The following is a 56347-nucleotide window of genomic DNA, read 5'->3' as shown; positions in this document are numbered from 1 at the left end:
TCAATGCCGAGGGCAACCGGTTGCTGGGTGCCGTGCTGGTGGGCGATACCGAGCCCTACAGCAACTGGCTGCAGTACTGTATCAACGACATGCCCTTGCCAGACCAGCCCGAGGGGCTGCTGATCTCCGGCGTGGATGGTGAGGCCGGTGGCCTGTCCGCGGGTGCGCTGCCCGATACGGCGCAGGTATGCTCCTGCCACAACGTCAGCAAGGGCGGTATCTGCAACGCCGTGGATGACGGCGCCACCACGCTGGGTGACCTGAAGGCCTGCACCAAGGCCACCACCGGGTGCGGCGGTTGCACCCAACTGGTCACGCAGATCCTGAACATGGAGCTGGAATCGCGCGGTGTGGCCGTCGACAGGAGCCTGTGCGAGCACTTCCCCTACACCCGCCAGGAGCTCTACCACCTGGTGCGGGTGGAGGAGCACCAGACCTTCGAAAGCGTGCTGGAAAAGCATGGAAAGGGCCTGGGCTGCGACGTCTGCAAGCCCACCGTGGGCTCGATACTGGCGTCGTGCTGGAACGCCTACGTGCTGGGCGACGACACCGCGCAGCTGCAGGACACCAACGACTACTACCTGGCCAACATGCAGAAGAACGGCACCTATTCGGTGGTGCCGCGCGTGCCGGGCGGCGAGATCACGCCGGAAAAACTCATCGTGCTGGGTGAAGTGGCGAAGAAGTACGACCTCTATACCAAGATCACCGGCGGCCAGCGCATCGACCTGTTCGGCGCCACCGTGGAGCAGCTGCCGGAGATCTGGCGCGAACTCATCGACGCCGGTTTCGAGACCGGCCAGGCCTACGGCAAGTCGGTGCGCACGGTGAAATCCTGCGTCGGCAGCACCTGGTGCCGATACGGCCTGCTCGACAGTGTTGGCATGTCGCTTCGCATCGAGAACCGCTACAAGGGCCTGCGCGCGCCGCACAAGCTGAAGTTCGCGGTGTCCGGCTGCACCCGCGAGTGCGCCGAGGCGCAGAGCAAGGACGTCGGCGTCATCGCCACCGAGAACGGCTGGAACCTGTACGTGTGCGGCAACGGCGGCATGCGCCCTCGCCACGCGGACCTGTTCGCGACCGGCCTGGATAATGACGCCCTGATCCAGGCGATCGACCGGTTCCTGATGTTCTACATCCGCACCGGTGACCGCCTGCAACGAACCTCTGTCTGGTTGGAGAACCTGGAGGGAGGACTGGACTACCTGCGCGAGGTGGTTCTCGAGGATTCACTCGGGATCGCCGCGCAGTTGGAGTCGGAAATGCGCGACGTGGTCGATACCTACGAGTGCGAGTGGAAGCGCACCGTTGAAGACCCGGAAAGGCTCAGGCGCTTCCGCAGCTTCGTCAACTCTGACCGCACCGACCCGTCGTTACGTTTCACGCGCGAGCGTGGACAGCGTCGTCCGGCCGATGCCGATGAGCAGGTTGTCCAGTCCATTCCCCTCGTGGAGGTGAGCGCATGAGCAGTGAAGCCGTGAGCAGGGCCGTCGTGGCAGACGGCGTTGAGTGGCACGAGGTCTGTGCCGTGGATGACATCCTGGCGGGCACGGGCGTGGCCGCGCTGCTGGGCGAGACCCAGGTGGCGCTGTTCCGGCTGCGCGACGACCGGGTGTACGCGATTGGCAACCACGACCCGTTCAGCCACGCGCCGGTGCTGTCGCGGGGCATTGTGGGTGACCTGGGTGGCCGCGTCGTCGTGGCGTCGCCCCTGTTCAAGCAGCATTTTCGCCTGGAAGACGGCGGCTGCGTGGAGGACGAGGCCGTGAATGTCGGCAGCTTCCCCGTGGACGTGGTCGATGGCCGCGTGCGGGTTGGCGTGGCGGCTGGCTGACGGGTCCGTCATGACCGCGGGCAACACCGAAACCGCCACCACCTGCCCCTATTGCGGGGTGGGCTGTGGCCTGCGCGTATCGCGCTTCGGCGACGCGGTCCAGGTCACGGGCGACCCGGCGCACCCCGCCAACGGCGGCCGCCTGTGCGCCAAGGGCAGCCAGCTGGGCGCGACCGTGGCGCTGGACAACCGCCTGCTGGCCCCGGTGGTCGACGGCGTGGAGAGCGACTGGGGCACCGCGCTTGACCGCGTGGCGGAACGGTTTGCGGCTGTCCGTGCCGAGCATGGCCCGGGCAGCGTCGCCATGTACGTGTCCGGCCAGTTGCTGACCGAGGATTACTACGCCGCCAACAAGTTCATGAAGGGCGCGTTGGCCAGCGCCAACATCGATACCAACTCCCGCCTGTGCATGGCGTCCGCGGTGGCCGGCCACAAGCGCGCTTTCGGCGAGGACACCGTGCCCTGCGGCTACGACGACGTCGAGGCCGCCGACCTGGTGGTGTTGGTGGGCTCAAACCTGGCCTGGTGTCACCCGGTGCTGTACCAGCGGTTGCAGGCGTCGCGTGAAGACGGCGCCGGCCCCATGCTGGTGGTGCTGGACCCGCGCCGCACGGCCACCGCGGCCGAGGCTGACCTGCACCTGGCGGTGAGCCCCGGCAGCGATACCACCGTGTTCAATGGATTGCTGGCCTGGCTGGCCGAGCACGATAGCATCGACCAGCCTTATGTCGACGCCCACACCGAAGGGCTGGACGACGCGCTGGCGGCCGCGGGCCCGCTCGACCTGGCTGAGCGCGCGGGCCGTTGCGGCGTATCGGCGGCGGACCTGGCGTCGTTCTACCGGTTGTTCGCGGACAGCGATCGCGTGGTGACCGTGTTCTCCCAGGGCGTGAACCAGTCCAGCGTGGGCACGGACAAGGTCAACGCCATCATCAACGTGCACCTGGCCAGCGGGCGCATCGGCCGTAAAGGCTGCGGGCCGTTCTCGATCACCGGCCAGCCCAACGCCATGGGCGGGCGCGAAGTGGGCGGGCTGGCCAACCAGCTGGCGGCGCACATGGATTTCGAAGCCGACAACGTTGACCGCGTGCGCCGTTTCTGGGGTTTCGGGGCGGTTGCTGGTGCGCCGGGCCTGAAAGCCGTGGACCTGTTCGAAGCGGTGGGCCGCGGCGAGATCAAGGCGCTCTGGGTCATGGGCACCAACCCGGCCGTGAGCCTGCCCAGGAGCCAGCGGGTGCGCGAAGCACTGGCTCAATGTGAGTTCCTGGTGGTGTCCGAAGTCGTGCCGGACACCGATACCGCCGCCTTTGCTGACGTCCTTCTGCCGGCCCTGGCCTGGGGTGAGAAGGACGGCACGGTGACCAATTCGGAGCGCCGCATCAGCCGTCAGCGCGCGTTCCTGCCGGCGCCCGGCCAGGCCCGCCCTGATTGGCAGGCCATCGCCGGCGTGGCGCGGCGGATGGGGTTTGGCCCGTCCTTCGACTGGGCCGGCAGCGCGGCCATCTTCCGCGAGCACGCGGCACTGTCAGCCTTTGAAAATAACGGCGCCCGGGATTTTGATATCGGCGCGCTGGCCGCGCTCGGCGATGACGGATATGACGCCCTGGAGCCGGTCTGCTGGCCGTTTCCCGAGGGTGGTCCGCCAGCGGCGCGGCCGGTCGACATCTTCGCCGACGGGCAGTTTCGCCGGCCCGGCGGGCGTGCCCGCCTGGTCGCCGTGAACAGTGCTGGCACGCGGGCGGCAACAGACACAACCCGTCCGCTGATGCTGAACAGCGGCCGCCTGCGCGACCAGTGGCACACCATGACCCGGACGGCGCGAGCACCACGCCTGAACCGGCACGCGCCGGAACCCTGCCTGTACCTGCACCGCGCTGACGCGCGCCGCCTGCGGCTGGTGGCCGATTCGCTGGTCCGCGTGCGCAGCTGCGAAGGGCAGGCGGACCTGCGCCTGAAGCTGTCGTCATCCGTGGGCCAGGGGCAGGCCTTCATGCCGATGCACTGGTCAGGTCCTTACGCGTCATCCGCGCTGGCTGGCAGCTTGTTCGCCGGCGCGCTCGATCCACACTCCGGGCAGCCGGAGTTGAAGGCCCAGGCGGTGTCCGTCGAGCCGCTCGCCGTGGCTCGGCACGGGCTGGAACTGCTTGCGCATGATCGTGCGGACACCGCGCCGCCGCATGGTGCCGATTACTGGGCTCATGCCCGGCTGGACCATTGCGAGGCGCGATTCCTGGGTTTTTCTGACGAGCGCGACGACTGGGTCGAATGGGCCCGGTCCCGGCTCGTTGGTTGCGATTCGGTGCTGTCGTTTGGCGGTGATGAATCCCTGGTGCTGGCCGGCCTGGTCGATGAGCGGCTCGCCGGCCTGGTGCTGCTGGGCCGGCAGCCGCGGGTGCGCGATGTGCACTGGCTCGCTGGCCTGTTCGCCGAGGCGCCACTGGGCGCGGCTTCGCGCCGCGCCATCCTGGCCGGCATGCCGCCGGCGCTGGACGCACCCACGGGCGAGGGTGATGCCATTTGTGCCTGCTTCGGTGCCGGCAGCGGCGATATCGACCGCGCGCTGGAGGCCGGTGCGGCCAGCACCGCCGCCATCGGTGCGATGGTCAGGGCCGGCAGCAACTGCGGCGCTTGCCTGCCGGAATTACGCCAGGTGCTGGATGAAGACGATGAGCTGCCATTGAAGATGGCGGCCGGAGAGTGATGACCATGGAATACCTGCCGATTTTCATGAAACTGGATGGGCGCCAGGCGCTGGTCGTGGGTGGCGGCGTGATCGCCACGCGCAAGGCGGAGCTGGTGGCGAAGTCAGGCGCCCGGATCGTCATGGTGGCGCCCGAATTCTGTGATGCCGCGAAGACTGCTGCTGCGGCGGGCGGGTGGTCGCTGCATGAGCGCGCCTTCGTTGAGAACGACCTGGATGGCTGTGAACTGGCCATCGCCGCCACGGCCAATGCCGCCGTCAACCGCGAGGTCTACCGGGCCGCGCGGGCTCGGCACCTGCCAGTCAATGTCGCCGACCAGCCGGCGCTGTGCAGCTTTATCCTGCCCGCGATCGTCGATCGTTCGCCCGCCGTCGTCGCGATTTCCACCGGTGGCCGTTCACCGGTACTGGCGCGCTACGTCAAGGGCCTGGTCGAAAAAGCGTTGCCCGCGCGGCTGGGTCGCATTGCCGACACGCTGGGGCAGATGCGCGCCGACATTCACAGCCGCCTGCCTGACACGCGCAGCCGGCGCCGGTTCTGGGAGCGTTTGCTCAGCGGCCCCGCGCCGGATGCCGCCGCGGCGGGTCACACGCGAGCCGTGCGCGCCGAGGCGGAGCGACTGCTGGCTGACGAACAGGCGGGAGACGCAGCAAAAACCAAGGCGCGCGGGCGAGCCTGGCTGGTCGGTGCCGGCCCCGGCGACCCGGAGCTGCTCACCCTGAAAGCGCAACGATTGTTGCAGCAGGCCGATGTCGTGCTGTTCGACAGGCTGGTGCCCCTGGGCGTGCTGGACATGTGTCGGCGCGAGGCCGAGATGGTCTATGTCGGCAAGCGTTCCGGCGACCACGTGATGCCGCAGGAACACATCAGCCAGATGCTCGTCCGCTACGTGGCCGCGGGCCAGCGCGTTGTGCGCCTGAAGGGCGGTGACCCGTTCGTGTTCGGGCGCGGTGGCGAAGAACTGGAGGCCCTGGTCGAGGCGGGTCTCGATTTCGAGGTCGTCCCGGGCGTCTCTGCCGCCAACGGCTGTGCGGCCTACGCCGGCATTCCGCTCACCCATCGCGATCACGCGCAAGGCGTGAGCTTCTGGACCGGGCACGCGCGTGATGGCGAGCTCGACCTGGACTGGGCGGCGATGCGCAATCCGCGCCAGACCCAGGTGTTCTACATGGGTGCCGGCAACGCGGCATTGATCCGCGAGAAGCTGCTGGCGCACGGTGTCGCGCCCACCCTGCCGGTGGCCCTGGTTCAGGCCGGCACCACGGACGCGCAGCGCGTGCTGCGGACGTCGGTCCACGGCATGGCGGAGGCCGCGGCGACGGTGGACCGCTCTTTGCCCACGTTGATCATCATTGGCAGCGTCGTCAACCTGCGTCGCGACCTGGGCTGGTTCGAGGGCGATAGTCATGCCGATCCCGCGGTGTTTCCGCCGCACCTGTCCCGGCCGGCCGCCACCGTGGGCGATATCGCGTGACCCCATCACTGGCCGGTCGCGTCATCGCCGTGCCGGAGTCACGCGAACTCGACGTTCTGGAAAATCTTTTCCTGCGTCGCGGCGCCAATGTTCACCGTTGTCCACTGGTCAGCATCGTCGATGCACCGGATCCGGCGCCGGTGATTGAGTGGTTGCGGGCATTCATCGCCGAGCCGCCGGACTGGTTCATCCTGCTGACGGGCGAAGGCCTGCGCCGTTTGCTCGATGCCGTAGACCGGCATGGTCTCGACCGGGATGCGTTTGTCCTGGCGCTGTCGAATACAAAGGTGGTTTCGCGGGGCCCCAAGCCGGCCAGGGTGCTGAGAACGCTGGGCCTGGTGCCAGAGCACTTCGCCACCCAGCCGACCACCGGCGGGGTGATCGAAACACTGGAATCACTGGACCTGGATGGCGTGCGTGTCGCGGTCCAGCTATACGGCGATGACCCGAACCCGCCGCTGTCGCAATACCTGGACCAGCGGGGCGCGCGGGTGAGCTACGTGGCGCCCTACCGCTATGCCGGGCAGGCCTCGGAAGACGGTATCCGTGAGTTGGTCAACGAGATGGCGGCCGGCAGCCTGGACGCCATCGTCTTCACCAGCCAGGCCCAGGTCGACCGCCTGTTCGACGTTGCCGAAAAGCTCGCCATCACGGACACCCTGCGCCGCGGCCTGGAACGCGTCTGCGTGGCGTCAATCGGCCCCGTGGTCCGCGCCACGCTGGCCCGCCACGGCTGCCGCACCGACATCGAGCCGGAAGACCGTTTTTTCATGAAGCCCCTGGTCGTCGCCCTGGGCAACCAACTCGGTCCAAAGTAGCCTTTCCGCGTCACCCGTCACCCGTCACCCGTCACCCGTCACCCGTCACCCGTCACCCGTCACCCGTCACGCAGCAACGGGCAGGTCATGCAGTGCCCGCCGCCACGCCCGCGGCCCAGTTCAGAGCCGTCAATCTCGAGCACCTCGATGCCGGCGTCGCGGATGCGGGCGTTGGTGAATTCGTTCTTGGCGTAGGCCACGACCTTGCCCGGTTCGATGGCCACTACGTTGTTGCCGTCGTCCCATTGCTCGCGCACGGACTGGAAGTGGTCGCCACCGGTGGGCACCACGCGCAGCTTGCTGACGTCCAGTGCATCGGCCACCGCATCCAGGAAGGAGGGTTCCTTGTGGATGTCGATGGTGCCCGGCGCGTCCCCGGGTCGCAGGCTGAAGGCGCGGATGGCGTCGACCACGCCCGGGTAGACCGTGACCGCGTCGCGGTCCAGTAGCGTGAAGACGGTGTCCAGGTGCATGTGGGCGCGGTCGCGGGTCATCTGGCAGGCGATCACGCGCTCGGCGCTGCCGGCGTCGAACAGGGCCCTTGCCACCTGCTCGGCCATCGGCGCCGTGGTCCGTTCGCTGACGCCGATCAGCACGGTGCCGTTGCCAATGGGCATCGCGTCGCCGCCCTCAATCGAGGCGCGGCCGAAGTCCTCGTCCAGCCGCTTGACCTCGTCCTGGGGGTACCAGAACTGGAATCCGGCGTCGGCGAACATCGGGTGGAAGCGGTAGATCAGCTCCATGTTCAGGGTTTCGCGGCGGCGCGCGTGGTAGTACATCGGGTTCAGGGTGACGCCGCCATAGAGCCAGCATGACGCATCGCGGGTGAACAGCGAATTGGGCAGCGGTGGAATGACGAAGTCCATCGGCGCGAGCATGCGGTGCGCCAGTGAGCGCCGCCCCATGCCCAGGCCGTCGAGTTCCTCGCGGGTCAGGCCACCAGTCAGGATCAGGGCGAGTTGCGAGGGCATGGCCTCCGCGCACAGCGCGCGCAGGTCGTTGACAAGGCCCTGGCCGACGGTCATTTCGTCGACGACGCTGTCGATGGCGCGGTTGCAGGCTTCCGGTGATGCCTCCAGCGCTTCGCGCAGCAGGTCGACCAGGTAGAACACCTCCACGCCCTCGCCGCGCAGCACGTCGACGAAAGCGTCGTGCTCCTGCTGCGCGCGCTTGACCCAGATGATGTCGTCGTAGAGCAGGCTGGCGTGGTTGTCCGGTGTCAGTCGCTTGAGCTCCAGGCCGGGGCGGTGCACCAGCACCTTGCGCAGGCGGCCGACCTCGGAACCGACGTAGAATTCATTCATCATGGACTCCCCGTTATTCGGTGCGGGGAGTATACCGCCCGCTGACGCGGCGACGACGCGCACGTTAGGATACGGCATGCTTTCAACACACCCATTGAACCGCTGGCGCAGGGTTCGCCGCCTGGTCGCACTATTGGCGCTGGTACCGTTACTGGCCTTCGCGCAGGACGATCCCGTGGCAGACGATCAGGCCGATGCCGGCCTCGACGAATTCGGCGGTGGCGGCTACCTGACCTTCTACCTGGACAACGACCTGTTCGCCGGTGAGGACAAGGACTACACCAACGGCGCGCGCCTGTCGTGGATCAGCGATGACAAGCCGCTGTTCGGCGTGTTGCCCGGGCGCGAGGGGCTGGAGAAGCTGGCGGGCGCCTTGCCGTCGAAGGACTGGATGGCCCGGCTCTCCGGCTTCGACCCGGAGAATATCGAGAACGGTGATATCGCCGTCAACTACGGCTTCTCGGTGACCCAGCTGATGTTCACGCCGGACGACCCGGACTCGCCCACCCAGCCGCCCGGCCAGCGGCGTTACGCCGGTTGGCTGGGCGTGGGGTTTTCTGTCCACGCCAAGGACGAAAGCGCGCTGAACTCGGTCGAGCTGATCTTCGGCACCACCGGGCCGCGCTCGCTGGCGGAGAAGACCCAGGACTTTATCCACGATATCCGAGATATTCCGGAGTTCCAGGGCTGGGATGACCAGATTCCGAACGAGTTCACTTTCGACCTGGCGTACTCCCAGAAGCGCCGTGTACCGCTGATGGAGCCCGGCCGCAAGGGCTTCAGCGTCGACGGGTTTGGTGAATGGGTGGCCCGGCTGGGCACGTTCCAGACCCTGGCCGGAGCGGGTGGGTTTTTCCGCGCGGGCTTCAACCTGCCGGCAGATTTTTCCGACCCGCGTCTGTCGGCCACCGCCTATTCCAACCAGTACTTCGGCTCCGGCAAGCCCAGCGGCTCAAACTGGTCGGCCTATGCCATTTTCGGCGCTTACGCGGGCGGCGTGTTCTTTGACGCCACGCTGGACGGCCCGCTGTTCAGTGACTTCGAGACCGGCAACACCCGGGAAACCTGGATCGCCGACTCGTTCCTGGGGTTCGGCGTGCGCTGGCGCATGCTGGAGTTCAGCTACGCCCAGACCTGGCGCACCAAGACTTATGAAGAGCAGGTGGGTAACCCCAGCTTCGGCTCGCTGGCGCTGCGGCTGCGAATCGACACCTGAAGCGTCGCGGTGGCCGTGCCGGTTGGTGATACCATTTCTGCAACCTATCACTGCGAGGGCGGTGGCCCATGAAACGCATCAAACTGGCCGTCCTGCTGGCCGGCCTGGCCACGCTGGCCGGTTGCAGTAACGACACGAACGTACCGGCAGAAACGACCAATCGCGCTACGCCTGCCGTCGAGACACCATCTGGAATACCCGAGCCCATGGCTGAGAAACGACCCCAGGAACTGACCATTCACGGCGATACCCGCGTCGATGATTTTTACTGGCTGCGCGACGACGATCGCGCCGACCCCGAAATGCTCGCCTACCTGGAAAAGGAGAACGCCTGGTTCGAGCAGGAAATGGCGCACACGAAGCCGCTGCAGGAGGCCCTGTACGAGGAAATGACCGGGCGGCTGGATCCGGACGAGTCCAGCGTGCCTTACCTGGACGGCGGCTACTGGTACTACGAGCGTTATGTCCCGGGCCATGACTACGCCGTTTTCGCGCGCCGCGAGGGCACCATGCAGGCGCCGGAAGAGGTGCTGGTCGACGGCAACGCCCGTGCCGAGGGCCATGGCTTCTACGACCTGTCCAATGCCGAGGTCAGCGATGACCACCGCTACGTGGCCATTGCCGAGGACACCATGGGCCGGCGCATCAACGAGGTCCGTATTCTCGATACCCAGGCCGGCGAGTACCTGCCCGAGGTCATCGAAAACGCCTCGTCGTCGCTGGCCTGGTCCGCGGACGGGCGCTTCCTGTTCTACCTCGACAAGCACCCGGAGACGCTGCTCGCCTACCGCGTCATGCGGCACGAGCTGGGTACCTCCCCGGACGATGACGAGCTGGTCTACGAGGAAACCGACAACACGTTCTACAACGCGCTGTACCGGAGCCGTTCGGGCGACTGGATCGTGCTGGTCCATTCGGCGACCGATACCACCGAGTACCAGCTACTCGACGCGCGTGAGCCCGGCGGACGCTTCCAGGTGTTCCTGCCACGGGAGAAGGGCCACGAGTACGGCATTGACCACGCCGGCGAGCATTTCTGGGTCAAGAGCAACCATGGCGCCACCAACTTCGCCGTGTTCCGGACCACGCTGGAGAACTCGATCAACCCCGATGCCTGGGAGGCGGTCATTCCCGGTCGCGACGACGCCCTGGTGGAGAGCATCCAGGCTTTCGATGATTGGCTGGTCGTCGGTGAGCGCATGGATGGGCTGCGCCAGGTGCGCGTGCTGTCCCATGACGGCACGGTTGACCGCTACCTTTCCGCCGAAGAAGACAATTACGTGATGTGGCCGGGCTACAACGTGTCCACGCATACGCGGGTGCTGCGCTATGGCTATTCCAGCCTGGTCACCCCGGACCAGACCTGGGAAGTAGACCTGGCCAGCGGCGAAACCACGCTGCTCAAGGCCCAGCGCGTGCCTGGCTACGACAGCAGCCAGTACCGCACGGGGCGGCGGTTCATCACCGCCAGGGATGGCACCCGTGTGCCAGTGTCGCTGGCCTGGCACCGCGATACCCCGCTGGACGGCAGCGCGCCGGCCCTGGTCTACGGTTACGGTTCCTACGGGGCGTCCATGGACCCGTGGTTCCGCAACGCCGTGGTCAGCCTGCTCGATCGTGGTTTTGTCTACGCCATCGCCCATATCCGCGGCGGCCAGGAGATGGGCCGCAGCTGGTACGAGCAGGGCAAGCTGATGAACAAGCGCAACACCTTCAACGACTTCATCGATGTCACCCGTGGCCTGCAGGCCGGCGACGTGATCGACCCGGAGCGCACCTACGCCATGGGTGGAAGCGCGGGTGGGTTGCTGATGGGTGCGGTGATCAACCAGGCGCCTTCGCTCTATCACGGCGTGGTGGCCGCGGTACCGTTTGTTGATGTCGTCACGACCATGCTTGACGACAGCATCCCGCTGACCACGGGCGAGTACGACGAGTGGGGCAACCCCAACGAGCCGGAGGCCTACGAGTACATGTTGACGTATTCGCCGTACGACAACGTCGGCGAGCAGGACTATCCCAACCTGATGGTGGTCACCGGGCTGCATGACTCGCAAGTGCAGTACTTCGAGCCGGCCAAGTGGGTGGCGCGACTGCGCGACCGTCGCACCGACGACAACCGCCTGCTGTTCCGAACCAACATGGAGGCCGGTCATGGTGGCTCCTCTGGGCGCTATCGGCGCTACGAGGAAATCGCCGAGGAGTACGCCTTCATCATCGACCTCGCCCAGCCGGGCCGGTAGGGGCGGACGATGGGCCTGAGAATGCTGGAAGCGACGGTGCCCAACGAGGCACTGGACGCTTTCCCGGCATTGCTCGATGGCCTGCCTGTCGTCCAGTGCACCCGTTTTGGCCCCGCCGACCCGGGCTCGCTGGTTCGCGTGCTGGTGGACGCCACCGACGCGGAGGCCGTGTCCGACCGGCTGGCGAAGGAGTTTGGCGGTTTCGACGGCTTCCGCGTTAACCTGCTCAGTGTCGAGGCGACATCGCCGCCATTGCCGCCGGAGGACGACCCGCCGGCCGAAGCGGAGGGTGGCGAAACGGCCGCGGCCGACGAAACCGAGGGCCCGAAAGCGGTGCGCCCCTCACGGTTGCGCGTATCCCGCGAAGAACTGTACGACGATCTCTGCCGGGCGGCCCGGCCGAATATTGTCTATATCGTCATGGTGGCGCTGTCTACCGTGGTCGCCGCCGTCGGCCTGCTACGTGATGATGTCGCCATCGTCATCGGCGCCATGGTCATCGCGCCGCTGCTCGGCCCCAACGTGGCGCTGTCGCTGGCGGTCGCACTGGGTGACAAGGGGCTGGTCAAGACGTCGCTCAGCGCCATTGCCGCGGGCGTCGGCATCGCCGCCCTGGTCGCGTTGGTGATCGGGTTCTTCGTCGATGTTGACCCATCGACGCCGGCCCTGTTGGCGCGTAGCAACCCGGGCCCCGGCGATATCCTGCTGGGCCTGAGTGCCGGCGCTGCGGGCGCACTGGCGTTCACCACCGGTGTGCCGGCCGTGGTGGTCGGCGTCATGGTCGCGGTGGCGCTGCTGCCACCCCTGGTGACGGCCGGGTTGCTGGCCGGCTCCGGCTTCGGCGTGCCCGCGACCGGGGCGCTGACCCTTTGCCTGGCCAACGTGACCTGTATCAACCTGTCGGCGATGGCGACGTTCTACATCCAGGACGTGCGTCCACGGACCTGGTGGGAAAAAGACCGCGCCCGTCGTGGCACCCGGCGTGCGATGATCGGCTGGGTCATCATGTTCGCCATCCTGGCCGGCCTGATCCTGTTCGCGCCCAGCGGCTGGGCGCCGACCACGCGGCCCTGACACGAAAGGAGAAACACCATGGAAAACGGACTGATTCACGCCTTCGTGTTGAAACCGGGCGGTGACGTCGAGTCACTGGATTTCGATGGCGTGCGCGCCTGGACGCCGGAACAGGGTGTCTTGTGGGCGCATTTTCAGCTCGATGCGACCGACGCGCGAGAGTGGCTGGGCAAGCGTGCCCGTTTGCCGCACCTGGTGCCCGAAGCCCTGCTCGCTGGCGAAACCCGGCCACGTGCCAGCAGCACCGGCGAAGGCATCCTGGTGACGCTGCGCGGCGTCAACCTGAACCCCGGGGCCGACCCCGAAGACATGGTCTCGATCCGCATGTGGGTGGATGAACATCGCCTGATCAGCACGCGGCGGCGTCAGTTGCTGTCGGTCCAGGACGCGGTCAAGTCGATGACGGACGTGCCGGTCACCGGCACGCCCGACCTGGTGCTGCGCATCACCAACCGCCTGACCGAGCGCATGGGCGACGTGATCGACGACCTGGAGGACCGTGTCGCGCTGCTCGAAGCATCGATCATGGAAAAGCCCGACCCGACCATCCGGGCCGACCTGTCCGAGCTCCGCCGCGAGGCGATCGCGTTAAGGCGCTACCTGGCGCCGCAGCGCGAAGCCCTGACACGGATGCAGCTGGAGCCGCCGGCGTTCTTTTCCGACCTGGATCGTGTCCGGTTGCGAGAGATTACCGACCGCCTGGTCCGCCTGGTGGAAGACCTGGACGCCGTAAGGGAGCGTGCCTCGGTGGTGCAGGAAGAACTGGTCAGTCGCCTGTCCGACCAGATGAACCAGCGGATGTACGTGCTGTCCGTGGTGGCGGCGCTGTTCCTGCCGATGGGTTTCCTCACCGGCCTGCTGGGCATCAACGTGGGTGGCATACCCATGGCGGACAACCCGTTCGGGTTCTGGATCTTCACCGGCCTGCTGGTGCTGGTGCTGGCCATCCAGCTATTTGTCTTCCTGAGAAAACGCTGGTTTTGAAGGCGCGCTCCGTGGCCGGCTAACGCTCCAGCCGGATCGATCCGTCGATATGCACATCGCGCTGCGGGAAGGCGATGACGATGTCGTTCTCGGCGAACAGTTCATCGATGCGGAAACGTATTTCGCTGCGCAACCGGCGCAGGTCGCCGCCGGGCCGCAGCAGGGTGAAGAAATAGGCGTCGAATACCAGGGCGCTGTCACCGAAGTCCTCGAAAATGACCGTCGGTTCCGGCTCTTTCAGTACATCGGCCTGCTCACGCACGGCCTGGTCCATCAGTCTTGCCACGTCGCGGACCGGCGAGCCATAGGCCACGCCGACCCTGACCATGGTCCGGACCTCGCGATCTTCCAGCGTCCAGTTCACCACCTGGTTTTCCAGCAGCTGGCTGTTTGGGATGACAATGCGCACCCCGTCCACGCGCTTGACCCGGGTCGATCGGATATTGATGGATTCGATGACCCCCAGGGTATCGTTGATCTCGACCAGGTCGCCGATGCTGATGGGGCGCTCGCCCATCAGGATCCAGCCGCTGATGAAATTGTTGATGATGTTCTGGGCGCCGAATCCGACGCCGATGGCCACGGCGCCGGACACAAAGGCAAACGCGGTCAGCGGGATATGCAGCATGCTCAGCACAGTCATGCCCAGGATCGCGAACACGACGATATAGAAGAGACGTTTGACGAGCAGAACCAGGTTGGGGTCCTGGCCATGCTTCTCCATCCGTGCGGTCACGATGCCGACCACCCAGCGCGTGACGATCAATCCCAACAGGAAGACCAGTGGCGCCGCCAGCGCCTGGGACACCGTCACCGGTGTCTCACCGAAATGAAATAGCACGTGACTCAGGAAATTGGTGATCCGCTCCACACTGCAGGCCTCGTTGTGCGCAGGCCGCTAGTGTACATTCAACCCCTGGATCGGAGGAAAGCGGCTCATGGCTATGAACATCGAAGGCGCCGCCGCGGCGGCATTGGAAAAGCTGAAGCAAGGCAACCGGCGTTTCGTGGATGGCCAGCCGCGAGTCTCCGATTTGGCGTCAGAAGGCCGGCGCCTGGAGACGGCTTCCGGACAATCGCCATTCGCCGTGATCCTGGGTTGTTCCGACTCGCGCGTGCCGGCGGAGATCGTGTTCGACCAGGGCCTGGGTGACCTGTTCGTGATCCGCGTGGCGGGCAACGTGGTCGCGCCGTCCCAGGTGGGCAGCGTGGAATTCGCGGTCGAGATGTTTGGCACGGCCCTGGTGGTCGTGCTTGGCCATACCCTGTGTGGTGCCATCGACGCGACCCTGGAACAGCTGGGCCGTGATTCGGCAATGCGTTCACCCAACCTGGCCGCGATCGTCGATCGTGTTCGCCCTGGTATCGAGCCGGTACTCGCGTCCCGGCCCGCGTTGCACGGCAAGGCACTGGCCGCGGCAGCCGTGCGCGCCAACGTGCACGCATCGGTCAACGGGCTCGTCGCCGGCTCGGAAGTGCTCACCGACGCTGTCAACAGCGGCCGGGTGGCGATCGTCGGTGCGGAATATGATCTCGAAACCGGGTGTGTTGAGTTTTTTGAATCCTGAATTACGTGATAACTTACAGGGCTGGGTTTTTCCACGAACCCGGTCATGAACAACAATTAGGGGGAAACAATGGCCAGGAAACCGATTCAGGTACCAGGCTGGTTCAAGGCGGTGGCCATCGCGGCGCTGGTCTGGAACCTTTTGGGGGTGGCGGCATGGTTCTACCAGTCGTTCCTGATTACACCCGCCATGTTGATGGAAATGCCCGAGGCACAACGGGCATTGCTCGAGCATGTCCCGCCCTGGGTTGACTGGGCCTACGGCATTGCCGTTTTTGGTGGCTTCATTGGTTCGTTTTTGCTGATCATCCGCAGCGCCCTGGCCGTGCCCGTTTTCGCGGTGTCATTGGCAGCCGTTGCGGTGCAGATGTTCCATGCCTTCGTGATGTCGAAGGCGCTCGAGGTGTACGGCGCGGCGGGCGTCGCGCTGCCGGTGTTGATTATCGTCATCGCCGTGTACCTGCTGATGGTCGCGGGGCAGGCGCGGCACCAGGGCTGGATCGACTGATCGACTGACCCGGTCGTCCGATGCTGTTCATCATCCTGATCGAAGTTCTCGTACCCACGGTACTGCTGGGGGCGCTTGCGCTCAGCCGTGCCCCGGGCTTCTGGACCTACCTGCTGGGTGTGGTCTGTTACGGGCTGGCGCTGTTGTTCATGTGGCTGGTCCTGCCGTGGCACCTGACCAGTATCTACCTGCGAATGCTGTTGCCGTTCGCGTTCGCCATGGCCGCGTTGTCGGGCTGGGCGCGAATTGGCAGCCATCCATCGGGGCCGCCACCCCGGGCGCAGGCGCTGATTGGCGGGTTGTTCCTGGTCGCGTTGATCGGCGCATTCGGTTTTGCCGACTGGAAGGCCCTGTCCGGCTATCGCTCACCACAGCCTCCCGTTCGCCTGGCCATGCCCCTGCGCGACGGGCTTTACATTGTCGGGCATGGCGGCGCCAGCCGGCTGGTCAATGCCCACTACCGTATCCGGCCGCAGGATTTTGCCGTTGACCTCATGAGCATGAACCCCTGGGGCGGCCGGCGGAACAGCTGGTCGGGCACGGCCGGCCCCGAGGCTTACGACATCTTCAATCACCGCGTGTACGCGCCCTGTGACGGCGAAGTGCGTGCCGCGGTCGACGGTCACCCCGACCTTTTTCCGGGGCAGACGGACCGGCACAACCTGGCCGGTAATCACCTGGTCCTGGGTTGCGAGGACTACAAGGTGCTGCTGGCGCACCTGAAGAATGGCAGCCTGCTGGTCGCTGCCGGGGATATCGTCAGCGTGGGTGACGAACTCGCCCGCGTGGGCAACAGCGGTAATACCAGCGAACCTCACCTGCATATTCACGTGGCGCGTGGCGGTCAGCCGGATAGCGGGCTCGACGGCATTGGCGTTCCGTTTCTGCTGGACTCGACATTTGCGGTCAGGGGTGATGTCATCAAGCCATCCTTTGGCGCCTTTGCCCGGGACTGAGCACACGGAACACGCCATGTATCTTGGCCTGGAAGAACTCGGACACTTTTTCCACCAGCGGCGCGACCATGCGCGACTGGTGCTGGCCACCGTCGTGACCACGGCCGGGTCAACCTACCGAAAGGCCGGCGCGATGATGCTGTTTGCCGAGGACGGCACGCGGGCCGGCCTGGTCTCCGGCAGCTGCCTGGAGGACGATCTTGCCGGCCACGCCGCGAAGGTCTTCGCCAGCAACCGGCCGCGCCGGGTGAATTACGACCTGCATGATGATCCCGACCTGGTCCTGGGGCTGGGGCTGGGCTGTGGTGGCGACCTGTCGCTGCAGTTGCACCCCCTGAACCACGACCAGGGCATGAACGTGCTGGGCTCGATGTTCGACGCGATCGCAGCGGGTAAGGATTGCCGCCTGCTGCAGTTCCTGTCCGACGGCGAAGGCGCCGAGCTTGAGGGCGATGGCATCGCCGTGACCGGCTCCGAAGGCCTGGCGGCCGGCCAGTCGACGCTGCTGGAGACAGGCAGTGAGCACCGAACCGACGACACCCCGGCAGTGTTTGCGTTACCGATTTCACCGCCCCCGCGGGTGCTGGTCTGTGGCGCCGGCCCCGATGCCGTGCCGCTGGCCGCGCAGGTGCGCGCGCTCGGCTGGCGCTGCCTGGTGCTGGACCACCGCGCCGCCTACGCCGACCCCGCCCGGTTCGCCTCCGGCGTTGATGTCTGGCTACAGCGCCCGGGTACCCTGGCCCAGGCAGAGCTGGAGACCATCGATGCGGCCATCATCATGTCGCACCATGTTGAACACGACCTGGCCTATTTGCGCTGCCTGTCGGCGCACCCGCCTGCATGGGTCGGGCTGCTGGGGCCGGCGAAACGCAAGGCGACGCTGCTGGAGCGGCTGGGCGAGAACACGATGACGGTCTATGGCCCGGCCGGGCTGGATATCGGGGCAGAAATGCCGGCCGCCGTTGCGCTGTCCATTGTCGCCGCCATTCACGCGCACATGCACGGCCGTGACGGCATGGCGCTGGGCCATGGTTGAGCTGCACGCCATCCTGCTGGCCGCGGGGCGTTCATCCCGGCTTGGCCGTCCGAAGCAGCTGCTCGATTTCCACGGCACCCCGCTGGTCCGCTACATGGCTGAAAACCTGCTGGCCACCACGGACCGGGTCAGCGTGGTGACCGGCGCCAAGCGCGCCGAAGTGGAACTGGCGCTGGACGGACTGGCGGTCAAGCTGGTTCACAATGACCACTGGCATGACGGCGTGGGCACATCCATTGCCCTGGCCGTCGACAAACTGCCCGCCACGGCGCGCGGTGTGCTGATCATGCTTTGCGACCAGTACCGCCTTGAGCGCGAACCGCTGGCGGCCTTCGTGGCGCGCTGGCGCCAGGACCCACAAAAGATCCTGGTCGCGCGCTGGCCGGGCGCGTTCGGTTCCCCGGCCATTTTCCCGGCCGCCCTGTTTACCCGCCTGGCCCGTCTCGAAGGCGACAAGGGGGCGCGCCAGTTGCTGCTGCAGTATCGCTCACACGTGACCTTCCAGGACTGGCCCGAGGCGGCGCATGACCTGGACGACGCACAGTCGCTGGCCGCGTTCCGGCTCTACCAGCAAGCGCCCGGCGCCGAATAGCACGGTTACGCGGCGCGCCCGCGTTCGTAGTGGCGGGGCGGGCGAGCGGCTATACTTTCGGCTCGAAATGCAGGCGCTCTCATGACCCGACCACTTCATATCATCGTGCTGGCTGCCGGTGACGGTACCCGTATGAAATCGCGTACGCCCAAGGTGCTCCACGCCGTGGGCGGGCGACCAATGCTGACGCACGTGCTGGCGACCGCCGCGCAACTATCGCCCGCGCAGGTCCATGTCGTTTACAACCCCGAGGCGCCGGCCGTACGCGACGCTTTCGACCGCACGGATAGGCTGGCCTGGGTACCGCAGCGCGAGCGCCTGGGTACCGGTCACGCGGTGCAGCAGGCCATGCCGGGCATTCCGGCGGACGCCGATGTGCTGGTGCTCTACGGCGACACGCCGCTGGTGCCGGCTAGCCTGCTGCAGCAACTGCGCCAGGCCGATACCGAAGGCCTGGCGGTGCTGACCATGCTGCCGCCGGACCCGGCGGGCTACGGGCGCATCGTCCGCGGCCAGGATGGCCGGCTGGAAGGCATTGTCGAGCACCGCGACGCCAGTGATGCGCAGCGCGCGATCAACGAGGTAAACAGCGGAATCCTGCACGCACCCGCCGACCGTCTGGGCGGCTGGCTTGGGCAGCTCGAGACCGGCAACGCGCAGGGCGAGTACTACCTGACCGACGTGGTGGCGCTGGCCCATCGCGATGGCGTTGATATCGGCAGCGTCATCGCGCCGGACAGCAGCCTGCTTGCCGGCGCCAACGACCGCGTACAGCTGGCCGAGCTGGAATCGCGTTACCGCGCGGTGGCGGCGCAGCAGTTGATGCGCGAGGGCGTGACCATCATCGACCCGGCACGCATCGACCTGCGCGGCACGATCCGCGCTGGCCAGGACATCACCCTGGATATCAACGTCGTCATCGAAGGCGACTGCGAGCTGGGCGACAACGTGCAGGTGGGGCCGGGCTGCGTGCTGCGCAGCTGCCGCCTGGCCGCCGGCACCCGCGTGCACGCGCACAGTGTGCTGGAAGGGGTGACCACCACAGGCGCCTGCGATATCGGGCCATTCGCCCGCGTGCGCCCGGGCACCACCCTGGCGGAAGGCACACGTGTCGGTAACTTCGTCGAGGTCAAGAACACCACGCTGGCGGCTGGCAGCAAGGCCAGCCACCTCACCTACCTGGGCGATGCTGTCATCGGAAAGGGCGTAAACATCGGCGCAGGCACCATCACCTGCAACTATGACGGCGTGAACAAGTTCCAGACGGTCATCGGTGATGGCGCGTTCATCGGCTCCGACACCCAGCTGGTGGCGCCCGTGACCGTCGGCGCCGGGGCGACCATTGGCGCCGGCTCGACCATTGTCCGTGACACACCTGAAGGGCTGCTGACCCTGAGCCGCTCAAAGCAGATGACCGTGAAGGGCTGGAAGCGGCCCCGGAAGAAGGACTGACGGCCCATGTGCGGAATCGTCGCCATGACGGCCAGCCGGGACGTTGTCCCGGTGCTGATTGCCGGCCTGAAGTCACTGGAATACCGCGGCTACGATTCCGCGGGGGTCGCGCTGCAGCGCAACGAGGTGATCGAGCGCCGCCGCATCATGGGCAAGGTTGGCGCGCTGGAAACACTGCTCCGGGAACAGCCGCTGGCGGGCCATTGCGGCATCGCCCACACCCGCTGGGCCACCCACGGCGTGCCCAGTGACCGCAACGCCCACCCGATGCTTTCGGGAGAGCGCGTAGGGCTGGTCCACAACGGCATCATCGAGAACCACGAGGCGCTGCGCGCGGAGCTGGCGGCCGAGGGTCGCGAGTTCACCTCCGAAACCGACACCGAGGTCATGGTGCACCTGGTGGCGCACTACCTGGATGCCGGCCAGTCCCTGCTGGAAGCCGTGCGCAGCGCGGTCGAACGGCTCGAGGGCGCCTTCGCCATCGCCGTGGTCAGCGCGGACGAGCCCGGCCGGGTGGTCGGTGCACGACGCGGCAGCCCGATGGTGCTGGGCCTGGGTGAGGGCGAGCAGTTTCTGGCCTCGGATATCTACCCCCTGTTGGCCGAGACCCGGCAATTTGTCTACCTGGAAGAAGGCGACGTGGTGGCCATCGACCCGGACTCGCACCAGGTCTTTGACCGCGACGGTCACGCCGTCGAGCGGCCGGTCAAGATCGCGGAAATGAACGCCGATGCGGTCCAGCGTGGCGACTACGACCACTACATGCTCAAGGAAATCCACGAGCAGCCCCGGGCCGTGGCCGAGACGCTGGAGGGCCGCCTGGGCGTGAACCGCGTACTGCCCAACATCTTCGGCGTTGGCGCCGAGGAGATGCTGGCGCGCGTACGAAATGTCCACATCGTCGCCTGCGGCACGGCGTTCCACGCCGGGCTGGTGGCGCGTTACCAGATCGAGGAAACGGCCGGCATCCCCTGCCAGGTGGAAGTGGCCAGCGAGTACCGCTATCGCTCACCGGTGGTGCCGGACGACTGCCTGTTCGTGACCATTTCGCAGTCGGGAGAGACCGCCGATACCCTGGCGGCACTGCGACACGCGAAGGCATCGGGCTACCTGGCCACCCTGGCCATCTGCAACGTGCCGGAGAGCTCCATTGTCCGCGAGGCGGAGCTGGTACTGATGACCCGTGCCGGCCCGGAAATCGGCGTGGCCTCGACGAAGGCGTTCACGACCCAGCTGGTGGCGCTGCAGTTGCTTTTGCTGGAACTGGGCCGTGTGCGCGGCATGGACAAGGCGGTTTACGAGGCCGCGGTCGACGACCTGCACCACCTGCCGGACCTGCTCAACCGTGCGCTCGACCTGGACGAAGAGATCCGCGAGCTGTCGACGCATTTCGTCAACAGGCAGCACGCCCTGTTCCTGGGCCGCGGCGGTCATTACCCGATCGCCATGGAAGGCGCGCTCAAGCTCAAGGAAATCTCATACATCCACGCGGAAGCCTACGCCGCCGGCGAGCTTAAGCACGGCCCGCTGGCGCTGGTGGACCGCGACATGCCGGTGGTGGCGGTCGCCCCCAACGACGCACTGCTGCAGAAACTGGTCAGCAACATCGAGGAAGTGCAGGCCCGCGGCGGGCAGCTCTACGTGATCGCCGACAGCCGGGTCGCGGCGAACTTTCACGAGCGCCATGGTCATATTATGAGCGTGGAGACCGGCGGCCCGTTCCTGGCGCCGGTGGTGATGACGGTGCCGCTGCAGCTTCTGGCGTATCATGTCGCCGTCGTTCGCGGCACCGACGTGGACCAGCCACGCAACCTGGCCAAGAGTGTCACGGTAGAATAGCCGGACGATTTACGAGGAATAGGTTCATGCGCAGAAGACATCGCGGCGAGGAAGAAGCCGAAATCAACATCACGCCGATGCTGGACATCGTCTTTATCATGTTGATTTTCTTCATCGTCACCACGTCCTTCGTCAAGGAGAAGGGCCTGGAAGTGTCGCGTCCGTCGACGGCTCCGCCCAAGGAAGTGGAGCAGAAGAAGGGCCCGATCGTGGTGAAAATCGACGGCAGCAGCAACATCAGCCTGCAGGGCCGCATCCTGGAGCCGAAGGCCGTGCAGGCCAACCTGGAACGCCAGAAGGCGGAGAAACCGGATTCGCCGCTGATCGTGGCCTCGCACCCGGATGCCGAGACCGACGCGCTGGTCACCGTGCTGAACGCGGCCAAGGCCGTGAATATCGCCAGCGTCAACGTCGCCACCACCACCCAGCAATGACCAAGCACCGCGCGGCCCGCCCCCGCGGCCAGCGCCCGGGCGGGAGCCGTCACGCGTGAATCTCCGCACCGGGGTCTTCCTGGACCGCTCAACCGTCGACAACGGCGACCTGCGCCTGGACGCGCTTGACCGTATCCTGCCGGAATGGCGCCTGCACGACCTGACCGCGCCCGAAGACACCGCCGCCCGCCTGCGCGGCGCCAACATTGTCATCACCAACAAGGTTCGCATCGGCGCCGCCGAACTCGATGCCGCACCCGGCCTGAAACTGGTCGCGATCGCCGCCACCGGCGCCGACAACGTCGACCTGGAGGCCGCCCGTGAGCGCGGCGTGGTGGTCTGCAACGTGCGCGACTACTGCAGCGACTCCCTGGCCCAGCACGTGCTGGCCATGGTGCTCAACCTGGTCACCCACCAGGCCTTCTACGTGAACCGCGCCCGATCCGGTGAGTGGACAGAATCCGGGCGTTTTTCATTGCACGACCAGCCCATCCGCGAGCTCTCGCAGTTGTCACTGGGCGTGATCGGATACGGCAACCTGGGCCGCGCCGTGGCGGCAAGGGCCCGTGCGCTGGGCATGAACATCCTGGTGGGCGAGCGGCGCGGAAAATCACCACGCCCCAGCCGCCTGGCCTTCATGGACGTGATCCGCAGCGCCGATGTGCTGACACTGCACTGCCCGCTGACCCCCGACACCCGTCACATGATCGACGCGACGGTGCTCGGCGCGATGAAGAAACGCGCCATCCTGATCAACACCGCCCGTGGCGGCATCGTCGATGAAATGGCCCTGGCCAACGCGCTGCGAAACGGCGACATCGCCGGCGCCGGCGTGGACGTGCTCAGCCAGGAACCACCGCCGCCCGATCACCCCCTGCTGGCCGACGACATCCCCAACCTGCTGCTGACCCCGCACAACGCCTGGGCCAGCATCACCGCCCGCCAGGCCCTGGTCGACCAGCTGGTGAAAGTTATCCGCGCGTTCGAGCGCGGCACACCGATGAACCGCCTGGCCTGAATCGGCCGCGGCCGGCCGTCAGACCGGGCAGGCCGCGGGCCGCGTGTAGGTCAGGTAAAACCCTTCCAGGTCGGCGTTCTCATACAGCACTTCCTGGTCGACAAACGACCAGCCCTCGGCTGCCATCTGCTGGTGGGTTTCGGTCATGTTCTTCGCGGCACTGTTCTTGCGCCCGAACCGCGATACATCCTCGAACAACGTGATCGATTCCGTACACGCCGCTAGCGTGGTCTGCGCCACCAGCGCCGGCGACAAGGCCAGCAGAACGGCCACCGGCACCGCGGCCACCAACAACATCGTCAACGCCTTTCGCATCATTTCGTCTCCTTGGCCGACGGCAGGTCCAGCCAGCCACTGGGGTCATCCTTCGGCGGCAACTGCAGGTGATAGCCCTCGGTCTCGAGGTTGGCGATCACAGATTCAACGTTTTCCTGGGCCAGTGGCCTGTCCGCCGAAAGCTCCAGCGTCATGATCTCCGCGGTGTCGCCCAGCAGTTGCCGCAGTTCCTCCGGAATATCTTCCAACTCCAGGTCATCTCGCAGGTATAGGTAGGTGTAGTCGCGCCGGGTCGACTTAAAAACGGTGCACTTCATGGCAATCTCTCTACGCGCGGGAACGGGAGCGTCCTGGCCACGTTTTTTCCAAAAATTTCATGGGAATAACATCAACCATGACTCCCGATTCTGCTATTTTAAGTGCGAATTAGACTGGCATGCCAGTTTACGTGGCCGGTGCACCGCTACCGGCCGGGCAGGGGAACGAGGAGGAAACCCAATGAGAACCACGAAAATTGTCACGGCAATCAGTACCATGCTCGTGTTGAGCGCCTGCATGGCCCAACCCGCTCCGAACGGCGCCGGCGGCGTTGAAGTCCAGGAGGTCAAGCTCCAGGTCAAGGGCAATCCCAAGGAACTGGGCATCCTGTCTGGAGCCAACAACCGCTGCAAGAATCCCAACAACAAGGTGGGTTGTGTACGCGTCGGCGAAGGCAAGACCGGGCTGGTGACGTTCCGCCTGCTGCAATCCAACCAGTGGACGCTATCCGCGATGACCATCTGCGATGGCTCCTCCAAGCCGGAAACCTGCAAACTGTCAGCTGCCGGCATGAGTGACTTTACGGCCGCCCGGAACAATCTCGAGGTTTCCCCCGATGCCAACGGCTGGATCGATCTTGCCCAGTTGGGTTCCCCACTGGACGAGTTCCAGGTTGTCGACCTGAACAGGACGAAAGCGGACTATTTCTACAACATCCAGGCGTGCCCCACCGACGGCTCCGAAGAATGCCTCTGGCTGGACCCGCCCTGGGAGAACGATGGCACCGGGATTAACCACTGATCACTGCATCGTAGGTGGCGGGCCTGTTGGCCCGCCACACCGCTGTTGACGACGATGCGTTACAAGGCGTTTCTCAGCTACGCGCATGCCGATGAAAAGTGGGCGCGTTGGCTGCATCGCGCGCTCGAGTCTTACCGGATGCCACGGCGGTTGGCCGCGAGTGGGGGCGCCGCTCCTTCGCAGTTGGGAACCGTATTTCGGGACCGTGATGAGCTGGTTGCGGGCCCCGCGCTGAGCGAGGCCATAGAGGCGGCACTGGTGCAGTCGGAAAACCTGGTGGTGCTCTGTTCGCCTGCGGCAGCGGCTTCGCGCTGGGTCAACGAGGAGGTGCGACGATTCAGGGAACTGGGCCGCGGCGACCGGATTTTCTGCGTCATCGTCGATGGGACGCCCGAGCTGGATGCCAATGACGCCTGCTTCCCGCCCGCATTGTTCGAAGGTGTCGCGGAAGCCGAACCCCTGGCCGTCGATGTTCGCCCCTGGGCCGATGGTAAACGGCTCGCAAAGCTCAAACTACTTGCTGCCCTGTTGGGTACACGGCTCGAGGACCTGCGTAACCGAGATCACCAGAGGCGCAGGAAGCGCCAGCTGACGGCGGGGCTGGCCGGGGCGCTGGCACTGTTGCTGATCCTGGTCACGGGTTCGGCAGTTCTTTCCGAGCGCCGCGAGCGACAGCGGTCCGAGGACATCGCCGGCACGATGGCCACGCTTGGCGGCGATATCAAGAACGTCGTCGACCTCGAAACCCAGCGCAAGATGATCGACGCGGTGCTGGATGCATACGAGGGCCTCGACCCACGGAAGCTGACACCGGAGTCAGCGACCCAGGTCGCGCTGATTCTGCGCCAGATGGGCTCGGTCAACCGCCAACAGGGCCGGCCGGAAGAGGCCTTGAGTTATTTCCGGCAATCGAGGGAACTCCTGGAACAGCTTGACCAGTGGCACCCGGACACCGCGAACATCGTTTTTGAGCTTTCGCAGGCGCACTTTTTTGAAGGGCTGGTGCCTTTCATCGCTGATGATTTTGCTGCGGCGAGGGGGCCTGCCGAGGCCTACGAACAGGTTGCAAGGCGCTTGTCTGCACTCGTGCCGGATGATCTCGAGTACCGGATGGAGCATGTCTGGGCTTTACAGAACCTGGCTATCCTGGAAATGAGCACGGACGCGAGTAAGGCTCGCAGTGCCGCTCAACTGATCGAAGAAGCGGTGAGTACGGCCGACACGGTCATGGTCGCAACCGACCGGAACGATATCGTTGGACACTATTCCACGCTCATGTCCTGGCTCGCAGAAGCCCGGACCCTGAGCTGCGAGTACTCCCTGGCAAGGGAGGCGCACGATGAGGCCGTACGGAACGCGGCCCGGGCCTCTGGCGCAGAGCCGGCGAACAACTTCCTGAAAAGACAGTTGGCCTATCGCTACTTCGGTGCTTCGAGCCTGGAGTTGATGGCCGGTAACATCGAAGGGGCGAGATCCCTGGTCGAGCAAGCAGACAGTGTCATGCAGGCCATGCTCATCACGGACCCGACCAACAAGGCGCTGGTTTCCAATATCAACAGGCACCGCATGAGGCTGGCCGATATTGATGTCTGGACCGGACGGGCGGAAGAAGGGCTGTCCAGTTACCTGGCGTTGATCGAGACTTCAAAGCTGGATACCAGTGCGGAAGGGGAAGGTGAAGACCGTGTGCCGATCGAGTTGAGACTGCGCGCGGGCCTGATCAGTGGGGGGCTGGGGCGCAACGAAGAAGCACGGCTCTGGCTCGCCAGCACGTTTTCCGGATTCAGTGAGTTGCTTGGAGAACGTGAACTGGATGCCAAAGAGATTAGAGAGTTCATCACCGCAAGATGGGCGTGGAAGGTCTACGTCGAGGAGCCGCTCGAAAGCGCGTTCCCGGAGATTGCCGCATTGGGAATTCGGCCCAACCCGGAATCCGGGGACTGTCGCGACGTGGATGTCGCCACCCGTTTGGCGGTAATCCAGGGGCGACGGAGTGTCGCCGTCCGCCACGCCGAGTACCTGGCAGAAAGGGGGTATCGTCACCCGATGTATCTGGATTTCTGCCACATGGAAGGTCTGTGCGAATCGTAGCCTCATGCGCCTGACCATCGGCGTAACCGGGCACAGGGACCTCCTGGTTGCCGAAGAGGAAAACATGCGGGCCTCGTTGAAGTCCTGGATTCAGTCGCTCAGCCAGTCCTTCCCGGATATCGAACTCGAATTGCTGAGTGGTCTGGCCACGGGTGCTGACCAGCTCGCCGCCGAGGTGGCGCTGGAACTGGGCATTGAGCTGGTCGCCGTGCTGCCGTTTGAGCGCGATGAGTATCTGCGGGATTTCTCCGATGCCGGGGAGCGGGCGCGGTTCGAGGCCCTGCTTGGGCGCGCTGATGTCATTGAACTGCCGGCGGTGGCGGGTACTTTTGCGGATGCGATCCGCACTGACCCGGATATCCGCAACCTGCATTACGCGCAGCTGGGCGTGTTCATTTCCAGTCATAGTGAAATCCTGCTGGCCCTGTGGGATGGCAAGGAAACCCATGCCCTGGGCGGCACGTCGTCGGTGGTGCACTACCACCTGAACGCGACCATGCCGGGGTTCATCGAGGTGGATGAGTCGCCGAACCTGCTGGCCGATAACGAGAACGACCTGGTGTACCACCTGGTCTGTTCGCGGCAACGCGAAGGCGGCGCACCGCGGCCGTTGTATGAACCGTTGAGCAGCTACTGGGTGACGTCGCGGTTCGGGCGCCAGCCGGGCTCGCAGATGCCCGAGGAGTACCGTCGCAGCCTGGAGCGATTGCAGGCGTTCGAGGCGGACCGGAAGAAGTATGCCGAGGAACTCGAGAGCGAGGCGGGTGGGCTACTGCGCGATTCGCCCGATTGGCCCATCGGTGAGGGCGTGCGGTTTACGGACCGGTTATACGCACACGCAGACTGGCTGGCGGTGCATTTCCAGCGCCGCTACTCGAACATGCTGTTGTGGAACCATGTGCTGGCCGTGCTGATGGGCATCGTATTCATTGTCTATTCCGAGTTCATCGAGCAGGCCTGGATGGTGGTGGTGTTCCTGGCGCTGTTCGGCATCGGTGCGGTACAGAATGTGATCAGTAACCGGCGCGACTGGCACCGCAAGTATCTCGACTACCGCGCGCTGGCCGAGGCGTTGCGGGTCCAGGTGTGGTGGAACCTGGCCGGCGTGATCGACCGGCATCACGTCGCGTTTGCCTATGACAATTTCCTGCAGAAGCAGGATGTCGACCTGGTGTGGATCCGGCACGTCATGCGTTCGGCGAGCATGCGGCGGCAGCGAAAGGATCCCCCGGATGACCGCTGGGTGGACTGGGTGGCCGCGCAATGGGTGGGCGAGCCCGGCATCAGCGGCGGCCAGCTGGCGTATTACGGCACCAAGTCGAAAGTGAAATCAGAGAATTACAGGCGCACCGTGATCCTGGGTACGGTGGCGCTGTGGACGGGTATCGGTATGGCCGTGTTCCTGGGCCTGTTTGGCACCCGCCTGGAGGACAACCAGGCGCTGCTCCTGCTCATTCTGATGGGTATCCTGCCGCTGATTGCCGGCGTACGCGATGCCTATTCGCACAAGAAGGCCGACAAGGAGCTGATCAAGCAATACCAGTTCATGGCCCGCGTCTTCGGCAATGCCCGGCGACTGCTGGATACGGCCGCCGACCTGGCGGCCAAGCGCCGCATACTGAAAGCCGTGGGCAGCGCGGCGCTGGAAGAGCATGCCGAGTGGCTGCTGATGCATCGCGAGCGCCCTGCAGAGCAGCAGGCTGGGATTGGGTGAGGAGGGAGGAGTAAGGAGTGAGAGCGAGTATCTGACCCGTAACGCGTAACGCGTAACGCGTAACGCGTCACCCGTCACCGGTTCAGCCTGTTCGCGATCAGGTCGTCCACCACGTCCGGATCAGCCAGCGTGGAGGTATCACCCAGGTTGCCGTATTCGTTCTCGGCGATCTTGCGCAGGATACGGCGCATGATCTTGCCCGAGCGGGTCTTGGGCAGGCCGGGCGCCCACTGGATCAGGTCCGGCGTGGCGATGGGGCCGATCTCCTTGCGTACCCACTGGCGCAGTTCCGCGCGCAATTCTTCGGTCGGCTCGATGCCTGCGTTCAGGGTGACGTAGACGTAAATGCCCTGGCCCTTGATGTCGTGCGGGTAGCCGACCACGGCGGCTTCGGCCACGGCTTTGTGCGCCACCAGGGCGCTTTCGACTTCGGCGGTGCCCATGCGGTGGCCGGAGATGTTCAGCACGTCGTCGACGCGGCCCGTAATCCAGTAGTAGCCGTCCTTGTCGCGACGGCAGCCGTCACCGGTGAAGTAACGGTTCCTGAAGGCCGAGAAGTAGGTCTTGACGAAGCGCGCGTGGTCGCCGTAGACGGTGCGCATCTGGCCGGGCCAGCTGTCGGTGATCACCAGCAGGCCTTCGGCTTCGCCTTCCAGCGTGTTGCCATCGGCATCCAGCAGGGCGGGCTTGATGCCCGGCAACGGCCGTGTGGCGGAGCCGGGTTTCAGGTCGGTGGCGCCGGGCAGTGGGCTGATCATGATGCCGCCGGTCTCGGTCTGCCACCAGGTGTCGACGATCGGGCAGCGGCCCTCGCCAACCACGTTGTAGTACCACTCCCAGGCTTCCGGGTTGATCGGCTCGCCGACGCTGCCCAGCAACCGCAGTGACTGGCGCGAGGTGGCTTTCACCGGGCCCTCGCCTTCGCGCATCAGGGCGCGGATCGCGGTCGGGGCGGTGTAGCAGATGTTGACCTGGTGTTTGTCCACGACCTGCCAGAATCGGCTGTAGTCCGGGTAGTTGGGCACGCCTTCGAACATCATCGTGATGGCGCCGTTGGCCAGCGGGCCATAGACGATGTAGCTGTGGCCGGTGATCCAGCCCACATCAGCGGTGCACCAGTAGATATCGCCGTCCTGGTAATCGAAGACGATCTCGTGGGTGTAGGCCGCGTACAGCAGGTAGCCGCCGGTAGTGTGCAGCACACCCTTGGGCTTGCCGGTGGAGCCGGAGGTGTAGAGGATGAACAGTGGGTCCTCGGCGCCCATGGGCTCGCAGGGGCAGTCGTCGGCCACATCGGCCTCGCGCTCGTGCAGCCAGTGGTCGACGCCGTCCTGCATGGGCACGCCGGCATCGGTGTTGCGGACCACCAGGACCGATTCCAGGTGATCCATGACCCCGGGCCGCGATTTCGCCGCGTCGACATTGGCCTTCAGCGGCACCTTGCGGCCACCGCGCAGGCCTTCGTCGGCGGTGATCACGAGCTTTGACTCGCAGTCGACGATGCGCCCGGCCAGGGCGTCCGGTGAGAAGCCGCCAAACACCACCGAGTGCGCGGCGCCGATGCGCGCGCAGGCCAGCATGGCAATCGCAGCCTCGGGGATCATCGGCATGTACAGCGTGACGCGGTCGCCTTTCACAACGCCCAGTTCTTTCAGCACGTTGGCCATGCGGCTGACGCGGCTGTGTAGCTGGCGGTAGGTGATGGCCTCGTCGCGTGCCGGGTCGTCGCCTTCCCACAGGATGGCCGTCTGGTCACCGCGTGTTTCCAGGTGGCGGTCGACGCAGTTGTAGCAGGCGTTCAGGACGCCGTCGTCGAACCAGCGCACATGCAGGTCATCGGCGTCCCAGCTGACATCCTTGACCCGGGAGAAGGGCTTGAACCAGTCCAGGCGCCCGGCCTGCTCGGTCCAGAACCCTTCCGGGTCCTCCACGGACTGCTGGTACATCGCCAGGTAGGCGTCGTTGTCGATGAGCGCGCGCTCGCGCGCGGCGGGCAGGACGGGATGCAGTTTTTTCATTGTGTACGGGCTCTCCAACCGGGAGCCCATTCTAGCGATTGTGGTCCCGACGACAAGCCGGACGGCCACCGTCCGCCGCGGTGGCCGCCGGCTGTCGGCCTACCGGGAGCTCCCGGGTGGCGACAGTCGGTCGGGCACTGGGCCCGGGCCAGGCGGAAATTCAGAGGAAGCGGCGGCCGTTGACTTCGATCCAGCCGCCCTTGCGTTCGCTGTTCTCGGCGTTATGGGTCCAGTGGATCAGGCCACCTTCCGGGTTCCAGTCGTACTCGCCGCGCAGCCGGATTTCGGCGTTTGCGCTGACCGGGACGCGTGGTGCCAGGTCGATGTTGTGATGGACGCGGACAGTCATGCCGCTGTCCAGTTCGACGGTGAAAGCCTGGAAGGTTTCGAAATCAACGATGTCAGGGTGAATGCGCACGACCCGGGCCTTGACCTCGACCAGGACGTTGGAGTTGCGCTGGTTCCAGGCTTGCTGGATCAGGCCGGTGTCGTCGAGGTCCGGAAAGACGGCCAATTTCAGCGTGGGGCTGAAGACCAGGCCAATGACGAACAGTACCAGTGAGAAGATCATTCCCTTGATCAGAATTTTCATGTGGCTTCCCTGCCCATAAAAAGTTTAGGTTGTATTCATGTAAACGTAAGAGTCACCGTTTCCATGTCATACCGGGTCGCCAGCCCCAGGCCATCATCAGCAGGCCGCCGCCCACCAGGCCGCCCAAATGCGCGAAATGCGCGATGCCCGGCATGATGTCGGTCAGGCCGAAGAACAGTTCGATGCCGGCGTAGATCAGCACGAACCACTTGGCCTTGATCGGTACCGGCAGGAAGATCAGGAAGACGCGGTTGTTCGGCCACATGACCCCGTAGGCCAGCAACAGGCCGAAGACCGCGCCCGATGCGCCCACCGTAGGCCAGGCCGAGCCGGTCAGCCATTGCACCACCAGTTGTGTGACCGCCGCGCCCAGCACGCAGGCCAGGTAGAACATCGCGAACCGACGGCTGCCCCAGGTCTGCTCAATCGGCAGCCCGAACATCCACACGGCGAACATGTTGAACAGGATATGGCTGATGCCGCCGTGCATGAACGCATAGGTCACCAGCTGCCATGGCGCGAAGTAGGGGTGCTGGACCGGCCACAGGGCCAGCTCGGAAAACATCGCGGTAATCTGCCGGCCGCTGGGGTCGTTCACTTGCAGCATGAAGCCCAGGCCGAACAGCGCGATGCAGGCGCCGATGATGATGAAGGCAATGGGTGGGCGCGTCACGCCCGACGGGATGCGAATCTGGTTCATGGTGGGGTCAACCTGGAAGGGGCTTAGTCTACAATACGTCGATGAGTTCTCAGAGTCCGGGAGACCCGGAATATTCCGTTCCGCCGTCTGCACGCCCACCGTTGCCCGCGGCCCGTGCCCTGGCCTGGTTCGTGGGCGGTATGCAGCTTTTGCGGGCGCAGCCCATGCGCCTGCTGCTCTTGGGCCTGCTGCTGCAGTTCCTGGGCGGCATGACGCAGATTGGCATCATGGGCGTGATTTTCTTCATCGCCATGCCGGCGCTGACGGCCGGCATGCTGGAAGCCGTGCATCGCGCGCGCCTGGGGCGCAAACCCGAGGTGCTGACGCTGTTCGCGGCGTTCCGCGGCAGCGGCGTGCTGGGCGCCCTGTTGTTGCTGGGTGTGATTGGGCTGGTGATCGCGGTCGTGACCATGGGTGTGACCGTGGCGGGCAGCCTGGCCGGGCTGGACCCGGTGGTCCTCAACCGTATTGAGTCCGGTGACACCACGGCAGTGGCCGACATGGACCCGGCCGTGCTGCAGCGGGCGCTGTTCGCCATGGTGATCGGCCTGTTCCTGGGCGGTACGCTGGCGTTCTACGCCATCCCCCTGGTCTGGTTCCGGCGCCTGTCGCTGGGCCGTGCCATCGGCGCCGGCATCGTGGCGATGTTCCGGCAGTGGCGCGCGTTGCTTACCATCGGCGCGCTGCTGGCCCTGGTAGGTCTGCCGGTTGGGCTGGCGGTGGGTGCGATGATGGCGGTGCAGATGGTCTCGGACTCGCCATCGGTGTTCATCACGCTGGCGCTGGTCTTCATCATGGTGGCCTACCAGCTGTTCATCTTCACGATCCAGTACCTGAGCTTTGTCGACATCTTTGGTGATGTCGCAACGCCGGATTCAGGTAGCGGGCCGCAAGGGGACGATGACGCTGATGACGGTGAGCGGGATCAGTTGGTGGCCTGATCGGGCGATTCCTCGCCACTTTTCTCCGGCAGCAGGATGCGCGACATGATGATGCCGACCTCGTAAAGAATCCACATGGGAATGGCCAGCAGCGTCTGCGAGATGACGTCCGGTGGGGTCAGCAACATGCCAATGGCGAACGCGCCAACCACCACGTACGGGCGGGCCTTGCCCAGTTGCCTGGTCGTGACCAGGCCGGTGGCGACCAGGATGATGGTCGCGATGGGCACTTCGAAGGCAATGCCAAACGCCAGGAACAGCGCGATAACGAAGTCCAGGTAGCGGCTGATGTCGGTCATGACCGACACACCCTCCGGTGCGATTCGAGCCATGAAGCCGAAGACCAGCGGGAAGACCACGAAATATGCGAATGCACAGCCGGCGTAGAACAGGAACACCGACGACAGCAGCAACGGCTTGGCCAGGCGCTTCTCGTGCTTGAACAGTGCCGGCGCGACAAACGCCCACAGCTGGTAAATCACCACCGGGATGGCAATCACCAGTGCCAGCAGCAGTGTCAGCTTGAACGGGGCAAGGAACGGCGAGGCCACGTCGATGGCGATCATGTTGCTGCCTTCCGGCAGCGTCGCCATCAATGGCGTTGCCAGCACGTGGTAGAGCTGGCGGGAGAACGGCAGCAGGCAGACCAGCACTACGGCCACGGCCAGGCAGGCCTTCAGCAGGCGGCCGCGCAGTTCAACAAGGTGTTCCAGGAACGTCTGTTCCCTGTCGGTGTCCGGGTGGTCGTTCATGATCCAGGCTCGTCAGTCGCCGGGGGGCGGTGACGGTTTATCAGCTTTCCTGGGTGTCGGGTCCATGCCGGCCGAGGCCTCGCGCCCCAGGTCGGTAACCTGACGGGAGACCGCGTCCAGTTCTTCGCGGGCCGTTTTCAGCGGCTCGCGGACATCGGCTTCGGCCAGTTCGGCCTCGACCGAGGTTTTCAGCGTGTACCAGCTCGCGCGCGCCTTGCGCACGAAGCCGCCCACGGTGCGCGCCACCGCGGGTAGTCGTTCCGGTCCAAGCACCAGCAGGCCGATGATGGAGAGCAGGAACAGCTCTGCGAAACCGACATCAAACATCGGTGCCGGGAGGCCGGCTCGCGGGTTCGTTGTCGCGCTCGGCGGTCTTGACGTCAACGTCTTCTTCCGCGTCGGCGGCCAGACGTTCCTGGGACACCTTGTCGTCCCCGTCGCCATCTTCCATGCCCTTGCGGAAGCCCTTGACTGCGCCGCCCAGGTCGCTGCCGATGTTTCGCAGGCGCTTGGTGCCAAACACCAGGACCACGATCAGAAGCAGGATCAGGAGCTGCCAGCCGCTAATTCCACCAACCATATTCAAACTCCGGGTTTCAGAACGGCAAGTGTAGCCCAATCAGGGCCGGAAGGCTCCGTGCCGTTGGTCGTGGGTGAGTCAGTAACGGCGCCGGATGGCAGCCAGGCCCAGCAACAGCAGGCCGATGGTGCCAATGGCGCGGCCCCAGGCGTCGAGTGTGGGGATGCTTTCGATATTCAGCGAACCGCCCGGTGGCGGTGGCGGCGGCGGTTCCGGGATGGGCGTGGTGGTCGGGCAGACCACGGGCGGCGCCACGGCCAGGCTCTCGTACCCGGTCTGCGTGGTGGTGCTGATGACCGTACCGGCGCCGGTATTGATGTCCAGCCGAAGGACCTGGCTGCCCGGTTCCGCATCTGCCGTGCGGCGGTCGGTAATGGCCCATAACTCGCCGTTTTCGTCGAATGAAAGGCCCGCCTGGAAATAGTCGGCCACGCCGGCACCAACATTGCCGATCAACGTGGCGGCGCCGGTATCAGGGTCGATCTCGTACAGGCTGCGGTTATCCGGGTCATCGCCATCATTCATCAGGCCGTTACCCAGGCCGAACAGGCGCAGGTCGTCGCCCTGGTTCAGCGCCGCAAGTGCGCTGATGCGCGCGCCAAGCGGGCCGACCAGCGTGGCCGTGCCATCGAGTTCGAGCCGGTAGAGCGACTGGTCGGCAACGGTCACCACGTACAGCCCGCCGTCGCAGGTAAACGTCATGCCAAAATCGTTGCCGGCCGAGGCACCGAAACCGCTGAGCGAGACCTCTTCGGCGAAGTACACCTGGCCGGTGGCGGTATGGATGGGGAACAGCATGCTGCTCTCGTCATCCAGCGCCCAGAGACGGCCGTCGGGCGCGATGGCCAGGCCTTCGATGTCGGTACGGGTGGTGCCCAGCGACTGGACCGGGCCGATATCGGTTTCGGTGCCGTTGGCCAGGTCGATCTGGTAGAGGTGGTCGCCGTCGGTCGGGTCGTCCGAATTAACGCTGTAACCGAACGGCGCAGCCACCGCGCTGCCCAGGGGCAGGGCGATAAGACCGGACAGCAGTGTTCGGTGAAAGCGGTTCATCGGGACGGTTCGGTGCCAAGTTGACGATCAAACGGATGTTCATGCTAACAGAACATCAAGGCATTTCAAGGGGTCGGCGAATAATTTTTGTTGTAAATCAGTATGTTGCAATATCGCAACAGGCGTGGTGATTATGCAACATCGGGGCCCCGGTAGCTGCAACCCGCATTGCAGGTTTCCTGTACGACGACGCGGCTCAGTCCGGGCAGGCTGTCGGCCATGCGGGACCAGATCCAGCGCGCCAGGTTCTCCGAGGTGGGGTTCTCCAGGCCATTGATATCATTCAGTAAATGATGGTCAAGCTGGTCATGGATGGGTTGAAACGCGCGTTTCAGGTCAGCAAAGTCCATGACCCATCCCGTGTCTTCGCCGACGTCACCGGAGACATGAATCTCGATGCGGAAGGAGTGGCCGTGCATGCGCGCGCACTTGTGCCCCTGGGGCACGTTGGGCAGGAAATGCGCGGCTTCGACCTGGAATACGCGGAAAACGTCCATGGGGCGGCATTGTGAAGAGGTGGATGTCGCCGTGCAAGCGGCCACGGCTTCAATGCGGCCCGCCAATGCAGGCCAGGTAGCGGCTTATCGGACTAAACGCAGTCGCAGAACGGCTTGCGGGAAGACTGGCCGCAACGGCACAACGCGCCGTTCATGGACACACACTCCTGGCCGCGCTGGTTGTAGACGCGCAGATAGCCCTGGTACTTGAGTGGGCCGTCCTTGACCACGGTGACTTTCAGTGGATGTGAAGCCCGTGTTGCCGGAATATCTGACGCGTGCTCAATGGTGCCGCGGTCGACGAACTCCAGGTCGATGTGGCGGTCGTCGCACATCGGCTTGTTCTGGGAACCACCGCAGCGGCACAGTTTGAGTTCGTTGTGGTGGGATTGCCGGCCGGTTTCATCGACCAGGGTGATGTTGCCGGTCAGCTTGATCGGGCCGCGGGAAGTGACCAGGGCCTCGTTGGGGATGTTCAGGCGTTTGGGTTGGCGGCGACCATCACGCTGCTCGGTGAACCAGCGATCGCTGGCCGTGTCGCTGATTGATTTCGCCGGCACATCAAGCGCTGGGTCAATACCAGTCCGCCCGATGCCCGGTCGAACATAATATTTGTTCGCCTCAGACATGTGTCCCAACTCCAGGAGTTTTTCTTCTGGCGCTATACTTCCGCACAGCGTCAGTTCAAGCTTAGTTGCCCGGTGCCCTAATACAAGGATTTTCATGAAAAAATTAATATTTTCCGTGCTGGTTTCCTGGGTTGCCTTACACGTTGGCGTGGCCTGGCCAGCGCCTGAGCCGGCCCCGGAAAGGCAGCGCGGCGAGGGGCCGTTTGACCGTCTGGTGTTGCGTGGCGTCATGGTCGTCAACGGCGAAGGTGCACCGCCCATCGGCCCGGCCGACGTACTGGTGGAGGGCAACCGCATCAGCCAGATCAAGGTGCTGGGTATCGTTACGCCGGCGCCCGAAGAAAACCGGATCGAGATCCAGCCGGGCGACCAGGTGCTGGAACTGGACGGACACTGGCTGCTACCCGGGTTTGTCGACATGCATGGGCATTTTGGTGGTGATGACCAGGGCGTTCCGGCCGAGTACGTGGCCAAGCTGTGGCTGGCCCATGGTGTGACGACGGTGCGCGAGCCCGGCAGTTTCAACGGCCTGGAATGGGTGCTGGGACACCAGCGCCGCAGCGCGAACAATACCATCGCGGCGCCGCGCATCGTGCCTTATGTTGGCTTCGGCATGGGGCATGACGGGCCATTCACTGCGCCGGACCAGGCGCGAGAGTGGGTGCGCGACGTGGCTGGGCAGGGTGCCGCGGGCGTGAAGTTCTTTGGCGCGCCACGCGACATCATGCTGGCCGCGCTGGACGAAATGGGCGAGCGCGGCCTGGGCGGCGCGATGCATCACGCCCAGCTCGACGTGGTGAACTGGAACGTCCTCGATTCCGCCCGCAATGGCATGACCACCATGGAGCACTGGTACGGCCTGCCTGAGGCCATGTTCGAGGGCCAGGTGATCCAGGACTACCCGTTGGACTACAACTACGCCAACGAGCAGCACCGATTCGGCGAAGCCGGGCGCCTTTGGCAGCAGACTGCCGCGCCCGGTTCGGAAAAATGGAATGCCGTGCGCGACGAACTGATCGCGCTGGACTTCACTCTCGACCCGACGCTGACCATCTACGAGGCCAGCCGCGACCTGATGCGGGAGATGAATGCCGACTGGCACGAAGACTACACGCACCCGGCGCTGTGGTCCTTCTTCCAGCCCTCATTCGAGGCCCACGGTTCGTACTGGTTCGACTGGACCACGGCCGACGAAATTGCCTGGAAGGAAAACTTCCGCCTGTGGATGCAGTTCCTGGACGATTACAAGAACCATGGCGGGCGCGTCACCCTGGGTTCTGACTCCGGATACATCTGGAAGACCTATGGCTTTGGCTACATCCGCGAAATGGAGTTGCTGCAGGAAGCCGGCTTCCACCCGCTGGAAGTGCTGCGCTCGGCCACCTGGAACGGCGCCGAGGTGCTGGGCATGGACGGTGAGATCGGCTCCATCCGGGTTGGCAAGCTGGCCGACCTGGTGGTGGTGCCGGACAACCCGCTGCGCAACTTCAAGGTGCTGTACGCCACCGGCCATTTCAAACTCGATGACGACGGTGTGCCGATGCGCACATCGGGTATCCGCTACACCATCAAGGATGGCATCGTTTACGACGTGGCCGAGTTGCTCGCCGATGTGCGCAAGATCGTTGCCGCGGCCCGTGCAGGTGACGCGGCACCCGACTCAGCTGCCGGCATCTCCCCGTAACGACTGGATATCGGCCAGCACGTCCTGGGTATGGGTGTCGGGGTCGACGTCGTCATAGTGCTTGGCGACGTTGCCCTGCGGGTCAACCAGGAAAGTCTGCCGGCTGGCCAGCTTCATCAGCTTGAAGTCGCGCAGCACACCGTAGCGCCCGCTCACCTCGCCGCCCTGGTCGGCCAGCAGCGTGAACGGCAGCTTGTACTTGGTCGCGAACGCCTTGTGTGAATCCACGTCATCCACGCTGATGCCCACGACCGCGGCGTCAATGGCCTGGAACTGGTAGATGTTGTCGCGGAAGTTGCAGGCCTCGGTGGTGCAGCCCGGGGTGTCGTCTTTGGGGTAGAAGTACACCGCCAGCCATTGGCCCTGGTAATCAGCCAGTTCATGCCACTCGCCGTTCTGGTCCTGCAGCCGGAAATCGGGTGCCGCGGAGCCAACGGCCGGCGGTTCGCCGGCGCTCGCGACAACTGCGAATAAGCCCGCCGCAAGGGTGACAATGCCTGCTAACGCTTTCCTGAACATGGCTATAACTCCGGGCAAAAGGTCAGGTCATGGTACGGCATGACGAACATGGACTACAGCCCTTCGGGTTGAAATACTATTGTTTAAGTCCCAAAATGGGACTAACGTAGCTTGATGCGAATCATAGCGCTATCAACCATGCGTGCTTTCTGGGAGCGGTCGTCTGACCGATCAGATGCCATGGAGCCCTGCATGGCCTGGTACCGCGAGGCGCTGAAAGCCGACTGGTCGATGCCCAGTGATGTGAAGGTGCAGTTCGGGACGGCCAGCATCCTCAGGGACGGGCGAGTCGTGTTCAATATCGCGGGCAACAAATATCGCCTGGTGGTGTGGATCAATTACGCGTATGCAGTGGTGTACATCCGCTTTATCGGTGCTCACGCGGAATATGACTCGATCGACGCGCAAACCATATAGATTTTGAGGCCTGGTATGGACATTCAACCCATCAAGAACGAAGGCGATTATCGACGCACGTTGAAAGTAATCGAAGGCCTGATGGACGCGCGGTTGAACACCATTGAAGGTGACCGCCTTGACGTCCTGGTGACCCTGGTCGAAGCGTACGAACGCAACCACTACCCGATCGACTTTCCCGATCCGGTGGAAGCGATTAAATTCCGCATGGAGCAGCAGGGCCTGACGGTGGACGACCTGGTGCCGGTCATCGGGCGAAAGAACCGTGTCTATGAAATTCTTGCCCGCAAACGACCGCTCACCCTTCGGATGATCGAAGGCCTGCACGAAAGGTTTGCCATTCCGGCAGAAAGCCTGCTGAAACGCCCTTCCGGGGCTGCGGCCGCCAGGTAGCGGTTAACCGAAGATGACCCTGGGACGGTTGAACAGTGTCGCCGCGAATGCGGCCAGCAACAGGCCCAGCAATAGTGTGCCGCCCGAGGAAATATATAGCCAAGACATCGGCACGACTTCGCCGCGCAGGAACTCGGCGATCAACAGGTTCTGGCTGAACATCGGGATGGTCATCATCCAGGTTTCCGGCGACGTGGGGTTCACCATGAACAGCATCGACGGGATCATCGGGATGAAGATCACCAGGCCCATGTAGGACTGGGCCTCGCGGAAGCCCTTGGCAAACGTGGCCAGCATGGTCAGCAGTGACGCCGCCAGCACGGCCACCGGGCCCACCACCAGCAGCATCTTGGCGATCATGCCGCTGCCAAGCTCCAGGTCGATGCCCAGTGCGCCGGTGGGCATGAACGGTATCGCCAGTTTGAAACTCACCAGGGTCAGCAGCAGCGAGGCCAGTGCGAACGCCGTGCAGGCCAGCATCTTGCCGGTCATGACCTGCCAGCGTGGCACCGGGTTGATCAGCAGCGGTTCCAGTGACTTGCGTTCCTTTTCGCCGGCGGTCGCGTCAATGGCGATATGCATGCCGCCGGTAAACGCCGTGATCATCAGGAAATAGGGCAGGAAAATCATCGCCAGCGCGCCGCGGCTCTGCGGTGTGGACAGGTCGACATCCTTCACCATCAATGGCGACGATACGCTGGGCGCAACACCACGCAGCTGTAGCCGCAGGGTCCCGATCTGCTGGCCATAGGCGCCGAGCAGGCGCTTGACCCTGCGCATGGGGATGTCCGATTCGCGCCTGGACGGGTCGGCAATGACCTCCACCAGCGCCGGTTCACCGGCGTTCCACTGCTCGCCGAAGCCATCCGGGATACGGATGATGGCGGCATGGGACTGGTCGCGCACGGCCGCCTCAGGATTCTCGGGCGCTTCAAGCACCACCAGGCCCTGCTGCTCCAGGAAGCGCACCAGGTTGGGCGCGTTCTGCGCGCCGACGACCGGGATTTCCAGTGTTTCCTCGGCCCGCTGTTCCTGCTTGACCACGGCGAAGTAGCTCAGGCCGATGATCAGGAACGGGAACAGGATCGGCCCCAGCAGCAGCGAGTTGAAGGCAGCGCGGCGGTCACGCAGGTTCTCGCGGATTTCCTTGCGGAAGACAGTCCAGAGTCCGTTCATGCCAGCAGCCCCTCGTCCGAACCGATCAGTTTGACGAACGCGTCCTCGACGTTGTCGCAGCCACTCATCTGCAGCAGCTCCTCCGGTGTGCCGTCCGCGGCGATCTTGCCCGCGGCGATAATGACGATGCGGTCACACAGTGCCGCCACCTCCTGCATGATGTGCGTGGACAGCACCACGGAGTGTCCGGCCGATTTCAAGTCGCGGATGTAGTGGCGCAACGCGCGGGTGGTCATCACGTCCAGGCCATTGCTGGGCTCATCCATCAGCACCGTCTGCGGCTCGTGGATCATGGCGCGGGCGATGGCGACCTTGACCCGTTGGCCCTGTGAGAAGCCGTCGGTCTTGCGGTCGATGAAATCTTCCATGTTCAGCCGTGCGGCCAGGCGCTCGGTGCGTTCCGCGATGACCGATTTTGACAGGCCGTGCAGTTCACCGTAGTAGGCGATGTTCTCGCGTGCGCTCAGGCGCTTGTACAGGCCGCGGCTGTCGGGCACCACGCCAAGGGTGCGCTTGATGGCCATGGCATCTTTCGTCGGGTCCAGGCCGTCGATGCGGATCTCGCCGGCATCGGGGGGCAGCAGCGAGTAGAGCATGCGCAGCGTGGTGGTCTTGCCGGCGCCGTTGGGGCCCAACAGGCCGGTAATCTGGCCGTCGTGCGCGGTGAACGACACGCCGCGCACGGCGCGCACGTCACCGAAGCTCTTTTCCAGGTTGCGGACTTCAATCATGGCTCGGGCCCCAGCAAGGTAGTGAAGAAGGGACTGCCTTCGATGTCGTCGACGCACGCAGTATCGACTTCGTCGACGCTGCCGGTGGTGATGAAATCTGTCGCCACCTGCTGCAGGCAGACGTTGCGCAGCACCGAGTGGCCCAGGCCGTCGGCCACCAGGTCCAGGTGATTGGGGTAGGCGGCGGCGGCGCGGGTGGCATAGGCAGGTGGCGTGACCGGGTCACGTTCGCCGGACAGCAGCAGGACCGGCAGCTCGGCCTGGAACGGCTCATGGAAGTCGTCCGGCACCTTGCCGGCGGGCCATTCCCGGCACTGGGCCTGGATGCCCTTGAGCATCAGGTTGCCGATCAGCGTGTCCGAATAGTCCGCGCCGAAATTCATGAAGGGGTAGTCCTCTGCGCACATCACCGACATTTCCATGCCGCGGGCGATCATTTCGCCCAGGTTGCCGACCACCATCATCGCCTGGGTCGCCAGCCGGTCCAGGCGATCTTCGGTGACCGCCTCGTGCAGCAGCAGCGGCAGCACCGCCTGCGACTCGCTGGAATAGCTGAGGAAGCGGATGGCCACGGCCAGGGTTTCCGCGGTCACGGTCAGCGGTTCCTGTTCGCCGGTGACCGGGTTAATGATGGTGATCGACCGCGGGTTCGACCGCAGGTCCGCCAGCAACCGGGCCAGGCCCTGGCGCGGATCGGGGAAACGCTCGCGGCAGGCCGCGTCCGCGGCACAGTCGTCGAGCACCCGGTTGAGCGCGCTGTCGAGCATCAGCGCGTGCTCCTGGCCCAGTGCGAGTTGCATCGGCACGACGCTGTCCAGGGTCATGGTGCGTACCCGGTCGGGGAATTCGCGCAGGTAGACCTGCGCCGCGCGCGTGCCATAGGACACACCCATGATGTTGACCTGCTCGTAGCCCATGGCGCGGCGCACCGCGTCGACATCGCCGGCGGCAATGGTGGTGGTGTAGTAGCGGGTATCGGCATCCAGGCCGGCCAGGCACTCACGGGCCAGCCGGGCGATTTCGTCGAAGTCGACCTCGGCGTTCAGGTCGGGCATGTCCTCCGCGGGGCACTGCAGCTTATTTGAGCCGCCGGTACCACGCTGGTCGATCATGACAATGTCGCGGGTCTTGTTGATGCCGCGCAGGGAGCCGCGGATCATCGGCCAGGTCTCGGTAGCGGCCTGGCCGGGGCCACCGGCAAAGAAAAACAGCGGGTCCGCTTCGGGTTGCGGGTCGCTGGCATCAGCCACGGCGATATGCAGGCTGATCATGCGGCCGCCAGGTTCGTCGGGGTTCTCCGGCACCTCCAGGCGACCACAGCGGGCGGCCGCGGTGGCGGGAGAACCCGGCATCGACAGCATGCAGTTGGAAAACTCGATGGTGTTGCCATCGGGCAACGCCCACGCGGTGGGCGTGATGGCCGCGATTGCAAGACAGGTGGCGGCCAGGGTGACCTTCTTCATGGTATTTGTTCGCATCTTCTGACGATGACAAGCCTAAGTGCCAGGCACCCGGGTGCGCATGGGTCTGTGGTCACGGTTGTCACTGTTGAATCGATGGGCGCGGATGAGAGGCTCCCCCCGCTGACCTGCGCCCGGGTCGTCCGTATAATAACGCCCCTTCACCCAAGGGGACAGCCGCCAAGCCATGCTCGCACTCGAAGTCGACAATCTGCGCAAGACCTACAGCAACGGCGTCGAGGCGTTGAAAGGCGCGTCCCTGGGCGTCGAGGAAGGCGACTTCTTCGCGCTGCTGGGTCCCAACGGTGCCGGCAAGTCGACGATGATCGGCATCATTTCGTCGCTGGTGAACGCCACCGGTGGCGATGTGCGCGTGTTTGGCGCCAGTGTCCGCAAGCAGCGCTCGCTGGCCATGAGCTACCTGGGGCTGGTCCCGCAGGAGCTGAACTTCAACCAGTTCGAGAAGCCGCTGGAGATTGTCGTCAACCAGGCCGGGTTCTACGGTATTCCCAAGCGCATCGCCGCCGAGCGTGGCGAGCACTACCTGAAGAAGCTGCAACTGTGGGACAAGCACGACAAGCCGTCGCGAATGTTGTCCGGCGGCATGAAGCGGCGCCTGATGATCGCTCGTGCCATGGTCAACCAGCCGCGCCTGCTGATCCTGGACGAGCCCACCGCCGGCGTGGACATCGAAATCCGCCGGTCCATGTGGGAACTGGTCGAGGAAATCAACGCGGCCGGCACGACCGTGATCCTGACTACGCATTACCTGGAAGAGGCGGAGCAACTGTGCCGCAACATTGCCATCATCAACCATGGCCAGATCGTCGAGAACACCAGCATGCGCGAATTGCTGGGCAAGCTGGATATCGAGACCTTCGTGCTGGACCTGCGTGAGCCGATCCACGAGGCGCCGGAGTTGCCGGACATGGCCATCAGCCTGCGCGACGAGAACACGCTGGAAGTGACCGTGCCCAAGAGCAAGTCAGTCAATGCACTGTTCGCCGACCTCGACGAGCGCGGCATCCACGTGCTGAGCATGCGCAACAAGGCCAACCGCCTTGAAGAACTGTTCATGCGCCTGGTCGATGAAGGCCATGGCAGCGCGGAGGACGCGGCATGAACCAGGCGCAAGTCAACTGGGTGGGCTATCGCACCATCGTGCGCAAGGAAATCACCCGCATCCTGCGCATCTGGGCGCAGACGCTGGTGCCGCCGGCCATCACCATGACGCTGTATTTCCTGATCTTCGGCAAGATCATCGGCAGTCGTATCGGCGAAATGGGTGACTTCGACTACATGCTGTTCATCGTCCCCGGCCTGGTGATGATGTCGGTGATCACCAATTCCTACGGCAACATGGTGTCGTCGTTTTTCGGCGCCAAGTTCGGCCGCCATATCGAGGAGTTGCTGGTATCGCCGCTGCCCAACTGGGTCATCCTGGCCGGTTACGTGACCGGCGCGCTGACCCGCGGCGTGCTGGTCGGCCTGGTGGTGCTGATGGTGTCGATGTTCTTCACCGAGATCCGCATCGAGCACCCGTTGATTACCCTAAGTGTCCTGCTGCTGACGGCAATCGTGTTTTCGATGGCCGGCATGGTCAATGCCATCTTCGCGCGCAAATTCGACGATATCGCGATTATCCCGACCTTCGTGCTGACGCCGCTGACCTACCTGGGCGGTGTGTTCTATTCCATCGACCTGCTGCCACCGTTCTGGGAAAAGGTCTCGGCCTTCAACCCGATCCTCTACATGGTCAACGGGTTCCGCTACGGCATGCTGGGCACCTCGGACGTGCCGATTGGCTGGTCGTTCGCGCTGATCGGCGTGTTCATGGTAGGCCTGGCGTGGGTCTGCCTGTGGCTGCTGCACGCCGGCAAGGGCCTGCGCAGTTGAGCCCTGCAGCACCGGAAATCAAGCGCTTAGAATTTTTTAACGTTCCCTAAGCCCGCGTCGACTACAATACGCGGCCAAACAAGTCTGTAACTGGCACATGAATACATATCCCAAATCCTCAAACATGGATGAAGGCCAGCGTAACTGGCCCGTCACCCTCACCCTGGGCCTGACCTTCGCGGCGGCGGTCATCGCCGTGCCGTGGTATGGCATCGCCGTTGGTTTCAGCGGCTGGGCATGGGCGTTTTTCTTCATCTTCCTGCTGGCCGGCGGCGTCGGCATCGGCAGCGGTTACCATCGCCTGTGGTCACACCGCACCTACACCGCCAGCCGGCCGCTGCAGTGGTTCCTGGCCGTCATCGGCGGCATGTCACTGCAGAACAGCATCCTGATCTGGAGCGCCCGTCACCGCGTGCATCACCGCGACGTAGACGACAACGACAAGGATCCGTACTCCATCGGCCGTGGCTTCTGGTTCGCGCATGTCGGTTGGATGCTGCGTGACTACAAGAGCGGCGTGGTCGACGAGACCATCGTCCCGGACCTGAAGAAGAACCCGGTCGTCATGTGGCAGCACAATCATTACCTGTCGCTGGTGCTGGTGACCAACGTGGTCCTGCCGCTGGCCCTGGGCTGGATGGTCGGTGACATGTGGGGTGTGTTCCTGCTGGCCGGCCTGGCGCGCCTGGTGGTCAATCACCACGTGACCTTTTTCATCAACTCGCTGGCGCACATGTGGGGTAGCCAGCCCTACACCGACGAAAACAGCGCGCGGGACAACGGGTTCCTGGCCATCATCACCTACGGCGAGGGCTACCATAACTATCATCACCTGTTCCAGGCCGACTACCGCAACGGCATCAAGTGGCACCACTTCGACCTGAACAAATGGTTTATCGCCAGCTGCGCCGCCATGGGCCTGGCCAGCGACCTGAAGCGCACGCCCGAGTTCAAGATCGAGCGCGCCCGCCTGGACATGGAGTTCAAGCGCGCCCGCCAGCGCCTGGAAGCGCACGAGTCCAACCCGAAGTGGAAGGACCTGGTGGAAACGCTGGAGCACGAGTACGAGCAGTTCCTGGCCACGGTCAAGGAATGGCAGGCGCTGCAGGTTGAGCGCATGCAGCATGGCAAGCAGGTGCTCGCGGAGAAGCTGGATGCCAGCTTCCACGAACTCGAAGACGCCCTGCGCATGCAGCGCAAGCGCCTGACGCTCCTGACGGCGCAACTCGCCGTCTGACGGCGCCAGTCGTCACCTGAACGGCGCCGCGCGCCGCCTGGCGCGGGACCGTGTCGCGGGTCCGGGAGAGGCTTTGGGCCTTTTCCGGACCCGCTCAAGTCCATCCATGGATCGCTCATCGGCGGCATCCCTGCCGCCGAAGGTCCGGAAAAGACCCAAAGCCTCCCCCGAACGGGTCACGCTTTCGCGTCACGCGTCACGGCAGTATCGCCTGGCCGAGGTTGTTCGTGTCGGTGCCGAACCAGATGGCGTTGCGTTCCGGGTCGAAGACCATGTGGCGGACCGCACCGGCGCCGGAGGGGATGGGCGTGATGCTGAAGAAGGTTTCTGATTCCGGGTCGAAGCCGACGAACTGGTCGACGTCCGGGTGGGTTTCGACCTGCCAGACGCGGTCCTGGGCATCGACCTCGATGGCGTAGGGGCCGGACTGTTCGCTGGGGTTGCGGTACTCGACGAAGGCGCCGGTGGCCGGGTCATAGCTGCCCAGCCAGCCTTCGGAGTAATCGGTGTACCAGACACGGTCATCGCTGGTGATGGCCAGGCGGCGCAGTCGGGATGCTTCGCGTGGGGTGCGGATGACTTCCAGTTCCAGTGTTTTCGCGTCGACCCGCGCGAGAGCGTTGGTGCCGAGCAGGGCGATCCACGGGTTGCCGGCGGAATCCAGCTTGATGCCGTAGGGGCGGGCGCGGTCGATGGGCACGTCGATGGTCTCGATGCTGCCGTTGCGCTTGTCCAGGCGGCCGATCACGTTGCTCCACTGCGCGGTAAACCACAGGTAGGCGCCGCTGTCGAAGACCATCGTGTGGGGGTCCTTCACCGCGTCATCGGGCATGGTGTAGCGCACCATCTCGCCCGAGTTGGGGTTCATCTTGCCGATGTAGGCCTGGCGGTTGCCGGCGATCCACAGCGAGGCGTCGCGATCGACGACCACGGTATGCGGCCCGGTTCCGGGCGGCAGGTCGAACTTCGAAAACTCCTCCGTGTCCGGGTCGAAATGGGCCACGTAGTCGCCACCCTGGCCCACCAGCCAGATGGTGCCATTGGGGGCGACATCGGGGTCGCGCGGCCGGGAAGACTCCCAGGGCACAGGCCACTCGGTGATGTCCACGGGAATATTGACCGCCGCCACGGGTGCGGGCTCCACCGCGCGCGGGCTGGTATCCAGCGCGGCTTCGGCGTCGCCGGGCTCGGTGGGCTGTGCCTGCGCGGCGGAGACGGCCAGTACGGCCGCAAGTGAAGAGGCCAGGATCAGTGTGTGACGCATGATGTTCTCCGTAACTGTGGACACTGCCCGGCATTCTAACAGCGGGTATAATGCGCGGTCCTGCCGCCCCGGCGGCCGATTCACCCAGGGTCAGTACCTATGAATATCGAGAAAGAGAAGGTCGTTTCGTTCCACTACACGCTGACGAACGACGACGGCGAAACGCTGGATTCTTCGCGCGAGCGCGGTGAGCCGATGAGCTACCTGCACGGCGCGGGCAACATTATCCCGGGCCTGGAAAAACAGCTCGAGGGCAAGGCCGCCGGAGACGCCTTCCAGGTGACCGTGCCGCCCGCCGAGGCCTATGGCGAGCGCCAGGAAGCCAATGTCCAGCGCCTGCCGCTGAAGAAACTGGGAGTTTCCGCCAACCAGCTTCAGCCCGGCATGATCCTGAACCTGCAGACCAACCAGGGCCCGGCCCAGGTGACGGTGCTGAAAGTCGGCCGCTTCAATGTCGACGTCGACGCCAACCACCCGCTGGCTGGCCAGCCGCTGAACTTCGACGTGGAAGTCATGGACGTGCGTGACGCCACCGACGAAGAGAAGGAACACGGCCACGCCCACGGTCCGGGCGGGCACGACCACGGCTAAACGTCAGTCGCCGGCCGAGCCGGTCTGCACGTCCCACAGCCCCTGGTAGATACCGCCACGACGGATCAGTTCGTCGTGGCGCCCCGTCTCGACAATCCGCCCACTATCGAGCACGCAGATGCGATCGGCGTCGACAATGGTCGACAGCCGGTGGGCGATGACGACCGTCGTCCGGCCCTCGGCGACGCGTTTCATTGAACGCTGGATGGCGGCCTCGGTTTCGTTGTCCACGGCAGACGTGGCCTCGTCCAGGATCAGCACCGGCGGGTCTTTCAACACGGCCCGGGCAATCGACAGTCGCTGGCGCTGGCCGCCGGACAGCTTCTGGCCGCGCTCGCCGACCAGGGTGTCGTAGCCCTGCGGCAGGGTCATGATGAAGTCATGTGCCTCCGCCGCGCGCGCCGCGGCTTCGATGGCGTCATCGCCGGCATCCGGCTGGCCGTAGGCAATGTTTTCGCGCACCGTGCCGTGAAACAGGAATACGTCCTGGCTGACGAAACCGATGGACGCGCGCAGGTCGTGCAGGATCACCCCGTTCAGATCATGCCCATCCAGGGTGATGCGCCCGGCGGTGGGCTCATAGAATCGCAGCAGCAGTTTCACCAGCGTGCTCTTGCCGGAACCGGTTGAGCCCACCAGCGCCAGCGTCTCGCCCGCGGGCAGGTCGATATCGACATCGCTGAGCACCGCCGGGCCGTCGCCGTAGGCAAAGCCGACCTTCTCGAAACGGATATCGCCGCGCACGCCGTCCACCGGCAACGGCTGCTCGCCGGGCCGGACGCGAATCGGTGTTTCCACCAGGTCCAGGATGCGCCGCGTCGATGCCATGGCGCGCTCGTACAGGTCGATGGTCTCGGCCATGCGGGTCAGCGGCCACAACAGCCGCTGGGTCAGGAACACCAGCACGCTGTAGGCGCCGGCGTTCAGCTCGCCGTCCAGCACCAGCTTGCCGCCATAGACCAGCGTGGCCACGAAACCGGCCATGATGGCCATGCGGATGATCGGGATAAACGCCGAGGAAATGCGGATCGCGCGGCGGTTCGCCTCCACGTACGCTTCGCTGTCCTCACCCAGTCGATCCAGCTCGTGGCTTTCCCGGGTAAAACTCTTGATGGTGGCGATGCCGCTGATGTTGTTGGCCAGCCGGGTGCTGAGGAAGCCGACCCGCTCGCGCACCTCGGCGTACAGTGGCTGCGCCCGGCGCTGGAACCAGAATGCGCCGATGATGATCACCGGAATGGGCGTGAACGCCATCAGTGCGATCGGCGGCGACAGGTAGAAGAACACCGCGCCTACCGAGACCACGGTCACGCCCACCTGGATCAGGTCGCTGGCACCGCCGTTCAGGAACCGCTCCAGCTGGTTGACGTCGTCGTTCAGGATGGCCACCAGCTTGCCGGTGGAGGCGTCTTCAAACCAGGCCATGTCCAGGTCCTGCAGGTGCCCGTAGGCATCCATGCGCAGGTCGTGCTGCAGGCGCTGCGCCAGGTTTCGCCAGGTCACCAGCAACAGGAACTCGAACAGCGATTCAAAGGCCCAGACGCCGACGGTCAGCGCACCCAGCGCGAGCATCTGGTGGAACGGCTCGGCAATGCCCAGGTCGGCCATGAACGACTGGTCCTGCCGCACCACCACGTCGATGGCCATGCCGATGAGGATCTCCGGCATGATGTCGAACAGCTTGTTGAGAATGGAATAGGTGCTGGCGACGATGATGCTGCGACGGTGGCCGCGGGCATAACGGAGCAGGCGCACAAGTGCGCTGAAAGAAGACTGGGTTTTGCTCATCGGGCGAGGTTAGCACAGCCACTAAGCCTTTCTTTTTCGATTTCCATGCCTGCACCAAGCCGTGACTGCTCGACAGGGCGACTGTTGTGAGTGCTTGGCGCCCCCGGCCCGCCTCAACCATGGTGCCCAAAACCCCCACCATCGAAAAAAGTCCAGATTGATGAGGGTATTTCTGTTCGTTTCCTGCTTCTAGTAAGTGAGGGCATGAACTTTCTTGCCTATGCGTCGCGAACATGGGCGCCTTTAGCACACGAGGGGACCACAAATGAACACCACTAGCCGTTTTTGTTGCGTACTGCTGACGGCTGCTTTTCTGTTACCGGCTTTCAATGCCTGGGCAGTCAATCTTATTGGCAATGACCTGTATCTGGATGACGCCACGCCCGCCGTAACCTTTAATGACACCGACGCTGCCAACAGCTACGAATACGTCATTCTGGGCGAGGCGGCGTTTTTTAAAATCAGTGAAGGCGCAACCTCAATTTTCAATCACGACACTAATGGACAGAGTACCGCGGTGGGATATAACGCGTCCTCGGCCGGCGATTACAGCACCGCGCTGGGCAATGGCGCGTCCTCGGGCGGCATTTCCAGCATCGCGCTGGGCTATGGCGCGTCCTCGGGCGGCAATTTAAGCACCGCGCTGGGCGATTCCGCGTCCTCGGACGGCAGTCACAGCACCGCGCTGGGCTTTTCCGCGTCCTCGGGCGGCCTCGGCAGCGGCGCGCTGGGTGTCTACGCGACCTCGGGCGGCGGGCAAAGCACCGCGTTGGGCAATTCCGCGTCTTCGGCCGGTACCAATAGCACCGCACTGGGCTATGGCGCGTCCTCGGCCGGCGCTTACAGCACCGCGATTGGCTACAAGGCCTCGGCCCCAAACCCTGACACCATCATTCTGGGCGAAATCCCGAGTGTAAATTACGGCCTCAATTACACCGCGGTCGCCAATGGGACCACGGACCCCCTGGCCCCGCTGCACATCTTCCGCGACGACGGCACGGCCAGCGTGCTGGTGGTCGAGAACAGCGCGGACCAGGGGCCGCGCACGCTGTTCGAGATCGAGAACAACGGCAACCCGGAGTTCCGCATGACCAACACGGCCATGGGCAATTCCTGGGTGTTCAGCGCCGGTCTGCGGTTCGTGGTCAAGAATAACCAGGGTGACTGGGTGATGCGGGTGACGGATACCGGCAAACTGGAAATTGGTGGCACGCTGCTGGAGATGTCGGACCGTGAGCAGAAACACGCCATCGTGCCGCTGGACAGCGATGTCGTGCTGGAGAAGTTGGTACAGGTACCGATCACCGAATGGGCCTACCGCGACGAGTCGGCCGACCAGCGCCACATTGGCCCGATGGCGCAGGATTTTCATGCCGCCTTCGGCCTGGCCAGCGGCGAAAAGGCGATTTCCGCGCGCGACATGGCCGGCGTCAATATGGCGGCGATCCAAGCACTTGCTGATCGCAACCGGTGGCTTGAATTGAGATACGAACGCCAGGTGAGCCGGAACGACGAGCTGGAAGCGCGTATCGCGGAGCTCGAGTCTGACGCAGACCGGGTCGATGCGCTTCAGGCACGAATAGCTGTGATGGAGCGACTGGTGCCGAACGCGAACCTCGTCTTGACCCAGGGGGAGGCCCCCTGAAGTTGTGATGTCCCGCCGCGCGGTGGGACGGGTGAGGCGATATAATCTGCGGCCGTATTGCACGAGTGTGCCCGATGTTTAGGAATCTTATGCTGTTGGCTGGCGTCGCTATCGCGGTGGCCGGCTGCGAGAAGTCGCCGGAGTACGACCCGGCCCACGACTATTTCACCTACGCCAACTACGACGCCTTCGTCACCGATCACCTGGTGCTGGATCTTGATGTCGATTTCCAGGCGCAGAGCCTGAAGGGTACGGCCTCGTTGCACATGCGCAACCTGCTGCCGACCGAACGGACCGTGATCCTGGACACGCGCGACCTGTCCATCGCCTCGGCCGCGGTACGGCTGGAAGGCGAGGCGCCACAGGCGGCCGCGTTCCGCCTGGGCGAGCGTGACGAGGTTCTGGGGCAGTCGTTGTCGGTCGACTTGCCGGAAGATTTCGACCCGCAGGGTGGTTTCTGGCTCGACATCGACTACCGAACCAGCCCCGAGGCCTCTGCGCTGCAGTGGTTGCCGGCCGAGCTGACCGCGGGCGGCAAGCATCCGCTGGTGTTTTCGCAGTCGCAGGCGATCCACGCGCGCAGCTGGGTGCCGCTGCAGGACACCCCGGCCGTGCGCATCACCTACGAGGCTACGCTGCGCACCCCGCCCAGCATGTTGGCGTTGATGAGTGCCGACAACAACCCGCTGACGCCGCGTACGGGCCGGTACACGTTCAACATGCCGCAGCCGATTCCGTCCTACCTGCTGGCGATCGCGGCGGGCAACCTGTTCTTCGCGCCGATCGGCGCCGAGACCGGGGTCTACTCCGAGCCGGAGTTGCTGGAAGACTCGGCCTGGGAATTCGCCGAGACTCAAGACATGCTGGACCTGGCGGAAACGCAGTTGGGGCCGTACGACTGGGGTCGCTATGACCTGCTGATCCTGCCGCCGTCGTTCCCGTACGGGGGCATGGAGAACCCGCGCCTGTCGTTCATCACCCCCAGTGTCATTGCCGGCGACCGCTCGCTGGTGTCGCTGATTGCCCACGAGCTGGCGCATTCGTGGTCCGGCAACCTGGTGACCAACGCCACCTGGCGCGACATCTGGCTGAACGAGGGCACCACCAGCTACCTGACCGCCCGGCTGATGGAAGACCTGTACAGCAAGGCGCGGGCTGATGAAGAACGCGTACTCGACTGGGAGGCCCTGCAGGCCGACCTGCAGAGGGTGCCGGAACGCTTCCAGGCGCTGGCGCCGAAGATTCTGCCGGCCGATGGCGAAGGCGCGCAGCAGGCGATGTACTACGCCAAGGGCCAGTTCTTCCTGGAGCACCTGGAGCGGCTCTTCGGCCGCGCGGTGTTCGACGAGTTCATCATGGGCTACTTCCGCCATTTTGAATGGCAGTCGATCACCACCGAACAGTTCCTGGACTACCTGGACGAGCACCTGCTGACGGCTAACCCGGGCGTGTATACGCGTGAGCAGGCAGGTGAGTGGCTGTACCAGCCCGGCGTGCCCGCCGATTTCGTGCCGCCGGTCTCCGCTTCGCTTGAGGCGGCTGAGAAAGCAGCGCAGGCATTCTCCGCCGGAGAGATCGCGGCCTTTTCCATCGACCACGCGGACTGGAGCCCGCACGCCGTCGTGCACTTCATCAACAGCCTGCCGCCGTCGCTGGATAGCGAGCAACTGGGCCAGGTCGGCAGCGCCTTCGGCTTCAGCCAGTCGCGTAACGCCGAGATCAGCCGTGCCTGGTTTATCCAGGTGGCGCAGCGCCGTTACCAGCCGGCCTACGGCGCGATGGAAGAACACCTGGCGCGCTATGGACGCATGAAGCTGATCGTGCCGGTCTACGCGGCGCTGGTGGCCAACGGCGAAGATGCCGCCCTGGCCGAGCGACTGTTCAAGGCCAACCGCGACAGCTACCACCCGATCGCCGTGCAGGCGATCGAGGGCGCATTCCAGCGCGCGGCCGACAAAGCGAATTCCTGATACGGCAAGCCGACCCCGCTCCCGTGACTTTCGGGGCGGGGTCTGCGTCTTACCCGGTGATAGTGTTTAAGAACGCGGGTCATGCCGGCCCGTGAGCGAGCTGTCACGGGAGAGGTGATGAACGGCAGAATCATAATGTCGCTGCTCAGCGAGCGGCAGGACGGGCCGATCGGTGACGATTGGCGTTACGATCTCCAGGCCAAGGTTTTCCACGGCGCTCTGGCCGACGAAGGCACCATCCATGTGCCCAAGCACAAGCTTTCATCGGGCTGCACCCAGTCACCGCCGGGTCCGCCTGAGCCGGTGATCCTGAATACCGGCGTCATCGGTGATGATGTCCTGGTTCGGCTGCACCTGGACGCGACCGAGGTCGACCTGTTCGTCAACGATCACGGTTGCGCGGAACTGGATGTGCCCCTGCATTGTCCCCGCGCCGGCGAACTGCCGGTCACCCGGGATGTCGAGGTGTCCGTGGGCGTGATGGAGTCGCCGGGATGGATGGGCGAAACGTCCGTGTTCCGCCTGCGGCTTCGGCTGATGGCCGAGTGTGCCTGATCCCGGCGGCGCTCAGTCGCCGAGTGCCTCCAGCGGCACGCGGGTGAACTCCACGTCTTCCTTGTTGGTCGCGTAGGCCACGTACAGGTGGTCGCCCCAGACCACGCTCTTGGGGTAACTGTAGCTGGGCCGCTTGTACTTGCCCTCGTAGCGCAGCGGTTGCATGTCGTCGCCGCCGGCGCGCAGCAGCCAGGCACGGTCAAACACCTGGCCATCATCACTCAGTAACAGCGCCAGCGGGAACCGCGCCTTGTTTTCGACCGGGTTGCCGGCCAGGAACACGGTGCCGTCGGGCAGGTTGCCGGCGCTCTGCTTGGTGCGCGAATCCGGCACGGTGGTCAGCGCCGGCGTGCTCCAGGTCTCGCCGTTATCCGTGCTGACCGAGGCCAGTTTGCGGAACGTGCCCGCCTGGTCGCGGAAAATCATTACCACCGCGCCGTCCGGGCGCAGGAACCAGCTGGGCTCGATCTCCCGGCTGATGGTCGGGTCGTCATGGTCGAGGCGCTGGATCTTGCTGCGGGTCCAGCCGCTGGTGCCCAGCGGGTCATCCGTGTACCACGGCGCCACCAGTAACCCCGGCTGCTCGTGGAACGCGCTCAGGATCCGTCCGCCGGGCAGCGCCCTGGGGTCCTGCTCAAACACGCCCGCCACGGCATTGCCCTGGTGATCCGTCACCGGCGCCAGTTCGGTCCAGTCTTCGCCGTCGGTGCTGCTGCGGAACATCGTGACCCCCTGCACCGGGCCATCGGCCTGGTCCGGCCACTGGTTGATGTACGCGACCAGGGTCTCGCCGTCTGTCCACCAGCCGCCGCTGGTGCGGATGCCGGCGTCCATCGTTGCCGCCAGAGGCTGTGGCGCGGACCATTCGAGCGCGTCGTCACTGTGTGCGAAGACGACGTGGGTGTCGGCGCCGTCCTCGTCTTTCACCGACGACTGCCATTGCGCGTACAGCCGGCCCTTGAACGGCATCAGCACCACGCCGTGGGCGAAGCGGTCATCGTCGGGGCCGGGCCGGAAGATGGTGGCGGTCTCGGTCCCCGGCGCGCGTTCCAGGCCCAGGTCATCGGGACGGGACGGGTCCAGCAGCCCATCGGTGACCGACATCAGCGGTGCTGAATCGGCCAGTGAGCCGGCGGTGACGGCGGTGGCCAGGCCCAGGCTCGCCGCCAGGGCCAGCAGGGTGAATGCTTTTTGGGGATACCGGGTCGAACGGCTAGAATGTCGGGTCATCCACTTCCTCGCGAGGGCTCAAACGAATGTCCGATTCTAACAAGAATGACACCGGTATCTCCGGGCAAACGCGTCGTGATTTCCTGCGCGCCGGCGCCATCGGCGGCAGCCTGCTGGCCATGCCCGCCTGGGTCGCCGCGGCCGGTCGTGGCGAGTCCGCGCCGGAAGCCATGACCCGGAGTGGCCGGGTTCGCGGTTTCTCGGATCGCGGCATGAATGTTTTTCGCGGTATTCCCTATGGCGCGGACACGGCGGCGTACCGGTTCCGGCCGGCCGCGGTCGAGACACCCTGGGACGGCGTACGCGAAGCACTCGAATTTGGCGCCGCGACCCCGCAGCGCCGCGACGCCGAGCCCACCAGCGAGGACTGCCTGTTTCTCAACGTCACCACGCCGGCCCTGCGCGATGGCGGCAAGCGCCCGGTGCTGTTTTATATCCATGGCGGCGGCTACAACAACGGGTCCGGCAGTGACCCGCTGTATGACGGCGTGAACCTGTGCCACCAGGGCGATGTGGTCGTCATTACCGTCAATCACCGCCTGAACCTGTTTGGCTATCTCTACCTGGAGAACCTGGCCGGGCCGGCCTATGCCGATTCCGGCAACGTTGGCCAGCTCGACCTGGTCCAGGCCCTGCAATGGGTGCGTGAACACGCCGCGGAATTTGGCGGTGACCCGGGCAACGTGACCCTGTTCGGCCAGTCTGGCGGCGGCGCCAAGATTGCCACGCTGATGGCCATGCCGGCGGCGAAAGGCCTGTTCCACCGCGCCTGGACCATGAGTGGCCAGCAGGTGACCGGCGCCGGCTCGCGCGCGGCCACCCAGCGCGCCGGGTTGTTTTTCGAAGCCGCGGGCGCGGCCCCGGGTGATGTCGACGCGTTGCTGGCGATGTCCACCGACCAGTTGCTGGAAGCGGCCACGGTCAAGGATTTTTCCCGCGTAGAGGACCGCAGCATTCATTTCTGCCCGGTCATGGATGGCGACGCACTGCCGCGTCACCCGTTTTGGCCGGACGCGCCGCCGCAATCGAAAAACATTCCAATGGTGATTGGCAACACGAAAGACGAGACCCGCGCCTGGGGCCAGGACGAGGATTTCGACCTGGACTGGGACCAGTTGCCGGAGCGAATCGAGAAGCGCCAGTACGTGGATATCTCGCCAGACAAGGTGATCGCCGCCTACCGCGAGATGTACCCGGACTACACACCATCGGAGGTTTACTTTGCGGCCACCACGGCGGGCCGGTCATGGCGCGGCGCGGTGGAAGAGGCCCAGGCGCGGGCCGAGCAGGGCGCGCCGACCTGGGTCTACCAGCTCGACTGGGGTTCACCCATCGAAGGCGGGCGCCGCCGCGCCTTCCACACCCTCGACATCCCGCTGGTGTTCAACAACACGGCCGTGGACGACTCACCCAGCGGCGATGCCGCCGATGCCCGCCGCATGGCGGATCGCATGAGCGGCGCATTGCTGGCCTTCGCGCGCACGGGCAACCCGAATTTCGATGGAATCCCGGCCTGGGATCAGTACACGCTGCCAACTCGCGAAACCATGCTCTTCGACGACCCCAGCCAGATGGCCAACGACCCGCGCGGCGGCGAACGCGCTTTTTACTCGCAGGTGCCTTTCATCCAGCGCGGCACGATTTGACGGTGACGCGTGACGGGTGAGTGGTGAGTAGTGAGTAGTGAGTGGTGAGGAGTTAGGAGTTAGGGGTGCGGGGCCTGGTGGGGCCCCGTGGTGGGGGTGGGGTGGGCTTGGTCCAGGACCTTCCGCGGCCATGGATGGCCGCGGAAGAGCGCCACATGGATGTGCTTGAGCGCGTCCTGGACCAAGCCCACC

The 56347-nt window shown here is 64.7% G+C and carries 52 protein-coding genes and 1 pseudogene (1 of these 53 cut by a window edge); 33 read left to right on the top strand and 20 right to left on the bottom strand.

Annotated features, from left to right (window positions below; translation table 11 throughout):
* The 5 genes in view from nirB to F3N42_RS14260 are tightly spaced (at most 10 nt apart) and all read left to right on the top strand, a layout consistent with a single transcriptional unit that may run on beyond the window.
* Positions 1-1466 carry the 3' portion of a nitrite reductase large subunit NirB gene (nirB, locus tag F3N42_RS14280; protein WP_150865238.1) on the top strand. It extends 1081 nt beyond the left edge of the window, so 1466 of the gene's 2547 nt are visible here — the last part of the coding sequence; its start codon lies off the left edge, out of view; its stop codon occupies positions 1464-1466.
* Positions 1463-1834, top strand: a complete 372-nt coding sequence (gene nirD, locus F3N42_RS14275; protein ID WP_150865236.1) for a nitrite reductase small subunit NirD — start codon at positions 1463-1465, stop codon at positions 1832-1834. Before nirB ends, nirD begins: the two co-directional genes overlap by 4 nt.
* A 10-nt stretch (positions 1835-1844) precedes the next feature.
* Complete coding sequence (locus F3N42_RS14270; RefSeq protein WP_150865234.1) at positions 1845-4535, top strand: nitrate reductase; 2691 nt, start codon at positions 1845-1847, stop codon at positions 4533-4535.
* Positions 4536-4540: 5 nt separating this feature from the next.
* Positions 4541-6010: a siroheme synthase CysG gene (cysG, locus tag F3N42_RS14265; protein WP_150865232.1), complete on the top strand. Its 1470-nt coding sequence runs from the start codon at positions 4541-4543 to the stop codon at positions 6008-6010.
* Positions 6007-6828 (top strand): uroporphyrinogen-III synthase, encoded by an 822-nt coding sequence (locus F3N42_RS14260; protein WP_150865230.1) that lies wholly within the window; start codon positions 6007-6009, stop codon positions 6826-6828. The genes cysG and F3N42_RS14260 overlap by 4 nt, the downstream gene beginning before the upstream one ends.
* Positions 6829-6887: 59 nt before the next feature.
* On the opposite strand, the gene F3N42_RS14255 is transcribed toward F3N42_RS14260, so the two are convergent.
* Entirely contained in the window at positions 6888-8132 is a 1245-nt protein-coding gene (locus F3N42_RS14255) for an arginine deiminase (RefSeq protein ID WP_224784956.1), read from the bottom strand.
* Between the two features lie 76 nt (positions 8133-8208).
* Between F3N42_RS14255 and F3N42_RS14250 the strand changes: the two genes are divergently transcribed.
* From F3N42_RS14250 to F3N42_RS14235, 4 genes are all read left to right on the top strand, one after another.
* On the top strand, positions 8209-9348 hold the full coding sequence (locus tag F3N42_RS14250; RefSeq protein ID WP_191621449.1) for a lipid A deacylase LpxR family protein: 1140 nt from the start codon (positions 8209-8211) through the stop codon (positions 9346-9348).
* A gap of 68 nt (positions 9349-9416) precedes the next feature.
* Complete coding sequence (locus F3N42_RS14245; RefSeq protein WP_150865224.1) at positions 9417-11591, top strand: S9 family peptidase; 2175 nt, start codon at positions 9417-9419, stop codon at positions 11589-11591.
* Between the two features lie 21 nt (positions 11592-11612).
* A complete protein-coding gene (locus tag F3N42_RS14240; RefSeq protein WP_224784954.1) occupies positions 11613-12665 on the top strand; it encodes a TIGR00341 family protein in 1053 nt (350 codons plus the stop codon).
* Positions 12666-12683: 18 nt separating this feature from the next.
* Positions 12684-13649: a zinc transporter ZntB gene (locus F3N42_RS14235; RefSeq protein WP_150865220.1), complete on the top strand. Its 966-nt coding sequence runs from the start codon at positions 12684-12686 to the stop codon at positions 13647-13649.
* 19 nt (positions 13650-13668) lie between these two features.
* On the opposite strand, the gene F3N42_RS14230 is transcribed toward F3N42_RS14235, so the two are convergent.
* Complete coding sequence (locus tag F3N42_RS14230; RefSeq protein WP_150865218.1) at positions 13669-14520, bottom strand: mechanosensitive ion channel family protein; 852 nt, start codon at positions 14518-14520, stop codon at positions 13669-13671.
* Between the two features lie 67 nt (positions 14521-14587).
* On the opposite strand from F3N42_RS14230, the gene F3N42_RS14225 reads away from it, so the two are divergent.
* From F3N42_RS14225 to F3N42_RS14185, 9 genes are all read left to right on the top strand, one after another.
* On the top strand, positions 14588-15217 hold the full coding sequence (locus tag F3N42_RS14225) for a carbonic anhydrase (RefSeq protein ID WP_318190958.1): 630 nt from the start codon (positions 14588-14590) through the stop codon (positions 15215-15217).
* A 69-nt stretch (positions 15218-15286) separates the two neighbouring features.
* A complete protein-coding gene (locus F3N42_RS14220; RefSeq protein ID WP_150865216.1) occupies positions 15287-15724 on the top strand; it encodes a hypothetical protein in 438 nt (145 codons plus the stop codon).
* 20 nt (positions 15725-15744) lie between these two features.
* Positions 15745-16680, top strand: coding sequence for a M23 family metallopeptidase (locus F3N42_RS14215; RefSeq protein ID WP_150865214.1), 936 nt, complete (start codon positions 15745-15747; stop codon positions 16678-16680).
* Positions 16681-16696: 16 nt separating this feature from the next.
* The gene (locus F3N42_RS14210) at positions 16697-17716 is read left to right on the top strand and encodes an XdhC family protein (protein WP_191621448.1); all 1020 of its coding nucleotides are present in this window, start codon (positions 16697-16699) and stop codon (positions 17714-17716) included.
* Positions 17709-18308: a nucleotidyltransferase family protein gene (locus tag F3N42_RS14205; protein WP_191621447.1), complete on the top strand. Its 600-nt coding sequence runs from the start codon at positions 17709-17711 to the stop codon at positions 18306-18308. The genes F3N42_RS14210 and F3N42_RS14205 overlap by 8 nt, the downstream gene beginning before the upstream one ends.
* An 81-nt stretch (positions 18309-18389) precedes the next feature.
* Complete coding sequence (gene glmU / locus F3N42_RS14200) at positions 18390-19760, top strand: bifunctional UDP-N-acetylglucosamine diphosphorylase/glucosamine-1-phosphate N-acetyltransferase GlmU (RefSeq protein ID WP_150865208.1); 1371 nt, start codon at positions 18390-18392, stop codon at positions 19758-19760.
* A 6-nt stretch (positions 19761-19766) separates the two neighbouring features.
* On the top strand, positions 19767-21599 hold the full coding sequence (gene glmS, locus F3N42_RS14195; RefSeq protein ID WP_150865206.1) for a glutamine--fructose-6-phosphate transaminase (isomerizing): 1833 nt from the start codon (positions 19767-19769) through the stop codon (positions 21597-21599).
* A 26-nt stretch (positions 21600-21625) separates the two neighbouring features.
* A complete protein-coding gene (locus tag F3N42_RS14190; RefSeq protein ID WP_150865204.1) occupies positions 21626-22033 on the top strand; it encodes an ExbD/TolR family protein in 408 nt (135 codons plus the stop codon).
* A 55-nt stretch (positions 22034-22088) separates the two neighbouring features.
* Positions 22089-23051 carry a D-2-hydroxyacid dehydrogenase gene (locus F3N42_RS14185; RefSeq protein ID WP_150865202.1) on the top strand — a complete coding sequence of 321 codons (963 nt, stop codon included), beginning with the start codon at positions 22089-22091 and terminating at the stop codon, positions 23049-23051.
* An 18-nt stretch (positions 23052-23069) separates the two neighbouring features.
* On the opposite strand, the gene F3N42_RS14180 is transcribed toward F3N42_RS14185, so the two are convergent.
* Together F3N42_RS14180 and F3N42_RS14175 are read right to left on the bottom strand one after the other, a co-directional pair.
* Positions 23070-23366, bottom strand: a complete 297-nt coding sequence (locus F3N42_RS14180; RefSeq protein ID WP_150865200.1) for a hypothetical protein — start codon at positions 23364-23366, stop codon at positions 23070-23072.
* On the bottom strand, positions 23366-23644 hold the full coding sequence (locus F3N42_RS14175) for a YcgL domain-containing protein (RefSeq protein ID WP_150865197.1): 279 nt from the start codon (positions 23642-23644) through the stop codon (positions 23366-23368). The genes F3N42_RS14180 and F3N42_RS14175 overlap by 1 nt, the downstream gene beginning before the upstream one ends.
* A 181-nt stretch (positions 23645-23825) precedes the next feature.
* Between F3N42_RS14175 and F3N42_RS14170 the strand changes: the two genes are divergently transcribed.
* Genes F3N42_RS14170 through F3N42_RS14160 form a run of 3 tightly spaced genes read left to right on the top strand, consistent with a single transcriptional unit; the run spans position 23826 to position 28191 of the window.
* The gene (locus F3N42_RS14170) at positions 23826-24386 is read left to right on the top strand and encodes a hypothetical protein (protein ID WP_150865195.1); all 561 of its coding nucleotides are present in this window, start codon (positions 23826-23828) and stop codon (positions 24384-24386) included.
* Between the two features lie 54 nt (positions 24387-24440).
* A complete protein-coding gene (locus F3N42_RS14165) occupies positions 24441-26477 on the top strand; it encodes a toll/interleukin-1 receptor domain-containing protein (RefSeq protein ID WP_150865193.1) in 2037 nt (678 codons plus the stop codon).
* Between the two features lie 4 nt (positions 26478-26481).
* Positions 26482-28191, top strand: coding sequence for a hypothetical protein (locus F3N42_RS14160; protein ID WP_150865191.1), 1710 nt, complete (start codon positions 26482-26484; stop codon positions 28189-28191).
* Positions 28192-28265: 74 nt separating this feature from the next.
* Here the strand turns inward: F3N42_RS14160 and acs are convergent, their stop codons facing one another.
* From acs to F3N42_RS14145, 3 genes are all read right to left on the bottom strand, one after another.
* Positions 28266-30209, bottom strand: coding sequence for an acetate--CoA ligase (acs, locus tag F3N42_RS14155; protein WP_150865189.1), 1944 nt, complete (start codon positions 30207-30209; stop codon positions 28266-28268).
* A gap of 160 nt (positions 30210-30369) precedes the next feature.
* Positions 30370-30801, bottom strand: a complete 432-nt coding sequence (locus tag F3N42_RS14150; RefSeq protein ID WP_150865187.1) for a DUF3465 domain-containing protein — start codon at positions 30799-30801, stop codon at positions 30370-30372.
* 52 nt (positions 30802-30853) lie between these two features.
* Complete coding sequence (locus F3N42_RS14145; protein ID WP_150865185.1) at positions 30854-31501, bottom strand: rhomboid family intramembrane serine protease; 648 nt, start codon at positions 31499-31501, stop codon at positions 30854-30856.
* 41 nt (positions 31502-31542) lie between these two features.
* Here F3N42_RS14145 and F3N42_RS14140 point away from each other — a divergent pair, with 41 nt between their 5' ends.
* Positions 31543-32442 (top strand): BPSS1780 family membrane protein, encoded by a 900-nt coding sequence (locus F3N42_RS14140; RefSeq protein ID WP_150865183.1) that lies wholly within the window; start codon positions 31543-31545, stop codon positions 32440-32442.
* On the opposite strand, the pseudogene tatC reads toward F3N42_RS14140, so the two are convergent.
* The 6 genes and pseudogenes from tatC to F3N42_RS14110 form a co-directional block, all read right to left on the bottom strand.
* Positions 32442-33194: pseudogene (tatC, locus tag F3N42_RS14135) on the bottom strand (twin-arginine translocase subunit TatC); the annotation flags it as partial. The gene F3N42_RS14140 and the pseudogene tatC sit on opposite strands and share 1 nt — an antisense overlap.
* 12 nt (positions 33195-33206) lie before the next feature.
* Positions 33207-33521, bottom strand: coding sequence for a Sec-independent protein translocase protein TatB (gene tatB, locus F3N42_RS14130; RefSeq protein WP_191621446.1), 315 nt, complete (start codon positions 33519-33521; stop codon positions 33207-33209).
* On the bottom strand, positions 33514-33774 hold the full coding sequence (tatA, locus tag F3N42_RS14125; protein ID WP_150865177.1) for a Sec-independent protein translocase subunit TatA: 261 nt from the start codon (positions 33772-33774) through the stop codon (positions 33514-33516). Before tatA ends, tatB begins: the two co-directional genes overlap by 8 nt.
* 78 nt (positions 33775-33852) lie before the next feature.
* Positions 33853-34827: an NHL repeat-containing protein gene (locus F3N42_RS14120; protein WP_150865175.1), complete on the bottom strand. Its 975-nt coding sequence runs from the start codon at positions 34825-34827 to the stop codon at positions 33853-33855.
* Between the two features lie 131 nt (positions 34828-34958).
* A complete protein-coding gene (gene queD / locus F3N42_RS14115) occupies positions 34959-35324 on the bottom strand; it encodes a 6-carboxytetrahydropterin synthase QueD (protein WP_150865173.1) in 366 nt (121 codons plus the stop codon).
* A 92-nt stretch (positions 35325-35416) separates the two neighbouring features.
* The gene (locus tag F3N42_RS14110) at positions 35417-35884 is read right to left on the bottom strand and encodes a CDGSH iron-sulfur domain-containing protein (RefSeq protein WP_191621445.1); all 468 of its coding nucleotides are present in this window, start codon (positions 35882-35884) and stop codon (positions 35417-35419) included.
* A 163-nt stretch (positions 35885-36047) separates the two neighbouring features.
* On the opposite strand from F3N42_RS14110, the gene F3N42_RS14105 reads away from it, so the two are divergent.
* Entirely contained in the window at positions 36048-37637 is a 1590-nt protein-coding gene (locus F3N42_RS14105; protein WP_150865169.1) for an amidohydrolase family protein, read from the top strand.
* Here F3N42_RS14105 and F3N42_RS14100 read toward each other — a convergent pair.
* Positions 37614-38156 (bottom strand): peroxiredoxin, encoded by a 543-nt coding sequence (locus F3N42_RS14100; protein ID WP_150865167.1) that lies wholly within the window; start codon positions 38154-38156, stop codon positions 37614-37616. The genes F3N42_RS14105 and F3N42_RS14100 overlap by 24 nt on opposite strands.
* 192 nt (positions 38157-38348) lie before the next feature.
* On the opposite strand from F3N42_RS14100, the gene F3N42_RS14095 reads away from it, so the two are divergent.
* Both F3N42_RS14095 and F3N42_RS14090 read left to right on the top strand, forming a co-directional pair.
* Positions 38349-38573, top strand: coding sequence for a type II toxin-antitoxin system HigB family toxin (locus tag F3N42_RS14095; RefSeq protein WP_263595901.1), 225 nt, complete (start codon positions 38349-38351; stop codon positions 38571-38573).
* Between the two features lie 15 nt (positions 38574-38588).
* On the top strand, positions 38589-38966 hold the full coding sequence (locus F3N42_RS14090; RefSeq protein WP_150865165.1) for a helix-turn-helix domain-containing protein: 378 nt from the start codon (positions 38589-38591) through the stop codon (positions 38964-38966).
* A gap of 3 nt (positions 38967-38969) precedes the next feature.
* On the opposite strand, the gene F3N42_RS14085 is transcribed toward F3N42_RS14090, so the two are convergent.
* From F3N42_RS14085 to F3N42_RS14075, 3 genes are read right to left on the bottom strand one after another with little or no spacing between them, the layout of a single operon-like run.
* A complete protein-coding gene (locus tag F3N42_RS14085) occupies positions 38970-40142 on the bottom strand; it encodes an ABC transporter permease (RefSeq protein WP_150865163.1) in 1173 nt (390 codons plus the stop codon).
* Positions 40139-40873, bottom strand: a complete 735-nt coding sequence (locus tag F3N42_RS14080; protein ID WP_150865161.1) for an ABC transporter ATP-binding protein — start codon at positions 40871-40873, stop codon at positions 40139-40141. Before F3N42_RS14080 ends, F3N42_RS14085 begins: the two co-directional genes overlap by 4 nt.
* On the bottom strand, positions 40870-42336 hold the full coding sequence (locus tag F3N42_RS14075; protein ID WP_191621444.1) for an alpha/beta fold hydrolase: 1467 nt from the start codon (positions 42334-42336) through the stop codon (positions 40870-40872). Before F3N42_RS14075 ends, F3N42_RS14080 begins: the two co-directional genes overlap by 4 nt.
* A gap of 184 nt (positions 42337-42520) precedes the next feature.
* Between F3N42_RS14075 and F3N42_RS14070 the strand changes: the two genes are divergently transcribed.
* The 3 genes from F3N42_RS14070 to F3N42_RS14060 all read left to right on the top strand — a co-directional run bounded on the left by F3N42_RS14070 (position 42521) and on the right by F3N42_RS14060 (position 45466).
* A complete protein-coding gene (locus F3N42_RS14070; RefSeq protein WP_150865157.1) occupies positions 42521-43456 on the top strand; it encodes an ABC transporter ATP-binding protein in 936 nt (311 codons plus the stop codon).
* Positions 43453-44229 carry an ABC transporter permease gene (locus F3N42_RS14065; protein WP_150865155.1) on the top strand — a complete coding sequence of 259 codons (777 nt, stop codon included), beginning with the start codon at positions 43453-43455 and terminating at the stop codon, positions 44227-44229. Before F3N42_RS14070 ends, F3N42_RS14065 begins: the two co-directional genes overlap by 4 nt.
* Positions 44230-44326: 97 nt before the next feature.
* Positions 44327-45466: an acyl-CoA desaturase gene (locus tag F3N42_RS14060; protein WP_224784952.1), complete on the top strand. Its 1140-nt coding sequence runs from the start codon at positions 44327-44329 to the stop codon at positions 45464-45466.
* A gap of 196 nt (positions 45467-45662) precedes the next feature.
* Here F3N42_RS14060 and F3N42_RS14055 read toward each other — a convergent pair whose 3' ends face one another.
* The gene (locus F3N42_RS14055; RefSeq protein WP_224784951.1) at positions 45663-46730 is read right to left on the bottom strand and encodes a Vgb family protein; all 1068 of its coding nucleotides are present in this window, start codon (positions 46728-46730) and stop codon (positions 45663-45665) included.
* A gap of 99 nt (positions 46731-46829) precedes the next feature.
* Here F3N42_RS14055 and F3N42_RS14050 point away from each other — a divergent pair, with 99 nt between their 5' ends.
* Complete coding sequence (locus F3N42_RS14050; RefSeq protein ID WP_150865153.1) at positions 46830-47321, top strand: FKBP-type peptidyl-prolyl cis-trans isomerase; 492 nt, start codon at positions 46830-46832, stop codon at positions 47319-47321.
* A 3-nt stretch (positions 47322-47324) separates the two neighbouring features.
* On the opposite strand, the gene F3N42_RS14045 is transcribed toward F3N42_RS14050, so the two are convergent.
* Positions 47325-49109 carry an ABC transporter ATP-binding protein gene (locus F3N42_RS14045; RefSeq protein ID WP_150865151.1) on the bottom strand — a complete coding sequence of 595 codons (1785 nt, stop codon included), beginning with the start codon at positions 49107-49109 and terminating at the stop codon, positions 47325-47327.
* A 265-nt stretch (positions 49110-49374) separates the two neighbouring features.
* Here F3N42_RS14045 and F3N42_RS14040 point away from each other — a divergent pair, with 265 nt between their 5' ends.
* The 3 genes from F3N42_RS14040 to F3N42_RS14030 all read left to right on the top strand — a co-directional run bounded on the left by F3N42_RS14040 (position 49375) and on the right by F3N42_RS14030 (position 53279).
* Complete coding sequence (locus F3N42_RS14040; RefSeq protein ID WP_150865149.1) at positions 49375-50754, top strand: tail fiber domain-containing protein; 1380 nt, start codon at positions 49375-49377, stop codon at positions 50752-50754.
* Positions 50755-50828: 74 nt separating this feature from the next.
* Positions 50829-52724 carry a M1 family metallopeptidase gene (locus tag F3N42_RS14035; protein ID WP_150865147.1) on the top strand — a complete coding sequence of 632 codons (1896 nt, stop codon included), beginning with the start codon at positions 50829-50831 and terminating at the stop codon, positions 52722-52724.
* Positions 52725-52841: 117 nt separating this feature from the next.
* Complete coding sequence (locus F3N42_RS14030; protein ID WP_150865145.1) at positions 52842-53279, top strand: hypothetical protein; 438 nt, start codon at positions 52842-52844, stop codon at positions 53277-53279.
* Between the two features lie 12 nt (positions 53280-53291).
* Here F3N42_RS14030 and F3N42_RS14025 read toward each other — a convergent pair whose 3' ends face one another.
* Positions 53292-54509, bottom strand: coding sequence for a sialidase family protein (locus tag F3N42_RS14025; RefSeq protein WP_224784950.1), 1218 nt, complete (start codon positions 54507-54509; stop codon positions 53292-53294).
* A gap of 26 nt (positions 54510-54535) precedes the next feature.
* Between F3N42_RS14025 and F3N42_RS14020 the strand changes: the two genes are divergently transcribed.
* On the top strand, positions 54536-56155 hold the full coding sequence (locus F3N42_RS14020; protein WP_150865143.1) for a carboxylesterase/lipase family protein: 1620 nt from the start codon (positions 54536-54538) through the stop codon (positions 56153-56155).
* The last annotated feature ends 192 nt before the right edge of the window (positions 56156-56347 follow it).

Source organism: Marinihelvus fidelis, assembly GCF_008725655.1.
Taxonomy (GTDB): domain Bacteria; phylum Pseudomonadota; class Gammaproteobacteria; order Xanthomonadales; family SZUA-36; genus Marinihelvus; species Marinihelvus fidelis.
Note: the sequence above shows the minus strand (reverse complement) of the source record. Positions and strands in the feature narration are given on the sequence as shown.

Excerpts from the sequence above, each read along its gene's own strand:
- nirD (WP_150865236.1), top strand. The coding sequence starts at position 1,463 with ATGAGCAGTGAAGCCGTGAGCAGGGCCGTCGTGGCAGACGGCGTTGAG.
- F3N42_RS14270 (WP_150865234.1), top strand. The coding sequence starts at position 1,845 with ATGACCGCGGGCAACACCGAAACCGCCACCACCTGCCCCTATTGCGGG.
- cysG (WP_150865232.1), top strand. The coding sequence starts at position 4,541 with ATGGAATACCTGCCGATTTTCATGAAACTGGATGGGCGCCAGGCGCTG.
- F3N42_RS14255 (WP_224784956.1), bottom strand. The coding sequence starts at position 8,132 with ATGAATGAATTCTACGTCGGTTCCGAGGTCGGCCGCCTGCGCAAGGTG.
- F3N42_RS14250 (WP_191621449.1), top strand. The coding sequence starts at position 8,209 with ATGCTTTCAACACACCCATTGAACCGCTGGCGCAGGGTTCGCCGCCTG.
- F3N42_RS14245 (WP_150865224.1), top strand. The coding sequence starts at position 9,417 with ATGAAACGCATCAAACTGGCCGTCCTGCTGGCCGGCCTGGCCACGCTG.
- F3N42_RS14240 (WP_224784954.1), top strand. The coding sequence starts at position 11,613 with ATGCTGGAAGCGACGGTGCCCAACGAGGCACTGGACGCTTTCCCGGCA.
- F3N42_RS14235 (WP_150865220.1), top strand. The coding sequence starts at position 12,684 with ATGGAAAACGGACTGATTCACGCCTTCGTGTTGAAACCGGGCGGTGAC.
- F3N42_RS14225 (WP_318190958.1), top strand. The coding sequence starts at position 14,588 with ATGGCTATGAACATCGAAGGCGCCGCCGCGGCGGCATTGGAAAAGCTG.
- F3N42_RS14220 (WP_150865216.1), top strand. The coding sequence starts at position 15,287 with ATGGCCAGGAAACCGATTCAGGTACCAGGCTGGTTCAAGGCGGTGGCC.
- F3N42_RS14215 (WP_150865214.1), top strand. The coding sequence starts at position 15,745 with ATGCTGTTCATCATCCTGATCGAAGTTCTCGTACCCACGGTACTGCTG.
- F3N42_RS14210 (WP_191621448.1), top strand. The coding sequence starts at position 16,697 with ATGTATCTTGGCCTGGAAGAACTCGGACACTTTTTCCACCAGCGGCGC.
- F3N42_RS14205 (WP_191621447.1), top strand. The coding sequence starts at position 17,709 with ATGGTTGAGCTGCACGCCATCCTGCTGGCCGCGGGGCGTTCATCCCGG.
- glmU (WP_150865208.1), top strand. The coding sequence starts at position 18,390 with ATGACCCGACCACTTCATATCATCGTGCTGGCTGCCGGTGACGGTACC.
- glmS (WP_150865206.1), top strand. The coding sequence starts at position 19,767 with ATGTGCGGAATCGTCGCCATGACGGCCAGCCGGGACGTTGTCCCGGTG.
- F3N42_RS14190 (WP_150865204.1), top strand. The coding sequence starts at position 21,626 with ATGCGCAGAAGACATCGCGGCGAGGAAGAAGCCGAAATCAACATCACG.
- F3N42_RS14180 (WP_150865200.1), bottom strand. The coding sequence starts at position 23,366 with ATGCGAAAGGCGTTGACGATGTTGTTGGTGGCCGCGGTGCCGGTGGCC.
- F3N42_RS14175 (WP_150865197.1), bottom strand. The coding sequence starts at position 23,644 with ATGAAGTGCACCGTTTTTAAGTCGACCCGGCGCGACTACACCTACCTA.
- F3N42_RS14170 (WP_150865195.1), top strand. The coding sequence starts at position 23,826 with ATGAGAACCACGAAAATTGTCACGGCAATCAGTACCATGCTCGTGTTG.
- F3N42_RS14165 (WP_150865193.1), top strand. The coding sequence starts at position 24,441 with ATGCGTTACAAGGCGTTTCTCAGCTACGCGCATGCCGATGAAAAGTGG.
- F3N42_RS14160 (WP_150865191.1), top strand. The coding sequence starts at position 26,482 with ATGCGCCTGACCATCGGCGTAACCGGGCACAGGGACCTCCTGGTTGCC.
- acs (WP_150865189.1), bottom strand. The coding sequence starts at position 30,209 with ATGAAAAAACTGCATCCCGTCCTGCCCGCCGCGCGCGAGCGCGCGCTC.
- F3N42_RS14150 (WP_150865187.1), bottom strand. The coding sequence starts at position 30,801 with ATGAAAATTCTGATCAAGGGAATGATCTTCTCACTGGTACTGTTCGTC.
- F3N42_RS14145 (WP_150865185.1), bottom strand. The coding sequence starts at position 31,501 with ATGAACCAGATTCGCATCCCGTCGGGCGTGACGCGCCCACCCATTGCC.
- F3N42_RS14140 (WP_150865183.1), top strand. The coding sequence starts at position 31,543 with ATGAGTTCTCAGAGTCCGGGAGACCCGGAATATTCCGTTCCGCCGTCT.
- tatB (WP_191621446.1), bottom strand. The coding sequence starts at position 33,521 with ATGTTTGATGTCGGTTTCGCAGAGCTGTTCCTGCTCTCCATCATCGGC.
- tatA (WP_150865177.1), bottom strand. The coding sequence starts at position 33,774 with ATGGTTGGTGGAATTAGCGGCTGGCAGCTCCTGATCCTGCTTCTGATC.
- F3N42_RS14120 (WP_150865175.1), bottom strand. The coding sequence starts at position 34,827 with ATGAACCGCTTTCACCGAACACTGCTGTCCGGTCTTATCGCCCTGCCC.
- queD (WP_150865173.1), bottom strand. The coding sequence starts at position 35,324 with ATGGACGTTTTCCGCGTATTCCAGGTCGAAGCCGCGCATTTCCTGCCC.
- F3N42_RS14105 (WP_150865169.1), top strand. The coding sequence starts at position 36,048 with ATGAAAAAATTAATATTTTCCGTGCTGGTTTCCTGGGTTGCCTTACAC.
- F3N42_RS14100 (WP_150865167.1), bottom strand. The coding sequence starts at position 38,156 with ATGTTCAGGAAAGCGTTAGCAGGCATTGTCACCCTTGCGGCGGGCTTA.
- F3N42_RS14095 (WP_263595901.1), top strand. The coding sequence starts at position 38,349 with ATGGCCTGGTACCGCGAGGCGCTGAAAGCCGACTGGTCGATGCCCAGT.
- F3N42_RS14090 (WP_150865165.1), top strand. The coding sequence starts at position 38,589 with ATGGACATTCAACCCATCAAGAACGAAGGCGATTATCGACGCACGTTG.
- F3N42_RS14085 (WP_150865163.1), bottom strand. The coding sequence starts at position 40,142 with ATGAACGGACTCTGGACTGTCTTCCGCAAGGAAATCCGCGAGAACCTG.
- F3N42_RS14080 (WP_150865161.1), bottom strand. The coding sequence starts at position 40,873 with ATGATTGAAGTCCGCAACCTGGAAAAGAGCTTCGGTGACGTGCGCGCC.
- F3N42_RS14075 (WP_191621444.1), bottom strand. The coding sequence starts at position 42,336 with ATGAAGAAGGTCACCCTGGCCGCCACCTGTCTTGCAATCGCGGCCATC.
- F3N42_RS14070 (WP_150865157.1), top strand. The coding sequence starts at position 42,521 with ATGCTCGCACTCGAAGTCGACAATCTGCGCAAGACCTACAGCAACGGC.
- F3N42_RS14065 (WP_150865155.1), top strand. The coding sequence starts at position 43,453 with ATGAACCAGGCGCAAGTCAACTGGGTGGGCTATCGCACCATCGTGCGC.
- F3N42_RS14060 (WP_224784952.1), top strand. The coding sequence starts at position 44,327 with ATGAATACATATCCCAAATCCTCAAACATGGATGAAGGCCAGCGTAAC.
- F3N42_RS14055 (WP_224784951.1), bottom strand. The coding sequence starts at position 46,730 with ATGCGTCACACACTGATCCTGGCCTCTTCACTTGCGGCCGTACTGGCC.
- F3N42_RS14050 (WP_150865153.1), top strand. The coding sequence starts at position 46,830 with ATGAATATCGAGAAAGAGAAGGTCGTTTCGTTCCACTACACGCTGACG.
- F3N42_RS14045 (WP_150865151.1), bottom strand. The coding sequence starts at position 49,109 with ATGAGCAAAACCCAGTCTTCTTTCAGCGCACTTGTGCGCCTGCTCCGT.
- F3N42_RS14040 (WP_150865149.1), top strand. The coding sequence starts at position 49,375 with ATGAACACCACTAGCCGTTTTTGTTGCGTACTGCTGACGGCTGCTTTT.
- F3N42_RS14035 (WP_150865147.1), top strand. The coding sequence starts at position 50,829 with ATGTTTAGGAATCTTATGCTGTTGGCTGGCGTCGCTATCGCGGTGGCC.
- F3N42_RS14030 (WP_150865145.1), top strand. The coding sequence starts at position 52,842 with ATGAACGGCAGAATCATAATGTCGCTGCTCAGCGAGCGGCAGGACGGG.
- F3N42_RS14025 (WP_224784950.1), bottom strand. The coding sequence starts at position 54,509 with ATGACCCGACATTCTAGCCGTTCGACCCGGTATCCCCAAAAAGCATTC.
- F3N42_RS14020 (WP_150865143.1), top strand. The coding sequence starts at position 54,536 with ATGTCCGATTCTAACAAGAATGACACCGGTATCTCCGGGCAAACGCGT.